We start from the raw sequence: 57,671 nt of genomic DNA on the forward strand, positions 1-57,671 counted from the left end.
GAACAGCCAGACGCCGGCAATGGAGCAGTATCCAGAATTTGAGCAGTGTACGCAGGGGTATTATTGCAGAGACGGATTTGCGACTATCACCATAGACCACAAGACTGTGATGTTGACGGCGGGACAGCAACTGATTATCAACAGTGAGAATGGTAAGATTCCGACGATATCGGTTATGGGCGAGGGACATCTGATCAGAGCGCAGATTTTCTTTAACTATCATCAGGAGGAGATGGGACCTACCATCATACCGCCTGAAAAGCCGACTTTTGATGACTTTAAGGCCTGTGTGTATTTGGCCAATATCCAGTTTCGGGGGGCGGGCTTCATTTTTAGGAAGTTAAAAACCCAGTGGTTTGACGAGGCGTTGACAGCGGCCATTCGAAAGATTGAACGCTTATACCTGACATTCTTCATCGCTACCATCGGTGCGGCTATCGTAGCTGCCGTTGGAATCAATCATCTTTCTACGGCAGGGTGCATCATCGCTATCGCAGTTTGGCTGCTGGCCGATATTTTCTTAATTTCGCCGCTGCTGTATTTTGCTGTGGTGCCTAAGCCTGTGAGAAAGCATATCAAAGACATTGACAGCCTGACGCCTTACGAGCAGAAAGTTCTGGAAAAACAGCGAGCCACTAATGAGCGCCTGGACAGACTACTTAAGAAATACAAGAATTCTGGACGATACCAGTATGATGAAGACGGCAACAGAGTGGATCTGCTTTAGAAAAATACTGAAAACCCCCGGCGTGTTGACACGATGTCTTGCCTCGGGGGTTTTAATGATTTGCCTTCTTTATTATTCCACGAATACTGCAGTGATATTTTTTGCGGGATCGCCTTTATGCTGGACAACCTGCAATCCCCAGCCTAAATTTTTTGCTGTGCTGTATACGTCTATGCCGAGGGCATATAGCGGGGGTCTGACTTTTTTGGGATTGATACAGGTTCCTTTTTCCGAGAAAGAACAGGCATCACAGTTTTCGCATTCTGTTGCACCGAAGGCAAAGTGGCAGCCTGATAGAAATGCGCGACTTTCTAATTCCAGGGTGATTTTTTGCCCTAGTTTTAAGTCCTCTGTGCACAGTATAATCCCCCAACTGTAATTTTTTATAATATCGGCGTATACCAAGGAATTGGCGACATCTTGTTTGGATGGGCAGTAGGGCATTCCACCGGGACATCCAAAGAGACATTTTAGAAAGGTTCTCTGGTCGAAGACAATTTGATCCAGGGTGAAAATTGCCGCTTGTTGGGCTCCCATCTCCATGGCTTTATTCATCAACTCTCGTTTTAGCAAGTCACTCAATACTTCCTCCTCCTTTTCAGTTTTGTATCTTTAGAAAAGGAACTCTGCCGCAGGCAGAGTCCCTAAAACTATAATGCTATTTAATCGTTACTTTTTTGCTGACCGTCTTGCCGTATACCTTTTCACCAGTTACATAGGTGTAAGGCCTTACGCTGACAGTATATTTTCCCTTGGCAAGTTTCTTGCTGGTAAAGGTTTTACCAGGTTTTGATAAGGAAGATACGATCTTGCCTTTAGAGTTTGTCACCTTATAGTAGAATCCATAAGCTTTGCTGTTGCCGCTGATCTTAGCGGTAATTTTCTTAGTCTTGGCGGAAGCTTTTGCAGAAGTGAGCTTCGTCGTGCGCGCGAGGGCAGCCTTGTATTCTTTGATAGGTGCTTTGTCTGCTGCAGTAAGCACTTTGATCCTGCCTTCGGTCTTCGCATATTGCTGACCGATGGTTCCGCCCAGCTTCTCGATGTATTTCTGAATGACCTCTGTGTCAACCAGCGACTCCTTAGTGACTTCCTTGCAGCCGTCGAACATGGTATAGCCGTCACCCTGCTGGGTCAGAATGTAAGTTGTCGATGCGACAGTATAAGTCTTTTTCGGATCGATTGGCACACCGTTTACCTTGACATTGACCACTCTTCTTGCACCGGCAACTTTGACGAACATTTTATTTTCATCAATTACAACGGTTGAAGGAACGGTGGTGTCAATTTCATAGGTGATACCGGATACCTGTAAGAATCCAGCGACTTCATCAGGTATATTTATGGCGCCAAGTTCTAAAGCGTCGAGAACCTGCTGTCCGGTCGCTTCGATGACGCCGTACATGTTGCCCCAAGGATGGAGGGCGATAATATCACCGTAGGTTACGTCGCCAGCCTTGATATCGGCACGGACACCGCCGCCCTGGACGATGCCGATATCTGCGCCTCCGATGATGCGGTAAGCGTCAGCGCAGAAATTACCCATATTGGTTTCCTGATTTCTGACAGCGCGTTTGCCTTCGGCATCCAGCGTGGTCAAGAGGACTTCAGAAGTACCCACTTTTTTGGAGGAGACTGCCTCGATTTTGTCTTTTACTTCTTTAATTAGAGCTGCGGTCTTTTCATCCTCTGTTGCATAGTCGGTGACTAGGCTGGTGGAAATCTTTCCATCCGCTGTAATGATTAATTCACCAATAGCGGCCAGCTTTGTTCCGGTCTGAGATAGAGTAACTTCTTTGCCTGCTTTGTCTTTTACTGATTCACTGGCTACTGTGCTGTGGGAGTGACCGTCGATAAAGGCGTTTAAGCCAGTGGTGTTGGCGATGACTTCTCTGGATGTCCATGGGCTGCTCTGCTCGTCGATTCCCATGTGTCCGAGAGCGATGATATAGTCAGCGCCTTCTGCCTTTGCAGCGTCGATGGCTTTCTGAACAGCTGCATAGAGTTTCTTGCCTGTCTTATCATTACAGAAGTCGTAGATATAGTTGCCTTTTTCGTCCTGGAAGAAAGCCGGCGTAGATTTGGTGATGGATTCCGGTGTGCTGATGCCGACGAATGCGACCTTTTTGCCGCCGATTTCTTTGATGACATACGGATCAAAGACGGTCTTATCTGCTTTGGTATCCATGAAGTTGGAACTGATATATTTAGCGTTGGATTTTTTTGTCAGCTCCAAAAATTGCTCCATGCCGAAGTCGAACTCATGATTTCCTGGCACTGCCACGTCGTAGCCGACCTGGTTCATGATGTCGACAATGTAGTCACCCTTGGAAAGAGCGCCTGCCAGGTCTCCCTGGATGGCATCGCCTGCGTCCACGAGGACGACATTCTTCGTTTCTTTCAGCTTGTCTGCTTTGTAGGCGGCAAGACCGGCATAACCGATACTGTCGTCGATTCCGCAGTGGACGTCGTTGGTATAGAGCACCACGATGTCGTCTGATTTTGCGTTTGCTGCAAAGACCATAGATGGCATCATCGCAACGACTAGGCAGACAGCCAGCAAAATCGTTAATAATCTCTTGTTCTTTCGCATAATTCGCCTCCTTAATGGTACTGGTCCCGATTTACGAAGTAAACCGCAGGACAGACCTTATGCTTTAGCGCCCCGCGAACAAAGAGAGCGGAATGGCGCTAGTCGTATAATGGTACTGGTCCCGATTTACGAAGAAAACCGCAGGACAGACCTTATGCAACCACCCTCCAAGAGAACGAGCCGATGGGCGAAGTTCGATTGGAAAAGGGCTGACTGCAAATGGTACTGGTCCCGATTTACGAAGAAAATCGCAGGACAGACCTTATTAAAGAAATAAGTGGTTTTATTTATGTAAAGCATCCAGGAATGCTTTCACATCGTCTTCCGTAGTTCCCCATGAAGTCACCAGTCTGATGGCAATCAGGCCGTCTTTTTCTGGAGCCCACTCATAGAAGAAAAAATTCTCTTCGAGTTCTTTGACCTTGGCAGCAGGCAGAAGCGGGAAAATCTGGTTGGTATGGGAGTTCCCCAGAAATCCGTAACCGGCCTTTTCGATACCCTCACGGAGCATTTTTGCCATTGCGTTGGAGTGTGCAGCCATCTGGAAATAGATGCTGTCTTCGCCGCCCTTGAGCAGGGCTTCAAACTGTACGCCGATGAGACGTCCTTTTGCCAGCATACCGCAGTGCTGTTTGATGACCCATCTGTAGTGATCGTTGATGGCGTCGTTGAAAATAATCATGGCTTCTCCTAGAAGCGCACCGTTCTTGGTTCCGCCAATGTAGAAGGCATCGACCAGCTGAGCGATGTCTTTGATGGTTAAGTCGCTGTCCTCGCACGTCAAAGCAGTTCCAAGGCGTGCACCGTCCATGTAGAGATACATGTCGTGTTCTTTGCAGCATTTGCTCAGCGCTTCTAACTCTGCTTTGGTATAAATCGTACCTAGTTCGGTAGTATGAGAGATGCATGCCATCTTTGGAATGACGGTATGGTCGTCTTCAAACTCGTCCCATGCTGCTTCAATGTGTTCTGGAGTCAGCTTGCCGTCTTCGGTATCGTAATACATGATTTTGTGTCCGGCGGCTTCTACACCGCCGCATTCGTGCGTGCAGATATGAGCTGACTTAGGGGCCACTGCTGCTTCGTAACAGCGCAGAGCAGCTGTGATGGTGATGATATTCGATGGCGTACCGCCGACCATCATATATACTTCGCAGTCCTGCCTGCCAATCAAGTCTTTGATCATCTGTGCTGCGTGTTCACTGTGTGGATCCAGGGCGTATCCGTCGGTGTGTTCCAAATTGGTATCAATCAATGCCTGCAGAACATCAGGATGTGCACCCTGGCTATAATCACTTCTAAAATAAATCATTGTTATCTTCCTCCTCTAATCTGTCAGATACCTCTATTATAGAATAGTTTTCAGAACAATTCATCTATTTTTGGAAGATATTTACGAAATTTTTACAATGTAAATAGCTGCAAGGATTATATATTGAAGTCACTCGATATTACTGAAAGAATTGGATGATTATTGACAAATGGTCATGCGCAAAAAACACTAGACAAGTCATGAAAAAGAGCGTATAATATTTCAGTAATATTATTTAAAAATGCGCAAAACATATAGAAATGAGGAAAAGATGGCGAGTTTCGGGGTCTTAGATATCCTACTCACTGAAAACGCCGCAGACCTTATTTCTTTTTGGTTTTTGCGCTTTTGTTTTTTTGTCAAGCGAGATAGAAGGGAGCAGGATTATGAAAAAATATATCTTTGTTACAGGCGGCGTGGTCTCAGGTCTCGGCAAGGGAATCACTGCGGCATCTTTGGGACGGCTGCTCAAAGCTAGAGGACTGAAAGTGGCCGCACAGAAGCTGGACCCGTATATTAACATCGACCCAGGCACCATGAGTCCTTATCAGCACGGAGAGGTTTTTGTCACCGAGGATGGGGCGGAGACAGATTTGGATTTGGGACATTACGAGAGATTTATCGACGAAAATCTGAACAAATTCAGTAACCTGACAACGGGGAAGGTCTATTGGAATGTTTTAAACAAGGAGCGAAATGGGGAATACCTTGGGAATACAGTACAAGTAATCCCGCACATCACCAATGAAATCAAATCTTTCATCTATAATGTGGGCGAGACATCTGACGCAGATGTTATCATTACGGAAATCGGCGGCACCGTGGGCGATATCGAAAGTCAGCCCTTCTTAGAAGCCATCAGGCAGGTATCCCTGGAAGTGGGGAAAGAAAACTGTATCTTCATCCACGTCTGCCTGGTGCCGTATCTGCAGAGTTCAGGCGAACATAAGTCCAAACCGGTACAGCATTCTGTAAAGGAGCTGCGTACTGTGGGCATTTCACCTGACATCATTGTCTTGCGCGTGGATCAACCGGTAGACCAGGAAATCATCGATAAGATTTCACTGTTCTGCAATGTCAAGAAGGACTGTGTTATTGAAAATATCACACTGCCTGTGCTTTATGAAGCGCCTATGATGCTGGAAAAGTCCAATCTGAGCTGGATTGTCTGCCGAGAACTCTCCCTCAACGCCGGACCTTGTGATATGGAAGAATGGACAGCCATGCTGGAACGGATCGCATGCCGTGAGAAAAAAGTGATGATCGGCCTGGTAGGGAAATATGTGAAGCTGCACGATGCCTACCTTTCTGTGGCTGAAGCCCTTCGCCACGGCGGTTATGAAAACGATGCCAAGGTGGATATCAAGTGGATTGAAGCAGAGGGTCTGACTGCGGATACTGCAGACAGCCTGCTGGGAGATGTAGATGGAATTCTGGTTCCCGGAGGCTTCGGCGACAGGGGCATCGAAGGAAAGATTTTGGCGGCTAAGTTTGCCAGGGAACAGGATATTCCATACCTGGGAATCTGCCTGGGCATGCAGACTGCTGTCATTGAATTTGCCAGAGACGTGGCAGGTCTTGAGGACGCGCATTCAGGAGAATTTGTACCAGAGAGCAAACATCGGGTCATCGATTTGATGGCTGACCAGCAAGGCAACCTGCCCAAAGGCGGAACCATGAGACTGGGAGCCTATCCGTGCAAAATCAAAGCAGGCACTATTTTGGCGCATGCATATGGAAAAGAAGAAATTCAGGAACGGCACAGACACCGTTACGAGTTCAACAATGATTATAGGGAGTCTATGGAAGCTGCGGGACTGGTGATTGCAGGGACCTCTCCTGACGGCAGACTGGTGGAAGCTGTTGAAATCCCCGGTAAGCGTTTTTTTGCAGCCGTGCAATATCATCCGGAGTTTAAATCAAGACCAAATCACGCCCACCCGCTGTTCCGTGAGTTTATCAAAGCCAGTTTAGAAAAGGAATAATCGCTGCAAATTAAAAGAGGCGGTTACGTCGACAATACTTGTCAGCGCAGCTACCTCTTTTTCTCTATTCGTCTTCTTTAATATGATTATATTTTTCTCTGGTCGCAAGACCACCGCGTATATGTCTCTCTGCTTTGTTGACATCAAGTACTGCCTTTACCTGTGCGGCAAGAGAAGGACTTATTTCCTGCAGTCTTTCTGTGACGTCTTTGTGCACCGTACTCTTGCTGACCTTGAATCTCTTTGCAGCGGCTCTGACAGTGGAATTAGTTGAAACTATGTATTCAGCCAGCGCAAGTACTCTCTCTTCTATGTAATCCTTCATATTAAACACCGCTCCTTAAACTCAAGTTAGAACCAATATATGCAGCGGTTTGACGGGATATGCAAAGGAATGATGATTTCACATAGAATTTCATTTGACACAAGCCAAGTTCTTTCGAACTTTATGACAATCGGCAGAGAAGACGGGTACCCTTTGACAAATCAGTGTCTTAAGACTATGGTTTTACACAGATTTAACATTAAAACTATAGAATTCATATCGCTAATATAGTAGACTGAATGTAGAAAAATGGAGGAACTCGCGATGATTTATTTTGTTGAAGACGACAACAGTATCAGGGAACTTGTTTTATATACACTTAACAATGCAGGTTATGAGGCCAGAGGGTTTGAAAGACCGTCGCTCTTTTGGGAGGCACTGAAACAAGAAGCGCCGCGGCTGATTTTGCTGGATATCATGCTGCCGGAAGAAGACGGACTGCAAATTTTGAAGAGGCTGAGGGCCTCCTCGACAACCAGCAAAATACCTATCATGATGCTGACTGCGAAGGGGACAGAATACGACAAAGTCATCGGATTGGACTACGGTGCGGATGACTATGTGCCTAAGCCTTTTGGCATGATGGAACTGATTGCCAGGGTGAAAGCACTGCTGCGCAGAGCAGAAGTCGTCGATACCGACAGGGATTATACTATCGGCAAACTCTTCGTTTCTCCTTCAAAACACGTAGTTCGCACCTGTGGCCAAGATGTAACTTTGACTCTGAAAGAATTTGAGATGTTAGTTCTGCTGGTAGAAAATCAGGGCATCGTATTTACGAGAGATCAGCTGCTCACCAAAATCTGGGGTTATGCCTTTGACGGCGAAAGCAGGACGGTTGACGTTCATATCAGATCTTTGAGACAGAAGCTGGGCGAATGTGGTGGACTGATTGAAACAGTTCGAGGTATCGGTTATAAAATTGGAGAAGATAAATATGAAAAGCCGAATATTTAAAGGAATCTTTCTAGTCGCTATTCTGGTATGGATTGCATGCATGATTCTTATTATGGGAGCACTTTACATGCAGTACAACGGAGAGTACGTGCGGGAACTGAAAAACGAAGCCTATCTGGTAGCCCATGCTGTTGAACAGAACGGCGGGGAATATTTTGCTGACTTGAAGCTGGCAGAAAATCATAGAATCACCTGGATTGGCCAGGATGGTACTGTAAAGTATGATTCTTCCGTCAATGCTGATAAACTGGAGAATCACGGCAGCAGGCCGGAAGTGCTGGAGGCCATGGAAACGGGATACGGCGAGGACACCCGTTATTCAAAGACGTTAGCAGAAAAAACCATATACAGCGCCGTCAAGCTGACAGACGGAACAGTGATGCGCGTTTCCCAAGTGCAGTTTTCGATTTTTACGCTGATTCTCAGTATGCTGCAGCCAATTTTGATCGTATTGATTCTTACGGTTCTCTTATCACTGCTGCTAGCAGCACAGATTGCTAAGAAAATCGTCAATCCGATCAATGAAATTGATTTGGAACATCCTGAAGCGGTGCAAATTTATGAAGAAGTAAAACCTCTGGTGGACAAGATTTCGGAGCAGAATAAGGCGCTGAACTATCAGATCAATCAACTGCAGGTAGACGTTGACGAGAAGACCAAGGAAGCAGACTTCAGAAAAGAGTTCACAGCTAACGTTTCTCACGAGTTGAAAACACCTTTGACCTCCATTTCCGGTTTTGCTGAGATCATCAAGAATGGTATCGTCAAAGAAGAAGATATACCGCGGTTTGCGGGAAGAATTTATGATGAAGCTCAAAGATTGATCACCCTGGTAGGAGACATCATCAAATTGTCGCAGCTGGACGAGAAGCAGATTGCGGCGAAAAAAGAACGGTTGGATCTCTATTTGATTTGCCAGGACGTCATCGACACCTTGGAACCGGCGGCCTTTGAGCGCCATGTGGAGGTTTCTCTTACGGGGCAGCACCTCTATGCGGAAGGCGTGGGACAGATTTTGGGCGAAATCATCTATAACTTGTGCGATAATGCGATAAAATATAACAAGGAGGGCGGCAGCGTTACCGTCAACGTCCACGAAGAGGAAGGAAAGCCGGCTGTGACAGTACGTGATACCGGCATCGGAATCCCGGAGGAGGATTTGGACCGAGTCTTTGAACGGTTCTTCCGGGTCAACAAGAGTCACTCCAAAGAAATAGGCGGTACCGGGCTGGGTCTGTCTATCGTAAAGCATGGAGCCGCTTATCACAATGCACAGATCAGAATCGACAGCAAGCTGAACTGCGGAACAAGTATTACAATTATTTTTTAATAAATTGACATTGATTAAAGAGAGGAAAACGTACATGGATATTTTTTCATTTATTACACTGTTTGGAGGCTTGGCGCTATTTCTTTATGGCATGAACTTGATGTCTCAAGGCCTTGAAAAACTGGCTGGAGGTAAATTGGAAGGGATTCTCAAGAAAATGACCTCAAATCCGGTGAAGAGTCTGTTTCTGGGAATCGGCATCACGGCGGTAATTCAAAGTTCATCGGCTGTCACGGTCATGCTGGTAGGTTTGGTTAACTCCGGAATCATGCAGCTTTCTGGCACGGTGGGCGTCATCATGGGTTCTAATATTGGAACGACAGTGACCGCCTGGATTCTCAGTTTAGTAGGCATCGAAAGTGATAACGTATGGGTAAAGCTTTTGAAACCAGAGTCCTTCTCGCCGATTCTGGCTTTGGTCGGCATTATTTTGATGATGTCATCCAAGACCAGTAAAAAGAAAGACATCGGCAGCATCATGATCGGCTTTGCCATCCTGATGTATGGCATGAATTTCATGAGTGATTCGGTGAGTCCGCTAGCGGATATGCCTGAATTCACCTCTATGCTGACTGCGTTTACCAATCCGCTGCTGGGTATTGTCACTGGCCTGGTACTGACGGCGGTAATTCAGAGTTCCTCTGCTTCAGTAGGAATTCTGCAGGCACTATCCCTGACTGGGGGAATCTCCTATGGAATGGCCATTCCGATCATCATGGGACAAAATATCGGAACTTGTGTCACAGCGCTGATTTCCAGTATTGGTGTAAATAAAAATGCCAAACGCGTTGCGGTGATTCATATCGCTTTCAATCTTCTGGGTACAGCAGTGTGCCTGCTGCTCTATTTCATATTGCATTTTGTCGTGGATTTGACCTTTATTGAAACGGCAATTAATCCTGTGGGAATCGCCATTGTGCACAGCATTTTCAACATTACGACGACGATCCTGCTGCTGCCGTTCTCAAAACAGCTGGTAAAACTGGCGGAAGGAACCATCAAGACAGAACCAGAGAAAGAAATCGCTTTCCTGGACGAAAGGCTGTTGAAGACGCCGTCCATCGCACTGCAGGAATGCAATCATATTACGACAGAGATGGCATATGTGTCAAAGCAGTCCATGATGGACGCTATGGATTTACTCTTTGCCTACAATGAGAAAAAAGCGACTGGTGTCAAAGCATTGGAGGGAGAGGTAGATACTTATGAAGACCGGCTCGGTTCTTATCTGGTAAAATTATCGGGTTACGATCTTTCAGATACCGACAGCAAACAAATATCAAAGCTGCTGCACACCATTGGAGACTTTGAACGTATCAGCGATCATGCTGTAAACGTCATGGAAGCAGCGCGGGAAATTGAGGAAAAGAGAGTTCCGCTGTCACCGGAAGGGGTAGAGGAAATAAAAGTAGCTACTGCAGCAATCAGGGAGATCATGGAAATCGCCATCAAGGCTTTTGACGAAAACGACTTGGAACTGGCTTATCGTGTAGAGCCGCTGGAACAGGTTGTAGACGGGATTATCGAAGGCATTAAGCTGAACCACATAAATAGACTGCAGGCGGGTAAATGCACCATTCAGCAGGGATTTGTACTCTCAGATATTTTAACCAACTACGAAAGAGTATCAGACCACTGTTCAAATATCGCTGTCGCTATGATTGAATTATCAAAATCAGCCTTTGACACCCACGAATATCTGGACAAGCTGAAAGCGATGGACGACCCTGAATTCAGAAAGATGTTTACAGAATACAAACAAAAATATGCCATATAAATCTATATTTTGAAAATATCAGCAATTTCGTTGAAAAAACATGAAAAATTGTATATAATAGTTCCGTAATCCTAAACGACGTTACCATGACGTGGGCATATAGTAGAAAGTGTTCATTGAATCATGACATTCGATTCTGAATTCAGAGGTAAGTCATGGTATAATGTATCAAAAAATGGCAATGCTATATATAATTGAGAATATATTATTTTTTAGAGAAAAGGAGTATGGAAATGGCAAGTGAAGTAGGAATTGACTTAGGGACAGCCAATGTCTTAGTATATATAAAAAACAAGGGCATAGTACTGAACGAGCCGTCAGTAGTGGCAATTAACAAAGACACGGATGATATTCTCGCTGTGGGTGAAGAAGCAAGACAGATGCTGGGAAGAACACCTGCTAATATCATCGCCGTGCGTCCACTTCGTGACGGTGTGATTTCAGATTATGATATTACTGAGAGGATGCTGAAGTATTTTATCAAAAAGACATGCGGAAGCGGCAGATTCTTTAAACCGAAAATCATGGTTTGTGTCCCGAGCGGAGTGACTGAGGTTGAGAAGAGAGCTGTTAGGGAAGCGGCAACACAAGCAGGAGGAAAAGACGTTTATCTGATGGAAGAACCAGTTGCAGCAGCGATCGGTGCTGGAATTGATATTGCCCAGCCAGATGGTGTCATGGTTATCGACATCGGAGGCGGAACCACAGATATCGCTGTCATTTCCCTTGGCGGTATTGTTGCAAGTACATCCGTAAAGATGGCCGGAGATAAATTCGATGATTCCATCATTAAATATATGAGAAAAGTACACAAGCTGTATATCGGTGAAAGAACTGGCGAAGAAATCAAGAAAACGATTGGTACTGCATATCCAAGAGAAGAAAACATGGTCATGGAATGCCGGGGCAGAGATTTGGTTACGGGGCTTCCAAAGACCGTGGAGGTCAGTTCCGAGGAAATCATGGAAGCGCTGGAAGAACCACTTCACACTATTTGTGAAGCAGCCCATAGCGTTCTTGAACAAACCCCGCCTGAACTGGCAGCGGATATCAGTAATTCTGGTATTGTCATCACCGGCGGAGGTGCATTGCTTTACGGCATCGATAGAAGGATTCAAGATAGGACAGGCATCCAGGTGAGAATCGCTGATGACCCGACGTCTTGTGTAGCAATCGGTACAGGAAAGGCGCTCAATGAGTTAGAGTCGCTGGAAAGCAATTCACTGAATAGAAGAGCACCTTATTTATAAAACAAATTATCCAAAGACGCATTGGCTATGCGGCAGACTCCGCAGCACTAGCCGATGCGTCTTTTTGGTTACATTAGCTTACAATATCACATCAAGATAACCGCCCATCCCATTAGAGGCTGAAAAGCCCTTGGGTGCTAAGGAGGGAAACTTTATCACGTTTTTCTAGTAAACATAAGTAAATCTTATTCTTAGATAAGTACAATTCGTTTTAATTATATTGAGTGGCGCTATAGAATAAAGACAAGAAAAGCGAATGTATGAGAAGGAGGTCAATATCATGAGAAATAACAGTAAAATTTGGACTTTGATCATGTTGATGAGTTTAGCGGTGGTGGTGCTGGTGACTTTTATAATCTGCCTAGCAGAAATTAACTGGGCAATGGAGAAAATTTTGATGACGGTTGATGTAGTTGCAGCGGTGGTGTTCACCACTTGCCCGGTGATGATTACAGGAACCACAGAAACCGTGCAATAAAACAGGTAGGGGCTGATGGCAGCCCCTATTTCTGTGTGGATTTTTGTATTAATGTAATTATGATGATATTATGCTGTTGCCGATATAGTCGATAAATTTTCGGGCAGCTAACGGCATTGTATCCCAGTTATGCCATGCCAAGGATAGTGTACGTTCAGGTCTTTCCCTGATTTCACGGATTTCTAAGTCTGGTTTGACTTTTGCGAGCAAAATATCATAAAAGGCTGATATGCCTAGACCTTGCTCTACCATAGAGATGATGGAGTAATCATCATAAACTTTATATTCTATATTAGGGGTCAACTGTTCCTGCTGAAAGGCGCGGAGAAGCAGATTGTATTCCCCTTCATCGGGAAGGATGATTGGTCCCTGTGCCAATTGTGCTAAAGTGACTTCTTTTTCATTTGCCAGCGGATGGTTTTTTGGCAGAACGGCCTGCAGCCGTTGGCGTACCAGCGGTCTTGTTTCTAATTTTGTGACCGCATCTGGATTGACAAAGCCAAAATCAATGTTGCCATCAAGGATCCCTCTTTCGATACTGTCGTAGCTGCCTTGCTGCAGTTCAAATTTAACTTCGGGATATTTTTTCTTGAACTCCATCATTGGTTCAGGCAGTAGAAACCGGCTGACTGTAATAAAAGTACCGATGCGAATCGTGCTGTTCTTTAGTCCCTGCATCTCTGAATGCTTGCGATTTAAATTTAGTTCGGCGCTGTAAATAGAATGCAGATAAGGAAAGTATTGCTCACCATCCCGAGTGAGTGTGATCCCATCTTTCCCACGATTGACCAGAGTAGTCGAGAGTTCCTGTTCTAAAGATTTGATGGTCTGGCTGACTGCACTTTGAGAGTAACCGATGATGTCAGCTGTCTTTGTAAAACTGCCTGTCTCTATGACTTTGCAGAAAATTCCATAACGAGAAATCATAGTGTTCACCTTCCTAGTTATAATGAAGTTAAAGTGGAGTCTGCCGCCTGGCGAGCGATACCCAACGTTTTGTATTAATCTATTATATCTATTGTAAGGATTTGCTCCGAGAATGTCAACGCTGATTGAACGGCTGAAGCCGATCGCGGGCTGTTAGAGGGGCAAAACGGGCCGTTGCAGTCCGCGGCCGAGCGCGCCAGAAAAAAAGTGCGAGACATTTTTTGAGAACGTAGTCGATTGCGGACTCTTAGAGGGGCAAAACAGGCCGTTGCAGTCCGCAGCCGAGCGCGCCAGAAAAAAAGTGTGGGACATTTCTTGAGAACGTAGTCGATTGCGGACTGTCAGAACTGCAAAACGGGCTGTTGCAGTCCGCAGCCGAGCGCGCCAGAAAAAAAGTGCGGGACATTTTTTGCGAACCCAGCCAATTGCGGACTGTTAGAGCCGCAAGACAGGCCGTTGCAGTCCGCAGCCGAGCGCGCCAGAAAAAAAGTGCGGGACATTTCTTGAGAACCCGGTCAATTGCGGACTGTTAGAGCCGCAAGACAGGCCGTTGCAGTCCGCAGCCGAGCGCGCCAGAAAAAAAGTCTGGAACATTTCTTGAGAACTTAGCCGATTGCGGACTGTCAGAGGGGCAAGACAGGCCGTTGCAGTCCGCAGCCGAGCGCGCCAGAAAAAAAGTCTGGGACATTTTTTGCGAACCCGGTCGATTGCGGACTGTCAGAGCCGCAAACCAGGCCGTTGCAGTCCGCAGCCGAGCGCGCCAGAAAAAAAGTGCGGGACATTTTTTGCGAACCCAGTCGATTGCGGACTGTCAGAGCCGCAAAACAGGCTGTTGCAGTCCGCAGCCGAGCGCGCCAGAAAAAAAGTGCGGGACATTTCTTGCGAACCCGGTCAATTGCGGACTGTCAGAACTGCAAAACAGGCTGTTGCAGTCCGCAGCCGAGCGCGCCAGAAAAAAAGTGCGGGACATTTTTTGCGAACCCAGTCGATTGCGGACTGTCAGAGCTGCAAACCAGGCCGTTGCAGTCCGCAGCCGAGCGTGCCAGAAAAAAAGTGCGGGACATTTCTTGAGAACGTAGTCGATTGCGGACTGTCAGAGCCGCGACTGCTGTGGATAGACTTGACGCTTAGAACCACGACTACCGTGGATGGATTAGCTAGTGAGAGTTTAAACTTTCCTTTACACTCTCGCAAAAAGCGGGTATCATAATAGTATTAGAAACTGAAGTAGATAAGAATAGGAGAACCTATGAAATTAGAGTTAATCGCAACTGCCACTTTTGGTTTGGAAGCAGTTGTCAAGAGAGAAATACAGAATCTGGGATACAAAGTGGTCAAATCGGAGGACGCCAAGATTACTTTTTTGGGAGATGAGCGGGCCATCGTCAGAAGTAACTTATGGCTTCGATCAGTAGACCGAGTGCTGCTGAAAATGGGAGAGTTTACTGCACTGACCTTTGAGGAGCTGTTTCAGCAGACGAAGGCGATTCCTTGGGAGGAACTGATTCCCATCGATGGAAAATTCACAGTGACGGGCACATCCGTAAAGTCGAAGCTGCACAGTGTGCCGTCCTGTCAGAGCATCGTTAAAAAAGCTGTTGTGGAGCGCCTCAGGGAATACTATTGTATCGATCGTTTTGAGGAAATAGGTGCAGACTATACTATTAAAACGACCATTTTGAAGGACAAAGTCACGCTGACGATCGATACCAGCGGCACAGGACTACACAAGAGAGGCTATAGGGTTCGCGATGTGGCGGCGCCAATCAAAGAAACTCTGGCGGCAGCTATGGTTCAGTTGTCTTTTTGGCGGGTGGGCAGACTGCTGATTGATCCTTGCTGTGGGTCTGGAACCATTCCAATTGAGGCAGCTATGATTGGCAGAAATATCGCTCCTGGACTCAACCGTAAATTTGCATCTGAAGAATGGGAGATGATACCAGAGGAGATGTGGAAAGAGGAGCGGCGCAGCGCTTTTGAAGCGGTGGATTATGACGCAGAACTGAAAATCTATGCTTTTGATATCGATGGCAAAGCCATTGAGGCCGCCAAAGAAAACGCCATTGAAGCTGGTGTGGATGACTGCATCATCTTCAAGACGATGGATATGGCAAAACTTTCCGCCAGGGAGAACAGCGGCATCATTATCACCAATCCGCCATATGGTGAACGTATCGGTGAAGAGAAGCAAATTGAAACGATATATAAGAAGTACAGAACATTCATGGCGGAAAATCCGACCTGGTCACTTTTCCTTATTACGACGGACAAGACTGTAGAAGGAAAAATCATGGGAAGGCCGGCAGACAGAAGACGGAAACTCTACAATGGAAGATTGGAAGTATGCTATTATCAGTTTCATGGAAAGAAGGAGTAAATTCTCGTGGACATTACCGTAGATAAAAGTATCAGAACTCCTCTATATTGGCAGATTGCAGATCAGATTAAGTCGATGATTATTGAAGGGCAGATGGCGGACGGATCGATTTTGCCGTCGGAACGATCATTGGCTCAAATGCTGGGCGTGCACAGGAACACCATTATCAAAGCCTATTCTCACCTCAAGGACCAGGAACTGATTGATTCGCTGCAGGGCATCGGCTATCGAGTGACCTACAAGAGCAAAAGTTTTTATGAGCCGGATGTGAGGAAAAAGGTCAATTGGAGTACGATTATAAAGGATGAATATCAGGACATGGAACGCACTTTTGATGATATTTTCCTTCGTTTCACGGAAGAAAACAATATTTCCTTTTCTACGGGCATGCCGCCTGCCATCTATAACGAAGAAGATCTTGCGGCTGATCTCGCCGCAATCCTCAGGGAAGAGGGGAGACGACCGTTTTATCTATCTCCTTATCAGGGGGATTTGACGTTACGTCACAAAATCATTGCCTATTTAAGAACAAAGGGCATCAAAGCGGGGCTGAACCAGGTACAAATTCTTTCCGAAACGAATCAAGCTCTCGACTTTATCGTCACGTCCCTTTTGAGGCCGGGAGACAGAGTGATTACTGAAGAGCCGGTTTCCCCTGATGTTTACCGCGTTATCGAGCTAGCTGGGGGCAAGCCCGTCACAGTACCGGTGGATGAGAATGGTATGATCTGTGACAATCTGGAAGCCCTCATAGAAACCCATCATCCCAAATTTATTTATGTCAATTCCAGCTATCACGACCCTACCGGCAATATCTTGTCAGTGGAACGCAGGCGAAAACTTCTTGAACTTTCCAACCGCTATCGACTGCCAATCATCGAGGAGGATGCGGCTTCAGAGTTATCCTTCGAGGAAAAATTTTTACCTACCATCAAATCCATGGATCGCAGCGAGAATGTCATTTATATCTATTCGTTTGCTTTGACTTTTATACCGGGCATGTCCATGGCATTTGTAGCCGCACCGGAAAAATTGATCAAAAGCCTCAGTTACCTGGTTTCCATTCGAATTATGACCCTGGATTGGATGACGCAGAAACTTTTGGCGAAATACATAACTGACGGCAAATACTACGAAAACGTCCAGAAAATCGCTGCTCTTAACAAGACAAAGAGGGATCTGATGTGTTCTTATCTAGATCGGATGTCTGATATCGGCGTCAGCTATCAGAAGCCTCGCGGCGGTGTCTATATCTGGTGTCAGCTGCCAAAGACAGTGGACAGCAAAGCGGTCGTATCCGAAAGCTTGAAGCGGGGTATTTCCATCATTCCTGGAGAAATTTTTTACCCCATGAGAAACGGCGGTCAAAATAATATCCGCCTGAATTATTCCTACGAGACGATTAGCAGAATCAAGCTGGGCATGGAAAATCTGATTGACATTATTAGGGAGTTGGTATAAGAGCAAAAATAGGACAAATTTGGTAAAGAAAGGATAAAACTGGTACACAAAAAAAGCAAAGCGCTGGTACTTTAATTTTTTGACAAATATAGTATGATTTTTTTATCGAGAGTTAAACTATCTTATGAACGAAATTTAAAATTATTCAAAGAGAAAAGGAGATTACACCAATGGCAGTAAATTTAAAGGGAAGAAGCTTTTTAACACTTATGGATTTCACACCGGAAGAAATCAGATATATGCTTGATCTGGCACACGATCTCAAAGCAAAAAAGAGAGCAGGAATCTGCAACCAGGTTCTGAAAGGAAAGAATATCGTTCTTCTGTTCGAGAAGACTTCAACTAGAACAAGATGTGCATTTGAAGTAGCAGCTATGGACGAAGGCGCTGGCGTTACATTCTTAGACTCCGGAAGCTCCCAGATGGGCAAGAAGGAAACTATGGAAGATACTGCTAAAGTATTGGGTAGATTCTACGATGGTATCGAATACAGAGGATTCGATCAGGAAGTCGTAGAGGGTCTGGCAAAATATGCTGGAGTACCAGTATGGAACGGTCTGACTGACGTTGACCATCCTACTCAGATCTTAGCTGACCTGCTGACAATCGAAGAACACGTTGCAAAACCACTGAACAAAGTAAAAGTTGTATTCAGCGGAGACATCAGAAACAACATGAGCTATGCTTGGATGTATGGATGCGCTAAGATGGGAATGCACTATGTTGCATATGGACCAGACGAAATGAAAGCTGAATTAAAGCAGGATGTTATCGCAAAGGTTCAGGAAGTTGCAAAAGAGACTGGCGCAACAATCGAAGTATCCTCAGATCCAGCTTGCCTGAAAGGTGCAGACGTTATCTATGCTGACGTTTGGGCTTCCATGGGTGAAGAAGCAGAAATTCCTGAAAGAGTTAGACTTCTGACTCCATTCAAAGTTACTGAAGAATTAATGGCAGCAACTGAAAACCCAGATTGCATCTTCATGCACTGCCTGCCTTCCTTCCATGACTTTGAAACAAAGATGGCTAAAACACAGAAGGAAGAAGGTTATGACATCCGCGAAGTTACTGACGAAGTATTCAGAAGCAAGAACTCCGTTGTATTTGACGAAGCTGAGAACAGAATGCACACTATCAAGGCTGTTATCGTAGCAACAATCGGCTAGCCTTTTCGCCCCAAGCTTGCTTGGATAGGCGAAACGGACAGCGAAGTGAAATCAGCCGGTTGTAGGCTGATGAACGGAGGAGTTCAGCTTGCTGAACGTTATGCTTGTTATTTTCACCCACAGCGTTGTCAACTGCCTTCGTTTCGTGCTCACGTACCTCATGTACGTTCCGCGCGAGCACTCAGTTGTTTCCTAGCTGTGCACGAAAATTCCTGCGCATTTAGACTTGAACTATATAAACCTAATAAACCCAAGGGCTGCCGCGCAGGCGGCGGTCCTTTTTAAGATTTCTAAGTAAAAAATAACGCGGACCTGGTCCGCAAAAGAAGTGCTTGGCGTGAAGCCTCGCACGAAAGATGAAAAGGAGATAAATTATGCATCCTGGAATTCATAATTATTCTGAAATTGGTAAATTAAATAAAGTGCTTCTTCACAGAATCGGTGAAGAAGTAGAAGGTCTGGTTCCAGACAACTTTGAAAGACTGTTGTTCGACGACATCCCTTTCCTGAAAGTTGCCCAGCAGGAACACGATAGATTTGCTGAAGTACTGAGAGAAAACGGCGTCGAAGTCGTTTACTACGTAGACGAAACTGCAAAGGCTTTAGCTGATCCGACTATAAAAAAAGAGTTTTTAAACAAGATGTTAGACGAAAGCCATCTCAATTCAGAAGGCATCAGAGAAGCGATCTTTGACTATCTGATCAAACTGCCTGAGAAGCAGATGGTAGAGAAAATCATCGCAGGAGTAAAGAGAGAGGAAATTCAGGGCGTTGAAAGTAAATCCTTAGCAGATTTTATTTCATCATCCTATCCGTTCTATATGGATCCAATGCCGAACCTTTACTTCACAAGAGACCCTGGTGCATGCGTAGGGAATGGTATCAACATTCACCATATGAGCACAGCGACAAGAAGAAGAGAAGCATTGCTTCTGAAGTATATGTTCCTTCACAACAGAGATTTTGCACCAGAAGGTTCACAGATCTGGTATGACTATGACCATGAATATTCAATCGAAGGCGGAGACGTTTTAGTTCTCAACGCTGAGACTGTTGCAATCGGACTGAGCCAGAGAACGACAGCCGCTGCCATCGAAAGATTTGCAGAAAACATGTTGAACAAGTCCACATTCAAGAGGGTATTGGTATTCGACATCCCTAAGACTCGTGCATTCATGCATCTGGATACCGTATTCACAATGGTTGACTTTGACAAGTTCACAATCCATCCAGAAATTGAAGGACCTCTGCAGCTGTTCGAAATCACTCTTGAAAAAGATGGAAAAGCGCATTTCGAATCAGTGACAGATTCCTTACCAAATATCCTGAAGAAAGTTCTCAATTTACCAGCAGTTGAGTTAATCCGCTGCGGAGGAACTGACTTGATGGCTGCACAGAGAGAACAGTGGAACGATGGTTCCAACACTCTTTGTATCGCTCCGGGAACTGTAGTTACCTATGAGAGAAACTACGTGACCAACGACCTGCTAGACAAGAAGGGCGTAAAAGTGCTGACCATTCCAAGTGCTGAGCTTTCAAGAGGAAGAGGGGGCCCAAGATGTATGTCTTGCCCTGTTAATAGAGACGACCTATAAAAAATGCTTGTTATTTCACTCACAGCATTGTAAACAACTTTCGCTGCGTGCCTCGTGTGCCTTGTGTACACAGGGCGCCTGGCGTGCAGTTGTATTTCAGCTGAAGTGTTGCGCATTTATTTAGGTTCGCTTACTAAATTTGTTTGTAAAATAGGAGAGAAAAAACATGGCAGAAAAAATTGTTATCGCCTTAGGCGGAAACGCTCTTCAGTCAGGTAAGAGCGAAGCTACTGCAGAAGCGCAGTTAGAAGTAGTTAAAAAGACATGTGAATATATCGCAGACATCAGCTGCAAAGGATACGAAATCGGACTAGTTCACGGAAATGGACCACAGGTAGGCAGAATTCTTCTTGCATCTGAAACTGCAAAAGATGTTACACCTTCCATGCCGTTTGACGTATGCGGCGCGATGTCACAGGGATATATCGGATATCACCTGCAGCAGGCTTTGAAATATGCGCTGAACAAGAGAGATAAGAACATTCCGGTTCTGACTGTTGCAACGCAGATGATCGTTGAGAAGAAGGACCCTGCGTTCCAGAACCCGACAAAACCGATCGGACCTTTCTATTCAGAAGAAGAAGCAAAAGCTTTAGAAACTGAAAAGGGATACACTATGAAAGAGGACGCTGGCAGAGGATGGAGAAGAGTCGTAGCTTCCCCGCTGCCGAGAAAGATCGTAGAAATCGGCGCAGTGAAGAAACTGTGGGATTCTTCCATCGTCATCTCCTGCGGAGGCGGCGGAATTCCAGTCGTTGAAAACATGGACGGTACTATGGAAGGCGTTGCTGCTGTTATCGACAAAGACTTTGCTGCAGAACTGCTTGCAGAGCAGGTAGGCGCAGACGTGTTGATGATTCTGACAGAGGTTGAAAAGGTTGCAGTAAACTTCAATAAGCCAGATCAGAAAGACTTAGACAAGCTGAACCTGGAAGATGCAGTAAAATACATCGACGAAGGACAGTTTGCTCCAGGCAGCATGCTTCCAAAGGTAGAAGCTGCCATGAAGTTCGTAAGAGCAAATCCAAACAAGAAGGCGATCATCACTTCCCTGGACAAAGCCATCGACGCTTTGGAAGGAAAGACTGGTACTGTCATCACTTTTGCTTAAAATATAATAACGTCAGTAGAAGAGCTGCTTTGTGGGGATATCCCTCGCGGGCAGCTTTTCTGTTGGCGCCGAATAGGCTTGATAAAACTACAGTTCAACTGGTGACTTTGATTTGATGTATGCTGCGCGCCATTCAAAGCGCTTCGATTTCTTCTTTGCTCAGATCGGTGATTCTGGAAATCAGATCAGTGTTGAAATCTTTGTCTTTCATTTTCTTAGTGTTTTTTAAATTCTTCTTTGCTTCGCCCTCAGCAAAAAGGATGTTCATTTTCTCACCAACGATTTTTACAATCATAATTTTGGAAGAAATGCACAGTCTGATTTAACATATAGTGGTCAAAGGTACAGATGAAGATGATGTAGCTGTGTTTCAGCTGTCTGTATTGATGCCTTGCTTGATCTAGTCGATATCGAACCAGGTGCTGTCGTCTTCGAAAAGAACATCGAGACGGACGTTTATGGTGATGATTGTCTTTTGAAGCTCCGTATTGGAACCGTCGCAGAGCCGCAGTTCCCGAATTTTTCTGCCCGGCATAATTCGCTCGAGCAGTTCTTTGCAAAGTGTAGCGTACTACATAACTAACCCAAAGATCAGACCATTTTTCAGAGGAAACTGAATGCTGTTATTTTCCATATCAAGGATTATCCTTTCTTAATAAAATATAAATAATTTCATATCGAATGGCTATGGGGAGGTGCATTTCGGTAAAATGCCAGGAGACGATGAAATCGTTAGAATAATCGGAAAACACGTAGTCTTTACCAGAAAATCCAAAGTAAATAATAAACACCCTCTTATAGTTTATATTACAATAACTATAAGTTGTAATATAAACAATAGAGAGGAGAAGAAAATGGAAAAGAAAAAAAGAAAGTTTCAAGTACCACATGTCTATGCGCTGCTGGTAGGATTGATCATCCTTTGCGCTATTTTAACCTATATTATCCCGGCAGGCGCCTATGATATGATGACCCTGGAGGATGGCCGTGAGGTCGTGGATCCCGATACCTTCCACTATATCGAGCAGACGCCGGTAGGCCTTATGGGAACCATGTCCGCTGTATTCCGCGGCATGCTGGAAGCGGCGGAAATCGTATTTCTGATTTTTATCTTTGGCGCTTGTTTTGGCGTTATCGGAGAAACCGGAGCGATTGAAGCGGGTCTGGTCAAGGCATCAAAGGCTCTTTCTGGCAAAGAAGTAGTAATTATTCCAGTATTAATGGTCATTTTTTCAGTAATGGGTGCCATCATCGGTTCGGCGGAGGACTTGCTCCCCTACATTCCGATCTGCGTGAGCCTGTGTCTGGCACTTGGCTTTGACTCTATTACGGGAACTGCCATCGTATTGTGTGGAGGAGCCGCAGGCTTTGCTGGCGCGTTTCTGAACCCTTATACTGAAGGGGTGGCACAGAGTATTGCAGGACTGCCGATGTTTTCGGGGCTGGGATACAGATTGGTGGTTTACGGATGCCTGGTACTTCTGACCATCACCTTTGTATTTATCTATGCCAGAAGAGTCAAAAAAAACCCACAGCTTTCACCGATGTACCAGATTGACCAGGCAAGAGAGGATAAACTGGAACTGGACGAGAAGACGCATCCTTTCGGTATCAGAGAGAAACTGATTTTGATCGCTCTGGCAATCACTGTCGGCCTCTTGGCCTATGGAACCATTCAATGGGGATGGTATTTTGAGCAGATTGCAGGTCTGTTCTTCGGACTGGGCATCGTGTCAGCCATTTTGGGCGGATTGTCCGTGAACCAGTTTGCCAATGCGATGGGAAAAGGAATGGCCGATATCGCAACAGGTGCGCTGGTCTGCGGTTTTGCGAGAGGCATTATGGTAGTGCTGACTGACGGCAACATCATTCATACCATTCTCCATGCGACGGCAAATGTGCTCATGAAACTCCCATCCGTCATATCCGCTGTCGGTATGTATATTTTCCAGTGTCTGCTCAACTTTGTCGTTCCGTCAGGAAGCGGACAAGCGGCAGTATCTATGCCAATCATGGCGCCGCTGTCAGACCTGGTTGGTGTCACAAGGCAGACCGCTACGTTGGCATTCCAATTGGGCGACGGCATTTCCAACATCTTTACGCCGACGTCGGGATACTTTATGGCGGCACTTGCGCTGGCAAAGATTCCATGGGAAAAATGGGCAAAATGGATTCTGCCTTTGATCGGTCTGCAATACCTGTTGGGCGCGGTTCTGATTGTTATTGCACATCTGATGAATTGGGGACCATTTTAAGTTAAGAGGTTATGATGAATAATTATGAGAAGATAGTAGATGCGGCGGAGGAAACAATCCGCCGCTACCACAAAAACCTTGCAGAACTCAACGATGACATTGCTGATCATCCCGAGGTTTCGACCAAGGAATATGAAACCTCGAGGAAAATGACAGCGCTGCTGGCCCAAGAGGGGTTTCAGATCATTTATCCCTTCGCCGGCCTTGAAACCGCATTCAAAGCCCATATGGGCGGCGGACATAGATATAAAGTGGCGATTCTGGCAGAATACGACGCACTGCCCGAATTAGGCCACGCCTGCGGGCATTGTCTGAGCGGCAGCATCAGCTTACTTGCGGGGCTTGCGCTGAAAGACCTGCAGGATCAGTTGGATGCAGATATCGATATTATAGGAACGCCAGACGAGGAGTACGATGGAGGCAAGGTAAAAATGCTCAGAGCAGGTGCTTTTGACGGATATGACATGGCAATGATGGTACACCTGTATGACTCTAATTTGGTTTATACCAAACTGCAGGCCATGGATACCTATACTTATTATTTTCATGGACAGGCGGCACATGCATCAGCCTGCCCGTGGGAAGGGCGCAACGCCTTCAACGCCAGCCAGCTGATGTTCCATGCGGTGGATATGCTGCGGCAGCATGTGACCCCTGACGTGAGAATTCACGGAATTATCAGGTATGCGGGAGAGGCACCGAACATCGTGCCAGAGGAGAACGCATTGGAGATGTATATTCGCGCACTGGAGCGGGAAAATCTCAATGAGGTGGTTCGGAAAATTGACGACTGTGCCAGAGGCGCAGCCATTGCAACCCAGACCACATGGGAAAAGAAGGCAACGGCAGAGGTCTACGACAATATGAAGCAGAACGCCTTTGGCATTGAAAATCTAAGGCAGGTTTATGAGGAACTCAATCTGCCCTTAAATGGCGATGCGGAAGAAATCTTCGGTTCATCGGATACAGGCAATGTGAGTATGATCTGCCCGGTATTTCATCCGACCCTGCAGGTAGTGGATCGGGGCGTAGCAGTTCACACGCGGGAGTTTGCCGAGGCAATGAAGTCAGAGCGGGCGCATCAGGCGCTGCAGACAGGGGCGCGAATTATCTGCAGACAAGTTGCAAAACTGCTCAGTGAACCAGAAAATATGGAGAAACTGAAAGAGGATTTTGAGAGGTAAAGATCATGGTATATGTATGGATGTTCCTTCCTGCCATCTGCTCAGCAGTGGCACTGGCCGTTTCTCTCGCCTATGGACGGGAAAAAAGCGCCTTGGTGATTGCAGTGGTAGCGGCCATGTCTGTGTTTCTTCTGGTCAAAGACATGCTGCCGCTGCCCGCCTGTGTCAACGGGGTAGCGGTGGCCTTTGCCCTGACGTACCTGGCAATCTCAATCTATCTCGCTGTGAAAAGAAGAAAAGAGCGTGATGCAGAATGCTAGATACGTTGATTATAAACGGCTGCTATCCTGATTTTGAAAGAGATAGAATGATAGAAGCGAATATCGGGATTAAAAATGGAAAGATCAGTTATATCGGTGACCAAAGGCCGTCTGCACGAAGGCATATCGATGCGGCGGAGCGAGTCGTGTCCCCCGGTTTCATAGATATCCACATGCACGAAGAAAACTTTCAAGAGGATGGGCCAGGCTATATCATCGGAGAACTGATGCTGAAAATGGGCGTCACCACTGTCTGCGGCGGCAATTGCGGTATGCAGAATCAAAGGCTGTCACAATTTAAAAGGATGATAGAGCACCTGGGCGGCGCTCCTGTTAATTATGTCATGCTGGCAGGGTACAACCAGATGCGCTATCTTCTGGGAATCGGACATAGTGAGCGCATCTCACCAAGGCAGCAACAGCAGGTGCTGCGTTTGCTGTGTGAAGAACTGGCGGAAGGTGCCAGGGGCATTTCTTTTGGCATAGAATACGACCCCGCTATCACTTTTGAGGAGATGGCAGAGGCTCTGACGCTGCTTCATGGCAATCAAAGGTATCTGGCGGCGGCACACTTTCGCCAGTCGGCGGACGGAGCACTTGATTCAATCAAAGAGATGATTGCACTGTCTGAAGTTTCGGCGACAAAATTTCAGATTTCTCACCTGGGCAGCTGCGCGGCTACGGGACAGATGGCGGAGTCTTTGGAACTCATTGACGAGGCAAGAAGGAAGCATGCCTGGATCGATTATGATATTTATCCTTATAACGCCTTTTCTACATTGATCGGCAGCGAGGTGTTCGAGAAGGAGAGCCTGGAACAGTGGTGTAAAGACATCGGAACCATCATGTTGACCCAGGAACCATATAAAAATGCTTATTGTACAGAGGACTTGCTCCAGAAGGCCAGATCAGAGTATCCCGATATGCTGGCAGTGGGCTTTATCATGGATGAAGAAGAAATCACACAGGCTGTGAGCAGAAAAGGTGGTATGATTGCCAGCGATGGCATTTTGAACAGGGGAAAGGGACATCCGAGAGCGGCGGGAACTTTTCCGCGAGTTTTGGGAAGATATGTAAGGGAAGAAAAGTGTCTGTCCCTGCTGGACGCATTGAGAAAGATGACGCTGTATCCGGCAGAAAGGTTGTCTTTGACCTCGAAGGGACGTATTGCCATTGGCGCTGACGCGGATTTGACCGTCTTTGACCCGCAGACGATTTTGGATTGTGCGTCATACGATGACTTATATCAGCAGCCGGAGGGGATTGATCTTGTGCTCATTGGCGGATGCGTGGCCTTGGATCATAAACAGGTCATACACGACAGGCTGGGAAGTTTCATCCCGTTCCCTTAGACAAGGCCGGCGAGCGTGGCGCTGGAAGAATCTTTTAATTCTTAAAAATTCTTAAAATAGTATACTTTCTACCGGAAAATGTGTTACTATGGTTTGTAGAGATTAATATTTTCAGCAATAGCAGCATCATTACAGAAGGGAAGAAGGTTATGAAGAGTATAAAAAGACTCATCTGCATTTTGTTGTCGGCCAGTATGATTGTTTCAGCGACGGCTATCTGTGCATTTGGGCAGACAATAGACGCAGTACATCAGGGGAATGTAGGAGATAGTTCTTCTAAAGAGCTGAAAATGCAAGGGATGGATACGGGAAATCGCTTTCCGGGCGTGGAGAATGCCTCGTCATTTCCCAAGCTTAAAATCAACAGAAAAGGTGCAAAAATCGGCAAAGGGGAAAAGCTGAGACTTAAGGCCTTTTACTATCCGCCAACCCAGAAGGGAAAGAACTTTCGCTGGGTATCGACCAATCGAAAGGTGGCCAAGGTAACATCTGATGGTATTGTGAAAGGCATCAGTCCAGGCAGGACTAATATCATCGTATCTCAGCGCTCAAATCCCAGTGTCAGGGCTATTTGCAAGGTTACAGTGGGTTATACGATCAAATACCACACGAAGGGCGGCAGACTTGCCAGAAGAAGCCCGCGTGTCTATTATAACGAAAGAGTCACTCTCAAGGACCCGGTAAAAAAGGGCTATGCGTTCAAGGGCTGGTACACGGACCGAAGCCGTACAAGAAAAATTACCTACATTGACAAGGGCGCAGATCGAGATTATACGCTTTATGCAAAATGGGAGAAAGAATAGAACAAAAAGATTTGTTACAGGTTTAAGAAACGAGTATTATAGAGAAGGGGGCTGTCATTTTTGGCAGTCCCCTTTGTAATCTATTCATGAGCGAATCCACCGTCGTGGGTTTCTTTTGCTCGGTATAGTGCAACATCGGCAGCTTTTGATAAAGCCACATAGGTATCGCCCTGTTTTGCCAATACTGCCCCGGCAGATAAGGTGATGGCGGGCATCTTTCGCTTCGCGGCTTCTTTTGCCAGGGTTTGATTGATATCTTCCATGATTCTCTGTGCAACAGAGTAATCTTCGGTATCGGCGACAAAAATAGCAAATTCATCGCCGTGGAGACGGGAAGCGATATCGATGGTTCGGATACGGCCGACAATCATCTGAGCCGTCAATTTGATGACTTCATCACCGATATTGTGCCCGTAGTTGTCATTGACTTGTTTAAAATGGTCTCCGTCAATCATGATGAAGATTCCGCCGTCTTCAGGCTCCATTTCGGTTAGAATCTTAGTCATGTTTTTCCTAAATGAACTGAAATTCATCATGCCAGTCAGTTCATCAATAGCTGCTTCTTTTTGTGCCACCTGCAATGCCATTTCGAGACGTCTCTGCGTCTGCCCCAGTTCCACATAAGCCTCTTTCAGCTCGCGATTCTTGAGCCCTCTGTTCACCTGGCTGAGAACGTAAATTAGAAGCAGTTCAACTAGAAGCAGCGGTACCAGCCAACTGCTCAGAGTTGCTTTTAGGACGGAAAAGAAAGGAATAAGCACTAGAAAACTATATTCTTCCTCTTGCAGCAGATACCCGTAATAGCGGCTTCCTCCGATGGAAATAGAGCGCGCTTCTTTTTCATTCTTTGAGAGCAGAGTCAGATTATCTTGAAATGACTCTCGGAATTTATAAAAAGAAGTAGCCGAAGCAATTTTTTCTTTCGCCTTTGCTATCTCGTCGGCATCCTCCTGGTCGATAGCTGACAGCTCTTCTTTTGCTTCCTCAATTCTTTGCTTTGCCTCAGGAATAGAGTCGTGAAAACTGCTGCCCAGATAGTCGTCATCGGTACTGCCGATAATCGTGCCGTTTTGATTGTAAAGAATGACCTGCTCACCCTCGAAATGGTTCATGGAATTGATCAGAGCCTGGATATTGCCCATCTTGATATCATAGGCAAAGACCGTCTCTTTATCGGGCTGAAGCTGTGAAATCGTCGATAGGATATAATGATTGGCATAACTCATATAGGGCGGTGTAAAGACGATTTCGCCATCGCCAGCGGCCGCGTCTTTATACCAGGGCCGTTCTGTCGCCACATAGCCGGTTTTCTCATATTCAGAATAAGGCGTGTCCCAACTATATAGATAACGGCCTTTATAATACATATACAGACCGTCGAAGGTATCGCCTTCGATGTCCAACATGGTAGCGTCTATGGTTTTCAGGTAGTCCCAGATCTGGTTGGGATCAGGGTTATTTTCAATTTCTCGTGAGAGCATCTCCGAGAAAATTTGAAATGAATGTTTGTAGTCCTTTAATACGTCATTGAAGTCGTGACGCGTATCACTGGCCTCTTCTATCAGGTATTTGTCAATCATCTTAGACTCATGTATGCTGATAAAAAAAATTCCTACGACATTAACAATTAAAAATACGGCGGCAAAGACTAATGCTTTTTTCCGCTCCGCCAGCTTCTGCATCTGCATTTTTTTCTATCTCCCTAATTAAATACTGTACCTTTATCATATCATATTTGTTGTTGGTTATGAAGTCGTAATTTTGGAAATTTTGATATAATAATCAGTAATTTATATTCTTTTTGCACAAAAAAAGGGAATCGTGGTATAATGAACGCATCGATTTTGCGGCGTTGCCTTTTTGCCCCCCGCAAGCGTAGCGAGCGGCTAGGCAAAACGGACAGCGCAGCGAACAACGTGAGCGGAGGAGTATGCGAAGCATACGTTGCCGTAAGGAAGCGTTCATTGAATCATGACACTCGATTCTATATTCAAAGGTATCGTCATGGTATAATAAACGCAGACGATCTTGCGGCGTTGCCGTAAGGAAGCGTTCATTGAATCATGACGCTCGATTCTATATACAAAGGTATCGTCATGGTATAATGAACGCGTTGATCGAGACAGAGGTGTAAAAAATGAAGGAAGAACAAAAAACAACGATGATAGCGGTGGCGGGAAAAGGGGGAGTCGGCAAGACTTCCATCGCAGCTGCTATGGTAAAGATATTGACAAAGCAGTTTCCCGGCAAGAAGATTCTCGCCATTGACGCCGATCCGGCTGTAGGGCTTGCTACTGCTCTGGGAATTGAAGAGGGAAAGACCATCGATGATATCCGCATGGAAGTCGTGGAGACAGTGGAGGATGGACAGACGAAGGCCGCAATCGAGCTTCTGGGCGAAGCGAAATATCAGATCTATGAGGCTATGACAGAACAGGACGGTTTTGCATTTATCGCCATCGGCAGACCGGAATCGGCAGGCTGCTATTGTAAAATCAATTCCTACTTAAAAGACGTGATTCAAATGCTGTCGCAGAATTTTGACTATGTGGTCATCGACGGAGAAGCCGGCATCGAACAGATCAACCGCAGGGTGATGGAAAAGGTCACTCATTTGGTTTTGGTGACAGATACCAGCCGCAAAGGCATACAGGTGATTCAAACCATTAAAGGTGTGGCAGACCGCCTGGTCATGTACGACAAGATGGGTGTTATCGTCAACCGCATTCCTGGACCAGAAGCCAAACAACTGGTCGATACAGGAGCAATGCCTGTCTTATCCCATATTATGAGTGATGATCAGCTGGCGAAGTTTGATCTATTAGGCGAAAATGTCTTTTTCCTGCCCGATGAGGCGGAAATTGTCCGGGGTGCGGCGGAGGCTTTGGATGCTTTGGGAATTACGGAAACAGGAGAGAAACAGTGAAAGATTTAAAGCATTTGTATTACTTCGAAAGTTTATTAGAAGAGGTCAACAACGATTTGGTCAGGGAGGGGACGCAGCGGGGCGATATCGCCATCGGCAGCGTCTGTTCTTTGATTCCAGAGGTACTGCTCAACCTGCCAGGGACCTTTGCTGTGCGTCTGCGGGCACCGCGGACCGGTTCTATCGAAATGGGAACTTATTATATGACCAGCCTTCTTTGCGAAGGCTGCCGCGCCTATCTGGAGCGAGCCCTAGAGGGAGGATATGAATTTTTGGACTGTATCCTGGCACCGGACGCCTGTGCTCAGATGAATCGCTGCGTAGAGAATATCGAGAAGCTGCAATTATGCAATAAGGAGAAATTTTTCGTATCTTATGCCGACGCGCCTATGAAGGCCGACGAGACGGCTCTAGCCCACTATGTCAGACAGATGCGCCTGCGGGTGCTCTCCCCTTTGGCAGAAGTGTACGGTATCGATGTGTCTGATGAGGCTTTGCGGCAGGCGGTGAAGAACCTCAATGAGGTCAACCGTCTGATGATGGAAATCGGAGCATTCCGCAAGGAAGAAAATCCGCCGATTACGGGATATGAATTTGCAGTTTTATGTCTGGCAACCTACAGCTGTCCCCACGATCTTCTGATAGAGAAGCTGGAAGAGACTTTGGCGGAAGTGCAGGAACGAAAACCCGATGAGAAAAAATCTTTTCGTGCCCGTGTTCTGCTGGCAGGCTCGGAGCTGGACAGCCCGGAACTGGTCAAGCTGGCTGAGGATGCAGGCGCGTTTGTGGCGGCAGACCGCTATTGCTTTGGTGCGTTTCCTGACCGTCAGCCTTTGCTCCTGACGGAGGATGAAGATGTCCTGACGCAGATCTGCAGGCAGTATATGATGCGTGGCCAGTGCCCACGCTATATGAATACGAAAAAAATTGAGGAGCGAAAGGCTTACATAGACAGCCTGGCCAGGGAGTACAAGGTCGACGGCATCATTTATCAATATCTGAAGTTCTGTGATTACTGGGGCTATGAGCAGGCCGCCTCTACCCACATCATGCGGCAGGAGTACGATTATCCAGTCCTTTCCATCGACCACCCTTATTCGGTAGGGAGCTCGGGCCAGATTCGCACCAGAATCCAGGCCTTTGTGGAAAGCATCGAAATCAAGAAATTGCAGAAGGGGGCGAAGTAATGGGAAAAGAACTAGGAAGCGGCCGCCTGGGCCGGCTGTATAACGGGAAGAAAGCAAGGAAACGCCGGGAGTGGCGTGGCGTCAGGGATACCTGGTATGCTTACACCCAGTGGCTGAAGATCTGGAAGGTCTTGATTAAATTCATGGCAAAACCGAGGAACATCAAAGGCTTTTTCCGCTATCGATGGATGCTCAACTACCTGGCGGTACCGGACTTTTTTGATCGCCATACGGAAGGAATGCGGGGAGAGCAGCTGCGCATGGCGCATACAGGTCTGGGGCTTATCGTAGCCGACATGTGCGAGATGGTCAACACGGTATTCAAGGCAGACCCCCGCATCGGCAACGACAAGGAACTCAACGACCGAATCGTGCTCTTTGATGAAAATATGATGAGTGAGATCATGAATGGATTCCCCAACCTGCAGTGGGTATCGGTAGAGGTGCCTGCCATCTATACCAGTGCCATGATGAATCAGACCGGTGTATCTCATTATATCGACGTGACCAGTGAATACGGCGTGCCGGGCGATGTGTGCCCGATGCCGGCGGCGGAACTGGGGCTGGCCATTGACGACGATTTCCCTTTGATTGGAAAATGTGCGGTGCAGTGCAACACTACCTGCGACGGCAGTGCCATGGGAAACGGCATCGAAGCCAGGCGTTTCAAGATTCCCACCTTTCAGCTGGCGGTGCCGATTCGTCATACGCAGGAAAGCGTGCAGGAATATGCCGCTGACGAGATCAAGAATGCGATCCACTTTATTGAAGAACAGACTGGAGAGACTTTTGACTGGGATGCCTTTTTTACTTCTATGAAGCGGTTTAATGTGGAGTCTCAGCATGCAAAGGAATGGCTGGAGATTTCCCGTACCCCTTATCCCCAAGTCATCGGCGATAATCTGGCCCTGTATCGTTACGGTGTTTATCAGGCGGCAGGCGGCAGGAATGACGATTTCCTAAAGGTGGACGAAAAATTGACGGCTCTGGCTATGCAGGCCTTTGAGCGCAAAGCGCCGGTGGTGAAAGAAGCCCGCCATCGGGCCATCACCTGGGGTGTGCAGGCTGCCTACTATACGGCCTTCCCAATCTGGATGCAGAACTGCTGGGGCATCGTGCCCATTGCCGATATGCTGAGTCTGGTTTCCATGGAGGAAATCAACACGGAGGACAAAGAGCAGGCTATTTACGATCTGGCACACCTCTACGAGAATATGATTATGAGAAACCGCTCCAACGGCGGATACGAAGTGGGTGTGGAAGCCCTTTGGCGCTACTGCGAATACTTCAACGTGGATATGGTGGTCATGTACACCCATATGGGATGCAAGGCCATGAGCGGCTATCACGGTATCTTTGAAGAGGAAGCAAGGAAACACGGCATTCACCTGATCTGGGTGACGCACAATCTGATGAAGCCGGAAGACGCGTCAAGAAGGGATATGCGTATGGAAGTCAATCGTTACATGCGCACCGTGCTCAGAGAAGAGCCGCTGGATCCGTCACTGGAGGACTTCGACGACGCCAAGTGCTGGTAATGGACTGGTCCCAATTTGCGCAGCAAATTGCTGGACAGTCCTTATGACATTCTGCCCAAAGAGCCATAGGCGATTTGTCTGGCAGAATTTATGCTGAAACTCCCCAGCCTTTGGCTGGCTTGGAGTTTGTCGTATGCTTTAAATCCCCAAGAAAACGAACCGAAGGTGAAGTTTGATTGGAGGGATTTAGTCGTATAATGGAGTCCTAACCCAATTTGTAGAACAAATTGTAGGGTAGGACCCCGGTCAGGAGTGCAGCGCTTTAGCGCTGCTTCCAGAATTGCGTAACTGGGCTAGCCATATCCCCTGTCAGTTAGGCAGGAGGAGATGAACGGCGGTAATTTGCGTAAGGTATTGGAAAAAAATCAGCCCAACTGCGTAACCGGGCTAGCCATATCCCCTGTCAGTTAAGCAGGAGGAGATGAACAGCGGTAATTTGCGTAAGGAATTGGAAAAAAATCAGCCCAATTGCGTAACCGGGTCAGCTATATCCCCTGTCAGTTACGCAGGAGAGGATGAACGGCGGTAATTTGTGTAAGGAATTGGAAGAAATCGACGAAATAGCGTAACCAGATGTTTGATCAATTTGATTATCTGACCAGCGCTTAGCCGCTGACTACATTTTGGGGCGTTAAATCATAAGATCTCCCCAGAAAAAACTATTTGCATTACAAATTAAAGTGAGGACCATTAAGGAGAATGAGAATGAACTATTTTGGCGGTTGTGACGCCGGAAGTACCTATACAAAGAGTGTGATTATAGATGAAACCGGAGCGATCAAAGCCTCGGTAATCAACAAGAGCCGGATCAATCCGGTGCTCAGCGCCCGTGAGGCTTTGGACACTGCGATTTCTCAGGTAGATGACCTAAAGAGTGCGGAGGATTTGACGTACCTTGTGGGAACGGGCTATGGGCGCAACAAAGTGCCTTTTGCAGATGAAAACATTTCGGAAATCAGCTGTCATGCCATGGGCGTACACGTGGTCAACCCGGAGGTTAAATCCATCATCGACATCGGCGGCCAGGATGTCAAAGGGATTGCCATCGACACGGACGGAACAGTGTTGAACTTTGCCATGAACGACAAATGCGCCGCAGGAACCGGACGCTTTTTTGAAACCATGGCTAGAGCCTTTGAAATGTCTCTGGACGAGTTTTCGGCGCTGTCTCTGCAGGCGAAAAACGTGATTCCCATCACTGCCCAGTGTGCGGTCTTTGCCGAAAGTGAAGTCATCTCCCTGGCCGGGGAAGGCAAACCCATGGAGGAAATCGCCGCAGGCATTCAGGTATCTGTTGCAAAGCGCTGTTTTGTCATGGCGAAGAAAGCAGGAGTCACGGATAGCGTGACTTTGACGGGAGGCTGTGCCAAAAACGGCGGTTTGAAGCAGGCAATTGAAAAAGTTCTCAAGGTCAGAGTAGTGGATTTGTCTGTGGATCCGCAGCTGATGGGAGCGCTAGGAGCCGCTGAGTTTGCGCGGCAGAAAGGAATGGCGTTATGATATTAAAGGTAGTATTGATTATCGTCTGCGTGGTTGTTGCATTGTTTCTGCTCAGCGTGCTGGCATTTTTTTTCAATCTGGACATGAAGATGGCGGCAAAGCTGGGAGACCTGCTGGCGCCCCATTATGATAAGGTTAAACGAGACAGGATGGTCTGATTGCGATGCGGTTATATGACAAATTGATTGCACAGGCGTTGCAGCTGATCGCCTCCAGTGGCGGGGACCAGCTAATGCGCGGCCAGTGCCGGGGGGAGGCCCGCCGCGACAGCGGAGAATTCGATCTGATTTTGAAATCTGATATGGCCTATGAGCTGGGCGGAGGGAGCCTTCCGGCAGTCAGCGGTCTCTTCTTCACCTCGGATCAAAGCTTTGTACCGGAGGATGAAATCTGGCGTTTGGGACCGGATCTCTCTGAAATCAGGGAAAATGTGCCCTATGCCAGGCTGACGCTGATCCGTGTGGCAGAGGGTTGTTTTTCTGGCGAGGCGGAAGCCTATTCTGACCTGCGAAAAATGGAGTACACGCGATACCATGTCAACCCGGAGGGCTACATGATGCGGATTTCTACGGCAAGTGAGCGGGAGCCGGTGCGCATCAGCCGCAAGGCGCTGAATCAGGGACTTTCCTTTGAAAAAGCGGGGCGGTCTTTCATCAAAGGCTATCGCAGTCATCTAAAGGTAGAGGCGGTGAAGTTGATTTTTGTGACGGCGGCGGATTTCCCCTATGAGCAGCTTGCGAAGCTGGCACACCAGGGAGAGCAAATTACCAAGTCGATGAACCACATTTTTAATAACCTGGTCATGGATTGTTCTGCCTGCAACTTGAAGCCAGTCTGCGACGAGGTGGAAGGGCTGCGGGAACTGCACCAGGCAGCATTGACGAAATAAAAAACGTGGAGCGGAGGGAAATTGATCTTATTCAATTTTCACTCCGTTTTTTTATAGGTGGAATTGCGGCCGGAGACGTACAAGTAATTCTTAAGAATTCTTAAATATGTTGCCTATATATTGACTGAATGAAATTATAAGATAAAATGTAGACAGAAGGAGTTAGAGGGGAGGAGAAAACATGATGATAAAGAAGGTTTTTGCTGTTCTAACTTTTGCTACGTTAATTATTAACGTCTTGGCAATAGGTTATTTGTATTTGTTTAGCAATTATATAGCAGATGAGTTGCTCGCAAGACTTCTGCCGCTGTCAATACTTAGCAGTGGATGCTTTATTGCCATCTCGCGCCTATTTAAGGACTGAAAGGAAAAGATAACATTATGACTATTTTACCAGCTTTATTGATGATAATTTCGTATTTGATTAAGGCAGCAATTGGGTTTGCTATTATCGCAACACCGATTTTGCTGTACAAGATTTATCAGTTACTTCGGGGAAGAGTGTAGAAGATACGGAGGAGAGCGTATGGTAGTGAATCTTGGCATTGACAAAGAAAAAGTGATTGCGCGTACTTTCAAAATCGTATTTATTTTGATGCTTTGTTCCAGCCTTCTGCCGTGGTTCGACCGAGGGGCGAATGCGCCTCTTTTCTGGGGATTTGAGGTTGTGATGGAGCATTACTTGTGGATACCCTTTGTTGTCCTAATCCTGTTCATTTGGGCGTGGGGTGACAAGCCGAAGCGGTGGTATGCTATCTTGGGAGAAGCCGCCTTTGCAGGAGCCCTAGGGATATACGTTTATTCCATCCTCTATTTCAAAAGGTACTTATGGACCATCTATGAACCTGATACCGCCATGGATTTACATTTCGGCTTATCCAGTGCAATGATAACATTTTGGCTGTCGGCATTCCTGACAGTGGCAGCGTTTGTGCTTTTTCAGTTCTATCTTTACAGCAAAATGAAATCGGAGAAATAGTATGAAAAGAATTTTGAAAAACCCTCTTTTGCCTCTATTACTGGCTGTATGCATATGTGTAATCTTTGGGGTGTTTCTGTCTGGCGATCCTTTCCCGGCAAAGGAAATATACGGATATAAACCGCTGGTCTATATCAATGATCGAGTTTATGGCGAGATTGGTGTTGTTACAAAATCTCCGCCTGAAGGGTTCAAACTGGCAGGGACAGTAAAAGAGAAGGTGTCGAGTTTGGAACCCATGGTGGAGAGAAATTTCGCAGCCAATATGCTAGATGCAGGCACAGAGATTTTTACCAGCGAAGAGAATCCAAACGAAATTTATATAAAACTGGAAAAGTCAAAGTACAGCAAATATATACATCATGCTGAAGAGGAATCTGATTAAGAGTTGTGAGCAAATTTTCAAATATGAACTTCCGACATTTTTGTAAATGCTTTAGGTCAACAAAATGTTTTTTGAAAAAACATTATAAATTTTGTTCAATTTCGGCGCTAAAATTTGTTTAGTATATAAAGAACGTAATTGGAAAGGATGCGTGCTTTTAAAAATAATTGAAATAAACATAGTACAAAAGGAGATAATAGAGGTAAAGCGTATGAAAAAAATAATATGTACGGTATGCATGGCTGCTGTAATATGTTTCTGTTTCGTGGCTTGTTCTTCAGAGCCAGGTGATAATAAGAGTGAAGCAGTATTGAATTCAGTTACGGATAAGATTATTCTATCTTTTACCGGCGTTGAAGATGATTCTTCAGGAATAAAAAAAGTATCTTACAAAGCAAAAAATGTGTCAGATGATCCATTTACACTAGAAGGAATATTAGTTTATGCGTGCGACAAAAATTTGAGTTACATTGAAGCAACTGCTAAAAACAAGCCAGAAAAACTCACTCCTGGAAAAGAAAGCCATAAATTCGAATATGCCTATGATGAAAAAGTGGAATTTGTAAAAGTTGTAGGCTACAAGTATACCCAAAATGGGAGAACCTTCATAGATACTTTTGACAATGTGATGGTAGTTCATGAAGATGGATCCACTTATCTGGGAAATATCAATTACACAGATCAGCAGATATTAGACAGAGCTGATGTGAAAAACAACCAGCCGACTGCATATATATCGGATGATGAAGTCAGAGGGGTCCTGATGTCTGTTGCAAATATTGCCAAGGATAAGGATACGACTATAGAGAAAGCATGCGAAGCAATCGGGATGTCTTATGATGATTATAAAGGATTGCTTTTGCGAGAGTCTAACTCCAAGGTTCCGTTAGAGGAAATCAGAGGCACTCTTGTAGCTGTAGAGAGACTGATGACATATGATGGTTTAACACTATCTGAAGCCTGTAAGGCTGCTGGGATCGACTTTGAAGAATATGAAAAAATAGTAAAGAAATTATAAGTGATGCCCATTACGAGAGAGGAACCATACAAACAAAACCCCTAGAACGAAATGTTCTAGGGGTTTCTAAGTTATATCTCCTATTCCACAAACTCTCCGCCTTTGAATACTTTCTTCGGCAGGGCTTTCTGTGCTTCTGGGATGCCTTCCAGGTTCTGCTTCTGGATAGCTCTGATTTTTAATGGCAATGAGAACAGGTTGATGAATCCTTCTGCGTCGCTCTGGTCGTAGACTTCGTCCTCGCTGAAGGTAGCGAACTCTTCATTATATAAGGAGTAAGGGGACTGGCTTGCCACTGGCCATGCGGTGCCTTTGTACAGCTTCATCTTCACTTTGCCCGTAACCTGCTTCTGGGTTTCGTCCACGAAAGCAGAGATGGCTTCCCGCAGCGGTGTGAACCAGAGGCCGTCGTAGACCAGCTGCGCGAACTTCTGGGAGACGATGTTCCGGTACTGGAGGGTGTCTCTGTCCAGAATCAGCTTTTCCAGATCCTTGTGTGCCGCGAACAAAATAGTGCCGCCCGGCGTCTCGTATACGCCTCTGGACTTCATGCCCACCAAACGGTTTTCGATGATGTCGATGGTGCCGATGCCGTTTTCGCTGCCCAGCTTGTTGAGGGCGGTCAAAAGTTCCACGGGTCCCATCTCTTCGTCATTGATGGCCACAGGAACGCCCTGCTCAAAAGAGATTTCCACATATGTAGGCTGATCTGGCGCATCTTCGGGTGTTTTGGAGAGGACGTGGATGTCAGGCTTGTGTTCGTTCCAAGGATTCTCCAGGTTGCCGCCTTCGTGGCTGATGTGCCAGATGTTCTCGTCTCTGGAGTAAATCTTCTCGACGGTCTGGGCGATTGGAATGTTGTGCGCCTTTGCATAGTCGATACATTCCTCACGGGATTTCAGATCCCAGATTCTCCAAGGGGCGATGATTTTGATGGCCGGGTTCAGTGCGTGAATAGTGGATTCAAAACGCACCTGATCGTTTCCTTTGCCGGTGCAGCCATGACAGATGATAAAGGCGCCTTCCTGCTCGGCGATTTCTACAATCTTCTTGGCCTGCAGCGGTCTTGCCATGGAAGTGCCCAGCAGATAGTCGTTTTCATAGATTGCGTCCGCCTTGAGGGTCGGATAGACGAAGTCGGTGATGAATTCTTCCTGGATATTCAGGATGTATGCTTTATCTGCGCCAGTCGCATAAGCTTTCTTTTCTATCGCCTCAAAGTCTTCCTTCTGACCGGTATCGCAGCACACTGCGATGACTTCACAATCGTAATTTTCCTTTAACCAAGCGATAATAATCGATGTGTCCAGGCCGCCTGAGTAGGCCAGGACGATTTTCTCTTTTGCCATTTTTCTTTCCTCCAAAATTATATAAATATTTAAATATCTGAATAAAAATTAATTAATGTATGTAATATACCACAAATAAACGGTGGAATCAAGAGTAAATTTTAATAAAAATAATAAAATATGCAAAAATATAAATTTATACTTGCATATTTATAATTCCTATAGTATACTCTCTCCTTAGAAATATTGATTGGAGGCTTCTTGATGAAAGGAACGATTTACTTGGAAGACGGGAGTATATATAAAGGAAAGGGATTTGGCTTTGAGGGAACCAGAATTGGCGAACTGGTTTTCAACACGGCAATGACTGGCTATCAGAAAACCCTGACCGACCCGTCCTATAAAGAACAGATTATCACTATGACTTATCCCCTGCTGGGCAACTATGGAATCAACGAGACGGATTACGAGTCGGAGCAGATTCACGCTTTCGGCGTGGTGGCGGCTGACGTATGTTTTAAACCGTCCAACTGGAAGTCCGTCATGAATATCGACCAGTGGCTGGCAGAACAAAAGGTCCCCGGCGTCTACGATGTGGACACGAGAGAAATTACCAGGAAGCTTCGAAATACAGGAAATCAGAAATGCGTCATCACTACAGAAGATTTCTCTATAGAGACCATTGAGAAGATCTGCCAGGATGCTTTTTTGCGAGGCGACCAGATGAAAGATGCCGGCGTCACTGCAGTGGAGAAATGGGAGGACCCCGATAACAAATATCATGTAGCTGTCTTGGACTTCGGCGTCAAAAAAAGCATCCTAAATGAATTATACAAAAGAGGATGTAATCTGACCATTTACCCTTACGGCACCAAAGCGAAGACCATTTTGGCATCAAAGCCCGACGGCGTGTTTCTGACCAACGGGCCGGGAGACCCGGAAAGCGCCAAAGAAGCGATTACCGTCATAGAAAAGCTGATCACCAACAGCAGCTACGGACCGGATCAGATGCCCATCTTTGGCATCTGCATGGGACACCAGCTCATCGCCCTTGCCCAGGGAGGACATACATACAAGCTGAAATACGGCCATCGTGGCTGCAACCACGGCGTCTTTGATAAGAACAGCGGCAGAAGTTATATCACAAGTCAGAACCACGGCTATGCGGTCAAAGCTGAGAGCATCGTGCTCAAAGGGCTGGAAGTGACCCACCTCAACCTCAACGATGGAACCGTAGAGGGGATGCAGCACCTGACAAAACCGGTCTTTTCCGTCCAGTTTCACCCAGAGTCCAGTCCCGGACCCAATGATACGGGATACCTGTTCGACAAATTTATCAACCTGATGGAAGGAGGAAGACTGTAATGCCTAGAGATTTTACCCTAAATAAAGTTTTGATCATCGGTTCCGGTCCCATTGTCATCGGACAGGCCGCAGAGTTCGACTATGCCGGTACTCAGGCCTGCAAGGCTATTTCCGAGGAAGGCATTGAGACGATTTTGATCAACAGCAACCCTGCCACCATCATGACAGACAACGGCATCGCCGACAAAGTTTATCTGGAGCCAATCACAGAGGATGCAGTGGAGCAGATTTTGGCGAAAGAACGTCCGGAAGGCGTCCTGGCAGGGTTTGGCGGACAGACCGGCCTGAACCTGGCTATGGCCTTAGACGAAAAGGGCATATTCGAGAAATATGGCGCCAAGCTACTGGGTGTGAACAAAGAGAGCATCCACAAAGCCGAAGACAGGGAGGCTTTCAAGGATTTGATGCTAAAAATCGGCGAGCCGATTCCGCCTAGCACCATTGCAACGACCATGGAAGAGTGCCAGGCCTTTGTCGAGAAAATCGGCTATCCTGTCATCATTAGACCGGCTTACACCCTTGGCGGCACGGGAGGCGGCATCGCCCATAATCAGGAAGAACTGGAGCATTTCTGCAAGATGGGCATGGAGAAAAGCGCCATCGGGCAGATTTTGCTGGAAAAGTCGGTAGCCGGCTGGAAGGAAGTGGAGTATGAGGTCATCCGCGATGGCAAGGACAACTGTATCATCATCTGCAGCATGGAGAACCTGGACCCAGTGGGCGTCCATACAGGAGACAGCATCGTCGTAGCGCCGACCCAGACGCTGAACGACAGCCAGTACCAGATGCTGCGCGATTCTTCCCTGAAGATTATCAGAAGCCTGGAGATCGAAGGTGGCTGCAACGTGCAGTTTGCCCTCAATCCGGACAAAGACGAATATATCGTCATCGAGGTCAACCCGCGTGTAAGCCGTTCTTCCGCTCTGGCATCCAAAGCGGCAGGTTACCCCATCGCCAAGATTGCGGCAAAAATCTCAATCGGATACAGCCTGGACGAATTGAAGAACTACGTGACAGAAGGCTCCAGCGCCTGCTTTGAACCGGCACTGGACTACTGCGTGGTCAAATTCCCCAAATGGCCTTTTGACAAGTTCCGCACGGCATCCAGGAAACTGGGCACCCAGATGAAAGCCACCGGCGAGATTATGGCTATCGACAGAACTTTTGAAAGTGCTTTGCTGAAAGCTATCGCCTCCTTAGAAGTAGAGGGTACGGGACTGAGAGTCCCTTACGTCACGGGTCTTGACAATGAGAAGCTGATGAACAAGCTGATGGCCCAGGACGACGAGCGCATCTTCTGCATTGCAGAGGCTTTCCGCCGCGGACTTGCAGACGTAGAGGAAATATTCGAGCGGACAAAGATCGACCGCTGGTTCCTCCATAAAATCTATGGAATCATCGAAATGGAAAAAATTCTACAGACCAGCGAGGTCACGGCGGAATTGATTCGCGAGGCGGAATATCGCGGTTTTACCGACGACGAAATCCTGGATCTGACGGGCATGGCGAGAGATGTGCTGCAGGATATCAGGCTCTATCACGATATCTATCCAGTATATAAAGTCGTAGACACCTGTGCCGGAGAATTCGAGGCGCTGACGCCATATTACTATTCCAGCTACGGCGGTGAAAATGAAAGTGTCAAAACACCGCACGACAAAATTCTCGTCGTCGGTTCGGGACCGATTCGAATCGGCCAGGGCATCGAGTTTGACTACTGCTGTGTCCAAGGGGTGTGGGCCTTGAAAGACCTCGGCTATGAGTCCATCATCATCAACAACAATCCAGAGACGGTCAGCACTGACTTTGATACTTCCGACAAGCTTTACTTTGAGCCACTGCATACCGATGATGTGATGAACGTCATCAAACAGGAACGTCCGGAAGGTGTCATTCTGCAGTTTGGCGGTCAGACGTCTCTCAATCTGGCATCAAAGCTGGCAGCCAGAAGCATCAAAATTCTTGGCACCCAGAACAAGTATATTGACCTGGCAGAAGATAGAGAGAAGTTCTCTGATCTGTTGGATATTCTGGACATCGCCACACCAAAGGGCTGCGCGGTCAGAACCAGAGAGGAAGCCTTTGAAGCCGTGGAGCGTCTGGGATATCCTCTGGTCGTGCGCCCGTCATTCGTCATCGGCGGCAGGGCGATGCAGGTGGTTTACTCCGACGATGAACTGTTGAAATACCTAAAGGAAGCCGTAAAACTTTCTCACGAGCACCCTGTTTTGATTGATAAATACGTAGAAGGCAAAGAGATAGAAGTTGACGCTATTGCCGATGGAGACGACGTGTTGATTCCAGGTATCATGGAGCACATTGAGAGAACCGGTGTCCATTCCGGCGACAGCTGCACCGTCTATCCGACTTACAGCCTTCCCCAGGAGGTGATCGACAAGCTGATCGAGAATACCAAGAAAATCGTCAAAGCGCTGCATATCGTGGGCCTTGTAAATATCCAGTATGCCTGGGACGGAGACACTATCTACGTCATCGAGGTCAATCCGAGAGCGTCCCGGACAGTGCCGATTCTCAGCAAAGTGACGAAAGTACCGATGGTGAAAATTGCCGTGGCGGCGATGACTGGTAAAAAATTGGCTGACATGGAATGGGGCACAGGCTTATATAAGAAGCAGGATTACTATGCGGTGAAAATTCCGGTTTTCTCTGATGCCAAGCTGACGGATGTAGATGTGGCTGTGGGACCGGAGATGAAGTCTACTGGCGAAGTCCTGGGCATCGACAAAGACTTTGACAAGGCGATTTATAAGGGATTCCTCGGCGCAGGAACGAAGATCCCCACAGAAGGAGGCCTCTTTGTCTCGCTGAAAGATCACGATAAGACAAAGGAGAGCGCCGAGATTCTGGAAAACTACGCGGAACTGGGTTTCAAGCTGTACGCCTCAGAAGGGACGGGAACCTTCCTCAAAGCGCATGGTGTAGCGACAGAAATCATCGACTATGCTGACGTAAAACCTTTGATCGGCGAGGAAATTCAGATTGTCATCAACACGCCAAAGACCATCAACAAAGTGGGCGCGGATACCTTCCCCATCAGAAGGGCTGCTATCGAGCGTGGTCTGCCGGTACATACCTGTATGGATACGGCAAGAATCTTTGCCATCGCAATTGGATTGAAGCAGAAAGACACCGAGCTGGAATACAATGTGCTGTAAAACTAGACGCGATTTCACAGACCTGCCGGTATATAGGGGAGAGGAGTATATTCAGAACGTTTTTTACGATGCGGTTAGGTTTTTTGATGCCGTTCCGTAAGTTTTGCGTAACTCGAAAGCAGGATTCAAGGTTATTTTGTTTGAAAACGGTCTTGCTGCTTGCGAAATGTATAAAAGTGTTGTGGGAGGTTACTTTTCATAGTTTAAATCTCTGCTTTTAGCCTTGAGATTCCAGTGAAAAGTAACCGAAATCGTAGATACCCCCTGGCAACTTGCATTAGATGAGTATTCAGTTACGCGAGCATGGCTGGAAACGCTCAAAAAGCATAACGTTATTGTAATGGTGCGGTAGCGTTTAATAAATATATTTTTAGTAATTGACTTCCCCATAGAATGTGGGTAGAATGTAAGTCAGAGATAACCAAGATATTTTGCACAAAATTTGTGCCACAGAAAAACCAGGTCGGTGGAGTCGACCTGGTTTTTCTTTTGGCTGACTGCTGGCTATTTATCTATGTTCAGTCATTGAAATATGTAACTGGCTGTTACACTTCCTGCAACAGAGACGGCGAGTGCCACCAAGATATCTTGCATTTATACCATCTCCTTCCCGCAAGGATCCTTTAACCTTGTCCCTCTTTTTTTCCTGTGCTATACTGAAACTGCCAGAAATAAAAGAGGAGGCATCATATGAACAGTGATATCAATTTTGAGAGCGGTCCGATTGTAATCATGGAGAGCTGCAATTCGCAGCCCTACCACATGCATAAAAATGCGCAGGAACTGATCTGGCTTCTGGAGGGAGAAGCAGGGATTACATTTAACAACAAAGAGTATTTTCTCAGTGCGGAGGACGACCTGATGCTGATCGTCGATGCCGATTTTCACAAGGTGCGTAAGATCAGCGAGCAGCTGCGTTATCTGTCCTTTTATATCGACCTGCCTTACTTTCAGAGATACATCAAAGATATTCTCAACGTGGGACTTTATGTGAATCCGGGGTACAGGACGCAGGAACAGATCCCCCACTTGAAAAAAATGCGGGTGCTCCTGGCGCAGATGGTGAGGGAGTATCAGGGCGATGCGGGGTCGCAGCAGGTCATCGAGATTGCTACCCAGCTGCTCCTCTTGATTCGAAACCACTTTAACTTTCTCGGTACGACTTATATCGATTATAAAGATCAGCATACTTTCGACCGGCTTTTTGGCGTCTACGATTTTGTGTATCAACATTATGCAGAGCGGGTGACTTTGGCTGACCTTGCAGATCATATCCATGTCAGCCAGACCTACCTTTCACGCAGTATCAAACAGCTGACTGGCATGAGCTTTACGGAAATTTTGAATTACGTCCGCTGTGAAGAGGCTCTCCGTCTTTTGCTGGAAACAGATAAGAGCATTACGACCATCGCTTATGACAGTGGATTCTCTGACCCAAAATACTTTCACAAGTATTTTGAGAAGTTCTTTTACGCCAATCCAGCGGAATTTCGCAGAAACCACAAGAATCAGAAGGAGATTGACGCTTTGGCAGACAGTCGTCAAAGAGAAATCACCTATGATGATGCCCTGAGAGAACGGTTAGGACAATACTGGAAAGACGATGGCCTCTATAAGAGCAAAGCGACGCATCTTTCATTTGCAGCAGAAGAGAGCAGTCGGTCAGGCATTAACCCGCCGGACAGTCTCACTGTCCTGGTGACAAAGGAAGAACTGCATCAACTGGCGAATCCTGGGCAGCTGATGCAGGCGCTGGAGCGGGACTTTGCAGATATCAGAATTGAAATTGCGGATTCTGATTCACGAAAGCTTTCCTTTGGAGATGCAAAGATGTGGCCGGTAGAACTGATGCAGGCATTGAAGGACAGGTCTGTCGCACTTCAGTCTTCTCCAGGCGGATGGAACGGGCTTTATGCCATGGGCGGCATCCAAACGCCGCTCTATTACATGCTTCAGGCTGCAGACTACGCAGATGGATGCTGGGAATACGGCAACAATTGGGCAGCCTGCCGGAACCGCGAAGGGGACGGCGCGATGCTTCTGCTGACTTGGAACGGTTCTTTGGAACAGAGTATTGAATTTCAAATCGACTTCGGCAAAACAGAGCAGGAATACCTTGTCTTGGAATATGAGTTTTCTAATTCCGTTCTGGGAGTTCTTTCTCAGGTTCCGGCGAAGTCCATGAAAGCGATGACGCACATTTTGCGCCCGGCTCTAAGCGCTGCGATGCTGAGGCGGGGTGAAGAAGGACATCCGTTCAAAATTGGACCGGGAAAAGCAGGAATCTTATCCATCACGAAAAAATGACAGGGAAGGCTGAACAGCCTTCTTTTTGTGTGCAGATGAAACAGCCTCTTGGACTTTTTTGCCCTTTTGTTGCGATTTTTTTGCTCTTTTCTGTTCTGGAATCTCACAGAATCTTTAGATAACGTAATTTTGTCCGAAAAGATACGAAAAATAAGCACAGAAAAAAGGGGAAAAAGTCAATAAAATATAGTTATGTACATGAAGAAGAAAGACGGCAGCTGCGAATATAAAAGATCATGGAGGCGACAAATGACAGAAAAATGTTTTACCAGAATGGGACAGATCGGAATTGCGGTTAGGGATATTGACCGGGCAGGGACGGTATGTAAAAAATACGGTATGGGTCCCATGCGGTCCTTCATTTCCACCGAGAAGTCTGTGCAGAACGGCGAACTCTACGGGAAAAAAGTGGACAGCATTCGATTTGGCACTTTGATGTACGAGATAGACGGCGTGACCTTTGAACTTCTGCAGCCCCTTGAAAACACCGTTTGGAGCGAATTCATCAAGAATCAGGGTGAAGGGGTCTGTGACATCATGTTTACCCCGACAGAAAGATATTATGAAGTTCTTAAAGAACGGGGCATAGAGGAAATCATGAAGTTCACTTTATATAACCACAAGTTCTCTGAGGACGATATTTTTACACAGGTGATGCGAATGCACGATACCAGAAAAGATTTAGGCTTCAATATCTTTACCTGGGATCAGACAGAAGAAGCGAAGAAGCGCGTCTATCCGAGAGACCACATGGCTACAGGCGCTTACGTGCAGTTAGAGGACGGGACAGAACCCCATCTGCAAAAGCCGATGTATCTGCGTCTGGAAAAGATTCTCATCGTAGTGGAGAATTTGACAGAAACGATGGCGGCTTACGAGGCTTATGGGTTCGGACCATTTACAGAAATAGAAGAGAAGGAAGGGCAGTATCGAAAAGCCTGCTTTACGCAGAACAGCGACGGCAGCGACGTGGTCTTCGAAATCATCCAGCCGCTGGATGATGAAAGCGGTTATGCCAAGTACCTTGCAAAATACGGCCGTGGCGTCTACAATATTCTTTTCGAACAAAACCCTGAATACAACAACGTGATTCAGACGATGACACAGGAGGTGTAATATGAATACTATGACAAAGATTGGCGATGCCATTGTCGCCATGTCCAATTGGCTTTGGGGACCGCCCCTATTGATTCTTTTGGGATGTGGAGGATTGTTTCTCACCGTACGTTTCGGATTCCTGCAATTTCGCCATATCGGATATATTTTTTCACAGACCTTTGGCAAGATGTTCAAGAAAACAGAAGATGGCATCTCGCCGTTCCAAGCCTGTACTGCTTCTTTAGCCGCCTGTGTGGGCGCTTCGAATATCGCTGGCGTACCTGTCGCTATCGCCTTTGGCGGTCCCGGCGCTTTGGTCTGGATGTGGATTCTTGCCTTTATGGGCTGTGCCACCAAATTCTGTGAAATCGCTCTGGGTATCAAATACAGGGAGAAGAACGAGGTCGGTGAATGGGTCGGCGGACCGATGTATTATATGAAGAAAGGTATCAAAAACAAGAAGCTGGGTGCAGCGCTGGCATTCATCTTTGCTCTGGTCATGATGTTTGAAAATGTTCCTTCCGCAGCAGCGCAGATGGTTTCCGCCATTCAGAATGCGACCTCGATCGGTCTTCCGGCCATGGGTACCGGTATCGCCATTATCGTCGTTGTTGCCATGGTCGCTCTGGGCGGAATCAAAAGAATCACGGCGGTTACGGACAAGATGGTTCCAATCATGGTCATCGCCTACGTAATCGGTGGCGTGATTGTTCTGGGCGCTAATGTTACAGCACTGCCAGAAGCTTTGGGCGTCATCGTCAAGAGTGCCTTTACACCGATGGCACCTGTGGGCGGATTTGCTGGTTCTTCCATCGCCGCCGCGATTCAGTGGGGTGCAGCCCGCGGAGCATATTCTAACGAAGCTGGTGACGGTGCAGCGCCTTTTATCCACTCGGCTGCCACTGTCGATCATCCTGTCAGACAGGGATTCTTCGGCGTCTTTGAAGTATTCGTAGATACTATGATCGTCTGCACCTTTACCGGTCTGATCTGTGTTGTCAGCGGCGCATGGATGAAAATTGACGGAAGCAATGCGGCTACCATGCCGGGCATTGCCTTCTCTTCCGTATTTGGTTCTGCCGGACCGATTTTTCTGACCGTGCTGATTTTGATCTTCGTCGTATCTACTCTGATCGTTTTGGTGCAGGTGGGTACGAAATCTGCAGAGTATTGCTTTGGTTATAGATTTGGGCAGATTTTCCGATATGTTTATTTTATCGGCATGTTCCTCGGTATTATCGGAGGATTGGAATTCGTCTACCGTTTCCTGGACTTCTTCTTTGCCCTTTTGATTATCAGCAATATGATCGGTGTTTTCCTGCTTCACGGCGATGTCGTACAATTGATCAAAGAGTTTTTTAACACGCCGGGGAAATATTATCTGAAGGATATCGCTGAGAAAAAAGGAGGAAAATAATATGAAACAATCGTTTGAAAGAGTAGGCGGATTTGTCATTTTGACGCCTGATATAGAAGAATCACTTGAGACATTTAAGGCCTACGGCATCGTCGGTCCTTGGAGAGAGTTCTACACTGACTCTGAAAACGTACAGCAGGTGGTGAAAAACGGTCAGCCGGCAGAGGGAATCGATGCCCGCATCTGCATGTGCGATTATGGGGAAATCACCATCGAACTCTTTGAACCGAGAGACCCTGAATCAGCGTTTTATCAGGACTTACAGGCAATCGGCAGGCCCTTTATCCACCACGTGATCATGCGCACGAAACCGCACTTCTATGACGTGGCGAGGGAACAGAAAGTAGAAGAGCACATGTCCGCTTATTTTCCACGTATTGATGAAAGAGGACGCTGGTTTGCCACCAGCCAGGACTTGGGTTTTGATATCTACGCCTGGGATCCTCACGCAGATGGTGCGAGAAAAAAATATCCCGACGACTACATCGTCACAGGTGCGTATGACACCGATAAATAGAGAGGGCGGGGCAAAAATGTCGAGGACAGTATTGTACAATGGAAAAGTATATGTGGAGAGAGGCTGTTATGCCCAGGCGATTCTCCAAGAGGATGGCATCATCCTGCAAGTGGGTAGTAATAAAGAAGTCCTTGCAGCCGCAGGAGACGCAGAGAGAATCGACTGTCAGGGAAAAACAGTCATTCCCGGCTTCAACGACAGTCACCAGCACCTGTTTTACATGGGCAGAGCCATGTTCTTTCCTGATCTGACAAAGGCGCAGTGCGCCGAGGATCTGACGAGGCTTTGCCAGGAATATCTGCAGAAGAATCCTGAAAGCAAAGGCTTTTCTGCCGCGGGTTGGAATGAGGAGACTTGGGCTCCGGAGTACAGGCGAAAACCGGACAAAAGGGATCTGGACAAGGTCTCCGAGGAGGTTCCCATCGTTCTCACGCGGATTTGCGCTCACGCCTGCTGTGTAAACAGCTATGTCTTGCAAAGGCTGGGAATTGACCGTGAACATGCCGTCTTTGATGGTGCGGGGATCGAAGTGGATGAAGGAGGCGAGCCGACTGGCATTTTGACGGAAAAGGCTTTTCATGCGGCGCTGGACCTGGTGCCGAACCTGACCAGAGAAGAACTGAAACTGGCTCTGACAGGTGCTATGAAATATGCTGTCTCCAGAGGACTCACCACGGTGCAGTCCAACGATATCGGTTACGTGATCAAAGACCAGGAAGCCTGCTGCTCCCTCATGAAAGAAGTCTACGACGAGGGAAAGGGACTGCTGCGCTATACGGGGCAGATGTTTTATGATGATGTAGAGAGCCTTAAAGGGTATTGTGAAAGCCCGCAATTTGGCGAAAGCTATGCAGACGACTGGTTTCGGAGAGGTCCGCTCAAGCTGTTGAAAGACGGTTCCCTGGGCGCCAGAACTGCGATGCTGGGGTTTGACTATCTTGACGATCCGGGCAACCGCGGAGTGGAGGTCAATTCTGATGCATATATGCAGAAAATGATAGACTGCGCCCATGACCATGGGATGCAAGTGGTGGTTCACGCCATCGGCGACGAGGCAATCAGACGGGTCATCCGCATGTATGACGAGGCAAACGGCGGCAGCAATGGGGAAAACCCTCTGCGTCACAGTCTGATTCACTGCCAGATTACCGACGACACTTTGCTGGCGCACATCAAAGCTTCCGGCTTACTTGTCGCCTATCAGCCCATTTTCCTGCAGAGCGACATGTATATTGTGCCCAGCCGCTGCGGCGATGAAATGATGAAAACTTCTTACGCCTTTCGAACAGCGGCGGAGCTGGGAATCCACGCCTCTTATGGGACAGACTGTCCTGTGGAAGATTTGGATCCGCTGGCCTGCATTTACTGCGCTGTCACTCGCAAGGACTTGAAGGGACAGCCGGAAGACGGCTTTTACGCCGAAGAATGCGTAGATGTAGAAACTGCGGTTGACGCCTATACCTTGGAAAGCGCATATCACGAATTCCGGGAAGACGTCAAAGGCAGACTCAAAACAGGATATTATGCTGACCTGGTCGTGCTGGACAGGGATATCTTCACATGCAAGTCCGAAGAGATTTTGGGGGCAAACCCTGTGCTGACCATGGTTGGCGGAAAAATCGTGTACCGAGCAGAGTGACTGTCAAAATACATGACTCGTGTTTAATAAATTAATTTTAGTAATTGACTTCCCCATAGAAGTGAGATAATATATAGACATAGCTAATAAAAATCTAGCAAACAATTAGCATCACCAAAAAACCAGGTCGCTGTGGACGACCTGGTTTTTCTTTTGGCTGACTGCTGGCTATTTTTCTCTGTCCAGCCACCGGACTATGTAACTGGCTGCTACACCGCCTATGACAGAGACTACTAGCGTCAAAATAAAATCTAGCAATTAGCACCACCTCCTTCCCGCAAACTAGCTGAAGGTTCAGCAGTAATTACATAATATCATACATTTTATTACATTTAAAGGATTTATTAACATTACGCCGCCGTGGAATTCTTTTCCTACTTGTGGTATCATCATAGTAAGAAGGAGAGTTACGCATGGTAAAAATCAAGAAAACGATATACATCGCCATTTTCGTATCTTTGGCGTCACAGATCAGATTCAATTTCATCACCGATGGATTTATCATCGCCATGTCTGTCGCAGTGATGGCTATTTTCATCTACTGCTATGAAGATCTGTCACCTAGATATGTGGCATTCTGCTCGGGCATTTTTTCCCCGCTGATCAGGCTGCTCTTCATGGTGCTGGAAGGCGGACAACCTGGTCTGACAGCTATATTGGTCATTCCGGATATGGCATTTTTTTTCACCTACGGGATTTTCTATACCTTGGTTTACAAATACATCATCAGGGCGCCGAAGGACATCCGAAATTTTCCCTATGTCATATTTCTCTGTGATTTCTTGTCTAACATAGCGGAACTTTTTACCAGGAGCCTGATTCAGGGCTATTTGGTCATCGCAGCCCACACAGTGATTTCCCTCGTCATCGTCGCTTTCTGCAGAACTGTGCTGATTCAGGTGATCTTGCTGGCGCTGGAGACCTATTCTAACCTGCTGATTAAAGAGGAACACGACAAGGAATACAGGAAGTTGATCGTGCAGGCCTCTATCTTTGAAAGTGAATTACATGTGATGGAGAAGAACGCGGCCGAAATTGAAGACATCATGAGGCAGGCCTTTGCTCTTTACAAATCCATGGAAGGCATCAACGCACCGAAAGAACTGAAAGACTGCTCTCTGGACATCTCAAAAAACGCCCACGAGATTAAAGGTGATTATTTGAATATCATCAATGTGCTCAAGGATACCTTCCTCGACGATATCGACGAAGGCCGTTTGGCCATGAAAGACATCATCTCCATAGAGAAAGCCAACCTGCAGAGCACCATCAAAAATCGAGGCTATCATGTGGAACTGATTACCAGAGTAAAGGCTAATTTTTATGTGCGTCAGTATTTCAAAATGATGTCTATTATCCGCAATCTGACCCTCAATTCGGCAGAGGCCATTGGACAGACAGGCGGTAAAATCGCTTTATCTCTGCGGGAGGATGGAGAAAATTATGTTTTGGAAGTCAAAGATAACGGCCCGGGCATTGATCGGGATGACCTGGAAACTGTTTTCTTTGACGGCTATTCCACGAAGTTCAACCTGGAGACTGGCAACGTGCAGAGAGGTCTCGGTTTGACTTTGGTCAAAGATTATGTGGAAAATATCTTTCATGGAACGATTGAAGTGCACAGTGAAAAGGGCAGACGAACCGAGTTTGTGATAACCATCCCGAAGACGAGTTTTGAGGAGGAGACAGATGAAGTATTACATCATTGATGATGAAATCGGTACGGTAAAGACTTTGGAGAATATCGTAGAAATCCGCGGGCTGGGTGACGTCATCGGCTATGCCACAGATCCCGAAAAGGCGGTGGGTGAGATACTGGCGCTGAACCCGGAGATCGTTTTAGTGGATCTCTTGATGAGCAAAATGGATGGCATCGCCTTAGTGGATCAGATTAAAGGCGTCCGCCCGCAGATCAGCTTTGTGATGATCTCACAGGTTGCGGATAAAGGCATGATTGAGCAGGCCTACAATGCCGGAGTGGAGTTTTTCATCAACAAGCCAATCAACATTATCGAAGTGGAGAAAGTGCTTAACCACGTATCTGACAAGATCAAAATGAACAGCCTTGTGGCGGGCATCAAGGGAATGTTTGCAGAAACAGAAGAGCAGAGTGCACCGTTGGAACGAAAGGACGACGTTCTTCGGGAAATCAACGTCTTTCTGGGACTTTTGGGCATGCTGGGCGAGAAGGGAACTTCAGATATTCTCAGCGTCTGCCAATATCTGATTGGACACAACGAGGAGTACAGCAAAAACGTATTGACTCACATTGCAGCAGAGAAATTGGAAACTTCTAAGAATTTGGAGCAGAGAATGCGCCGCGCCATCAAAAAAGGCCTCACGAATGTAGCTAATCTGGGAATCGACGATTACAGTAACGAAGTGTTTCAAGTCTATGCCAACTATGTCTTTGACTTTAAGAACATCAAAGACGAGATGGATTTTATCAAAGGCAGCAGCAGCGGAGGCGGCAGGGTGAATATCTCAAAGTTCATCGAGGGGCTTCTGCTCTATCGAAAGTCGCTGTTATAACAGAATAGTAACCGAAAAGTAACTACGGAGGAATATTCAGAATATTTCTCCGTTTCTTTTTGAGTATTTTTGAGTTTTTTTGAAAAGGTTTGTTAATCTTATATCAAGATAGTTTTACTCGATATGTTATTATTTTAGGATTTTAGTTATGAAAGGAGAGCAACATGACGTTTTTAGACAATCTTACGGCTGATATTTACAACGTGATCTGGGCGCTGCCACTGACCATCCTTGCGCTGGGAACCGGACTTTATTTTTCACTTCGTATGAAATTTCCTCAGGTCAGGCTTTTTAAAGACATGGTACATTATCTGCTGGGAAGAGATAGGAAGAGAGAGGACAGGACCAGTAAAGAGGGAATGTCTTCCTTCCAGGCATTCGCCCTTGCGCTGGGCGGCCGTGTCGGCGTCGGTAATATTGCCGGCGTAGCAACAGCCATCTGCTTTGGCGGACCGGGAGCGGTATTTTGGATGTGGGTTATCGCCTTCATCGGTGCAGGAACTGCATTTTCTGAGTCCGCTCTGGCGCAGGTTTACAAGACCAGAATTGACGGCGAATATAAGGGCGGCCCTGCCTACTACATAGAAAGAGGAATGGGCGGAAACAAAGTTGCAAAGATCTTCGCCATTGTCTTTGCACTGGCGGCAATTTTGGCCAACGGTATTACAGGACCGACCATCCAGGCCTTCAATTTTGCTGACGCGGCGCACAATGCGTTCAACCTGAACCCATGGATCGGCGGCGCTGTGATGGCAGTCTGCGTTGCATTTGTCGCCTTCGGCGGCGCAAAGAGACTGGGCAGAGTGTCAGAACTGATCGTGCCTGTCATGGCGATCATCTATATCTTATTAGCACTGGTTATCCTGGGAATCAACTTCAAACAGATTCCGGAGATGTTCGGACTGATCTTTGGCTGTGCATTTAAGATGAACGCTCTTTATGGAGCCATCTGGGGCAGCACTGTCATGTGGGGCGTCAAGAGAGGTATCTATTCCAACGAGGCCGGCTACGGCTCAGGCGCTCACGCTGCAGCATCTGCGGAAGTTTCCCACCCTGCAAAACAGGGATTGGCACAGTCTTTCTCTGTATATGTAGACACCCTGTTCGTCTGCACAGCTACAGCGATCATGATTCTGTCCACCGGAATGTTCAACGTAAGCAACGAGGAAACTGGTGCAATGATTACAGAAGGACTTCCGGGGGTAAAGGCAGGTGTGGGCTATACGCAAGCGGCTATCGATTCTGTCTTCCCAGGCGTAGGCTCTGTATTCATCGCCATAGCGGTATTCTTCTTCGCATTCACTACGCTCTTATCCTTCGTGCTCTACACGGATGTGAACATCTCTTATGTGATGAAAAACAAGAGCGAAGGTGCAAGAAAAATCATGACCAACGTATTCAGGGCGATCATCGTCGTCATCGTTCTAATCGGAGCCACCAGATCTTCAGATGCTGCCTGGAACACGGCAGACATCGGAATCGGCATCATGTGCTGGATCAATTTCATCGCACTGTTGATTCTCTCTACAAAGGCAGTGAAGCTGCTCAAAGACTACGAGAGACAAAAACACTTAGGTCTGGATCCAGTATTTGAGCCGTCAGACTGCGGCATCAGAAATGCAGATCTCTGGACTGATATTGTAAAAGAAAAATACGCTGATCTGCTTGCCAAGAAACATCAGGTCGAAGGCAAAGCAAAGAAAAATGCTTAGAAATCTTAATTATATAGTATAGTGACAAAAAGCGGGCGCAATTCCAGGAAGCGCCCGCTTTTGCCTTTGCTTAGGGCAGCAGCAGCAGTTTTTCGTAAAATTCCAGCCCCGACAGCAGAACCGCCTCGCCAAAATCGAAGTTGTCGGTGTGGAGCGCCGTATCCACGCCCAGGCCAAGGAAAAAGAAGAATACGGGGCAGTGGCGGGCATAATAGGAAAAATCTTCACTGGTCATGGAGGGCTCTGCCAGAAGCTGCACTTCTTCCGCACAGTGGTTCATGACTAATTCAAAAAGGCTGGGTGTATTTAAGAGAGGGGGGTGCCCTTTTGAAAGACCAATCTCAAAGGTACAGCCCGTTGTTTTTTCAATATGTCCGGCGATTTCCTCCATGCGCTTTTTCATACGATCAAAGGTTTCCTCATCGAAGACGCGCAGGCTGCCTTTGAGGTAGGCAGAGGCGCTGATGGCGTTACAGACCGTACCGCTCTGCAAAATGCCGAATTTCAGCAGTCTGTAAACCCCTGCGGGAATTTCCTCTCGCTCCATTTTATAGGATGCCGTCAGGAATGCAGCTGCGGCATAGAGCGCGTCCTGCCCTTGACGGGCTTTGGCAATATGGGCGGAGCGGCCTTGAATTTTGACCTCGACTTCGCTGCTCCTTGCCATCATTGCCCCTGAACGAGCGCCAATGATTCCCGCTGGCAGGTCTGGCCACAGATGGCAGCCGAAGATGCGGACGACGTGATAGGCAGTGAGGATCTCACTTTTTAATATGGACTCTGCACCGCCTTCTGTCTCCTCAGCAGGCTGGAAAATCAGCATCACATTATAAGGCAGTGTCTCACCATTTTTCATGCGATTTTCCACGACTTCTGCCAATGTCAAAACCATGGCCATGTGGCCATCGTGGCCGCAGGCGTGCATCTTTCCCGGATGGCGCGAGGCGTAAGTCTTTGATGAACACTCTGAAATCGGCAGAGCGTCCATGTCTGCACGGAAGGCGACGGTTTCCATCCTTCCCAGGTCAAACCAGGCACAGACGGCGGAAGGAGATGGCTGTAAGAGGCGGCAGCTGTATTTTGCAAGCACCCCTTTGATGTAGTGGGTGGTTTCAGGCAAATCGAAGTCCAGCTCGGGAATTCTGTGAAGATCGCGCCTGTATTGTCTCAGTAGATCGAGCATAACGGTGCTCCTTTCGAATATTTGTTAAAAATTATAAACTAACACAAACGAAAAAGCAAATAATTGTTTTGTAACAACAAAAAAATCTTGACAGGGAAGAAATCTCGTGTTAATCTAGTTTTCAAGATAGAGGTCGCGGGAACGATGCCTCTGTGGGAGCCGACGGGCAACGATCACAGAGCGCAGCAATCTCGCCGAACTCTGCAGACAGGTATGCCTGCAGGGTGGGGTTATGGAGAATATCCATAACACTGTCTGCGAACTGCTTTTCAGAAATGAGTTGTTCGCAGGAGTGCTGTCGGAAAATTTGATTTGCTGCATTCTGTTTTAAGCGCTTTTGAAGAATGCATTGATATCGAGTTATCCATAGCAGGCCTTCGGGTCTGCTTTTTCTTTTGCTGGCAGAATCTTGCACTCCCTATCTAATCAGAGAAAAGGTAGGAAAGAAAGATGAATTTAAGTAATTTAAGAGGGTCCCTTGTCGCTCTCGTCACACCCTTTGATCAGGAGGGGAACCCGGACTTTCACTGTCTGGGCCAGCTGATCGACTGGCACCTTACAGCTGGAACAGATGGTATCGTCATCCTTGGTACCACGGGAGAGAGTTCCACCATGACACAGGAAGAGGATGATGCAGTCTGCAAGTTTACCGTAGAGCGGGTTTCGGGGAGGATTCCGGTTATCGCGGGCAGCGGTTCCAACTGTACCCAGTCTATGTTGGAACGAAGCCTGAAATTTCAGGAACTGGGTGCTGATGGTCTGCTCCTCATAGCGCCTTATTACAACAAAACCAATGAAGAGGGCATGGCGCGCCATTTTCTGACCATTGCTGATCAGGTGGAAATTCCCTGTATTTTATACAACGTACCAGGCAGAACGGGCTGCAGTATCCCCGTCGAAGTCGTCGAACGGCTTGCCAGACATCCGCGCATCTGCGGTATCAAAGAGGCTTCAGGAAATTTGGGTTATGCTATGGAAGTCGCCAGGCTTTTATCTGACGACTTTGTCATGTACAGTGGCAATGACGATATGACGGTGCCGTTGCTTTCTATCGGCGCTTCAGGGGTTATCTCTGTGCTGGCCAATATTCTGCCGACAGAAACCCATCGTATGGTCATGAGGTATTTAGAAGGGAATCCTGCCGGTGCAGCATCGATACAGCTTGGATATTTAGAATTGATTCACAATCTGTTTTCTGAGGTCAACCCGATTCCTGTGAAAACAGCCCTCTCCCTGATGGGAAAATGTGAATCTCATATGCGGCTGCCTCTATATGATATGAGTGAATCTGCCAGAAAAACACTGGCGGTTTCAATGAGAAAGGCGCAGCTGTTATGAAAATTCTCTTAATTGGAAATGGACAGATGGGAACCCTGATACGAAAGCTTGCGTTAGATCGGGGGATGGTGGTTGCGGACAGTTTCCACACAGAAACGATAGACCGACTAAAAGACTTTGATCAACCGGCAGACGTTTTGATTGACTTTTCTTCGCCACAGGCACTGCCTGCCATCGCAGATTACATACAGAGGACCAAAACACCTCTGGTCTGCGGCACCACAGGATATGATGAGGACGCAAGACAGCAGCTTGCTTTTCTGGCAACCTGTGCGCCGGTACTCTACAGTACCAATTTTTCTGCCGGAATCATCATAATAAGAAGGATTTTAAGGGAGTTTTCTGCATATCTATTAGATAATGGCTTTGAAGCGGAACTGATTGAGGCACACCACAGTCAGAAACAAGACGTCCCTAGCGGCACTGCAAAGACGCTGCTTTCGGAAATTGACCC

The 57,671-nt window shown here is 46.9% G+C and carries 48 protein-coding genes (2 of these 48 only partly in view); 38 read left to right on the forward strand and 10 right to left on the reverse strand.

All coding sequences use genetic code 11. From position 1 onward, the window contains the following. Positions 1-727: the 3' portion of a HutD family protein gene (locus ACMQ5W_RS00315; RefSeq protein WP_419022416.1), read on the forward strand. 374 nt of this gene lie to the left of the window's left edge; only the last 727 of its 1,101 coding nucleotides appear in the window; its start codon lies off the left edge, out of view; it ends in the stop codon at positions 725-727. 72 nt (positions 728-799) lie between these two features. Here ACMQ5W_RS00315 and ACMQ5W_RS00320 read toward each other — a convergent pair whose 3' ends face one another. From ACMQ5W_RS00320 to ACMQ5W_RS00330, 3 genes are all read right to left on the reverse strand, one after another. Beyond that, positions 800-1,309, reverse strand: coding sequence for a DUF2284 domain-containing protein (locus ACMQ5W_RS00320; protein WP_419022418.1), 510 nt, complete (start codon positions 1,307-1,309; stop codon positions 800-802). A gap of 76 nt (positions 1,310-1,385) precedes the next feature. Next, the gene (locus ACMQ5W_RS00325) at positions 1,386-3,317 is read right to left on the reverse strand and encodes a bifunctional metallophosphatase/5'-nucleotidase (RefSeq protein WP_419022420.1); all 1,932 of its coding nucleotides are present in this window, start codon (positions 3,315-3,317) and stop codon (positions 1,386-1,388) included. Positions 3,318-3,600: 283 nt separating this feature from the next. Then, positions 3,601-4,629, reverse strand: coding sequence for a threonine aldolase family protein (locus tag ACMQ5W_RS00330; protein ID WP_148493639.1), 1,029 nt, complete (start codon positions 4,627-4,629; stop codon positions 3,601-3,603). A gap of 386 nt (positions 4,630-5,015) precedes the next feature. On the opposite strand from ACMQ5W_RS00330, the gene ACMQ5W_RS00335 reads away from it, so the two are divergent. After that, positions 5,016-6,614: a CTP synthase gene (locus tag ACMQ5W_RS00335; RefSeq protein WP_419022421.1), complete on the forward strand. Its 1,599-nt coding sequence runs from the start codon at positions 5,016-5,018 to the stop codon at positions 6,612-6,614. A gap of 64 nt (positions 6,615-6,678) precedes the next feature. Here ACMQ5W_RS00335 and spoIIID read toward each other — a convergent pair whose 3' ends face one another. Beyond that, a complete protein-coding gene (spoIIID, locus tag ACMQ5W_RS00340) occupies positions 6,679-6,939 on the reverse strand; it encodes a sporulation transcriptional regulator SpoIIID (protein WP_148493641.1) in 261 nt (86 codons plus the stop codon). Positions 6,940-7,203: 264 nt separating this feature from the next. Here spoIIID and ACMQ5W_RS00345 point away from each other — a divergent pair, with 264 nt between their 5' ends. The 5 genes from ACMQ5W_RS00345 to ACMQ5W_RS00365 all read left to right on the forward strand — a co-directional run bounded on the left by ACMQ5W_RS00345 (position 7,204) and on the right by ACMQ5W_RS00365 (position 12,731). Continuing rightward, positions 7,204-7,896 carry a response regulator transcription factor gene (locus ACMQ5W_RS00345; protein WP_148493642.1) on the forward strand — a complete coding sequence of 231 codons (693 nt, stop codon included), beginning with the start codon at positions 7,204-7,206 and terminating at the stop codon, positions 7,894-7,896. Further along, positions 7,877-9,226 carry a sensor histidine kinase gene (locus ACMQ5W_RS00350; protein ID WP_419022423.1) on the forward strand — a complete coding sequence of 450 codons (1,350 nt, stop codon included), beginning with the start codon at positions 7,877-7,879 and terminating at the stop codon, positions 9,224-9,226. Before ACMQ5W_RS00345 ends, ACMQ5W_RS00350 begins: the two co-directional genes overlap by 20 nt. A 34-nt stretch (positions 9,227-9,260) precedes the next feature. Beyond that, positions 9,261-11,003, forward strand: a complete 1,743-nt coding sequence (locus tag ACMQ5W_RS00355) for a Na/Pi cotransporter family protein (RefSeq protein WP_419022425.1) — start codon at positions 9,261-9,263, stop codon at positions 11,001-11,003. 227 nt (positions 11,004-11,230) lie between these two features. Next, positions 11,231-12,253, forward strand: a complete 1,023-nt coding sequence (locus ACMQ5W_RS00360; RefSeq protein ID WP_067532423.1) for a rod shape-determining protein — start codon at positions 11,231-11,233, stop codon at positions 12,251-12,253. Between the two features lie 280 nt (positions 12,254-12,533). Next, complete coding sequence (locus ACMQ5W_RS00365) at positions 12,534-12,731, forward strand: hypothetical protein (protein WP_419022427.1); 198 nt, start codon at positions 12,534-12,536, stop codon at positions 12,729-12,731. Between the two features lie 57 nt (positions 12,732-12,788). On the opposite strand, the gene ACMQ5W_RS00370 is transcribed toward ACMQ5W_RS00365, so the two are convergent. Further along, positions 12,789-13,658, reverse strand: coding sequence for a LysR family transcriptional regulator (locus ACMQ5W_RS00370; RefSeq protein WP_419022429.1), 870 nt, complete (start codon positions 13,656-13,658; stop codon positions 12,789-12,791). Positions 13,659-14,907: 1,249 nt separating this feature from the next. On the opposite strand from ACMQ5W_RS00370, the gene ACMQ5W_RS00375 reads away from it, so the two are divergent. From ACMQ5W_RS00375 to arcC, 5 genes are all read left to right on the forward strand, one after another. Then, entirely contained in the window at positions 14,908-16,035 is a 1,128-nt protein-coding gene (locus ACMQ5W_RS00375) for a THUMP domain-containing class I SAM-dependent RNA methyltransferase (protein WP_419022431.1), read from the forward strand. A 6-nt stretch (positions 16,036-16,041) separates the two neighbouring features. Further along, positions 16,042-17,496 carry a PLP-dependent aminotransferase family protein gene (locus ACMQ5W_RS00380; protein WP_148493648.1) on the forward strand — a complete coding sequence of 485 codons (1,455 nt, stop codon included), beginning with the start codon at positions 16,042-16,044 and terminating at the stop codon, positions 17,494-17,496. Between the two features lie 170 nt (positions 17,497-17,666). After that, a complete protein-coding gene (gene argF, locus ACMQ5W_RS00385) occupies positions 17,667-18,662 on the forward strand; it encodes an ornithine carbamoyltransferase (RefSeq protein ID WP_067532415.1) in 996 nt (331 codons plus the stop codon). Positions 18,663-19,036: 374 nt separating this feature from the next. Beyond that, the gene (gene arcA / locus ACMQ5W_RS00390; protein ID WP_148493649.1) at positions 19,037-20,257 is read left to right on the forward strand and encodes an arginine deiminase; all 1,221 of its coding nucleotides are present in this window, start codon (positions 19,037-19,039) and stop codon (positions 20,255-20,257) included. 166 nt (positions 20,258-20,423) lie between these two features. Then, positions 20,424-21,368: a carbamate kinase gene (gene arcC / locus ACMQ5W_RS00395; RefSeq protein WP_419022433.1), complete on the forward strand. Its 945-nt coding sequence runs from the start codon at positions 20,424-20,426 to the stop codon at positions 21,366-21,368. A gap of 133 nt (positions 21,369-21,501) precedes the next feature. On the opposite strand, the gene ACMQ5W_RS00400 is transcribed toward arcC, so the two are convergent. Then, positions 21,502-21,636: a hypothetical protein gene (locus tag ACMQ5W_RS00400; protein WP_419022435.1), complete on the reverse strand. Its 135-nt coding sequence runs from the start codon at positions 21,634-21,636 to the stop codon at positions 21,502-21,504. A gap of 132 nt (positions 21,637-21,768) precedes the next feature. Next, on the reverse strand, positions 21,769-21,903 hold the full coding sequence (locus tag ACMQ5W_RS00405; protein WP_419022437.1) for a hypothetical protein: 135 nt from the start codon (positions 21,901-21,903) through the stop codon (positions 21,769-21,771). A gap of 319 nt (positions 21,904-22,222) precedes the next feature. On the opposite strand from ACMQ5W_RS00405, the gene ACMQ5W_RS00410 reads away from it, so the two are divergent. The 5 genes from ACMQ5W_RS00410 to ACMQ5W_RS00430 all read left to right on the forward strand — a co-directional run bounded on the left by ACMQ5W_RS00410 (position 22,223) and on the right by ACMQ5W_RS00430 (position 27,222). Continuing rightward, positions 22,223-23,623, forward strand: coding sequence for a YfcC family protein (locus ACMQ5W_RS00410; protein ID WP_419022439.1), 1,401 nt, complete (start codon positions 22,223-22,225; stop codon positions 23,621-23,623). Between the two features lie 11 nt (positions 23,624-23,634). Further along, entirely contained in the window at positions 23,635-24,807 is a 1,173-nt protein-coding gene (locus ACMQ5W_RS00415; protein ID WP_419022441.1) for a M20 family metallopeptidase, read from the forward strand. Between the two features lie 5 nt (positions 24,808-24,812). Continuing rightward, entirely contained in the window at positions 24,813-25,067 is a 255-nt protein-coding gene (locus ACMQ5W_RS00420) for a hypothetical protein (protein ID WP_419022443.1), read from the forward strand. Beyond that, the gene (locus tag ACMQ5W_RS00425; RefSeq protein ID WP_419022445.1) at positions 25,061-26,419 is read left to right on the forward strand and encodes an amidohydrolase family protein; all 1,359 of its coding nucleotides are present in this window, start codon (positions 25,061-25,063) and stop codon (positions 26,417-26,419) included. Before ACMQ5W_RS00420 ends, ACMQ5W_RS00425 begins: the two co-directional genes overlap by 7 nt. 149 nt (positions 26,420-26,568) lie before the next feature. Next, positions 26,569-27,222 (forward strand): InlB B-repeat-containing protein, encoded by a 654-nt coding sequence (locus tag ACMQ5W_RS00430; RefSeq protein ID WP_148493660.1) that lies wholly within the window; start codon positions 26,569-26,571, stop codon positions 27,220-27,222. A gap of 80 nt (positions 27,223-27,302) precedes the next feature. Here ACMQ5W_RS00430 and ACMQ5W_RS00435 read toward each other — a convergent pair whose 3' ends face one another. Next, the gene (locus ACMQ5W_RS00435) at positions 27,303-28,910 is read right to left on the reverse strand and encodes a sensor domain-containing diguanylate cyclase (protein WP_419022447.1); all 1,608 of its coding nucleotides are present in this window, start codon (positions 28,908-28,910) and stop codon (positions 27,303-27,305) included. A 449-nt stretch (positions 28,911-29,359) separates the two neighbouring features. Between ACMQ5W_RS00435 and ACMQ5W_RS00440 the strand changes: the two genes are divergently transcribed. The 9 genes from ACMQ5W_RS00440 to ACMQ5W_RS00480 all read left to right on the forward strand — a co-directional run bounded on the left by ACMQ5W_RS00440 (position 29,360) and on the right by ACMQ5W_RS00480 (position 37,644). Further along, positions 29,360-30,148, forward strand: a complete 789-nt coding sequence (locus ACMQ5W_RS00440) for an AAA family ATPase (protein WP_419022449.1) — start codon at positions 29,360-29,362, stop codon at positions 30,146-30,148. Next, positions 30,145-31,335: a 2-hydroxyacyl-CoA dehydratase family protein gene (locus ACMQ5W_RS00445; RefSeq protein WP_419022451.1), complete on the forward strand. Its 1,191-nt coding sequence runs from the start codon at positions 30,145-30,147 to the stop codon at positions 31,333-31,335. The genes ACMQ5W_RS00440 and ACMQ5W_RS00445 overlap by 4 nt, the downstream gene beginning before the upstream one ends. Then, positions 31,335-32,873: a 2-hydroxyacyl-CoA dehydratase family protein gene (locus tag ACMQ5W_RS00450; RefSeq protein ID WP_419022452.1), complete on the forward strand. Its 1,539-nt coding sequence runs from the start codon at positions 31,335-31,337 to the stop codon at positions 32,871-32,873. The genes ACMQ5W_RS00445 and ACMQ5W_RS00450 overlap by 1 nt, the downstream gene beginning before the upstream one ends. 705 nt (positions 32,874-33,578) lie before the next feature. After that, a complete protein-coding gene (locus ACMQ5W_RS00455) occupies positions 33,579-34,373 on the forward strand; it encodes an acyl-CoA dehydratase activase (RefSeq protein WP_419022454.1) in 795 nt (264 codons plus the stop codon). Further along, positions 34,370-34,531: a hypothetical protein gene (locus ACMQ5W_RS00460; protein ID WP_419022456.1), complete on the forward strand. Its 162-nt coding sequence runs from the start codon at positions 34,370-34,372 to the stop codon at positions 34,529-34,531. Before ACMQ5W_RS00455 ends, ACMQ5W_RS00460 begins: the two co-directional genes overlap by 4 nt. A gap of 5 nt (positions 34,532-34,536) precedes the next feature. Beyond that, entirely contained in the window at positions 34,537-35,262 is a 726-nt protein-coding gene (locus ACMQ5W_RS00465; RefSeq protein ID WP_419022458.1) for a hypothetical protein, read from the forward strand. A 526-nt stretch (positions 35,263-35,788) separates the two neighbouring features. Beyond that, on the forward strand, positions 35,789-36,241 hold the full coding sequence (locus ACMQ5W_RS00470) for a hypothetical protein (RefSeq protein ID WP_419022460.1): 453 nt from the start codon (positions 35,789-35,791) through the stop codon (positions 36,239-36,241). Between the two features lies 1 nt (position 36,242). Continuing rightward, positions 36,243-36,626: a hypothetical protein gene (locus tag ACMQ5W_RS00475; RefSeq protein ID WP_419022462.1), complete on the forward strand. Its 384-nt coding sequence runs from the start codon at positions 36,243-36,245 to the stop codon at positions 36,624-36,626. Between the two features lie 211 nt (positions 36,627-36,837). Next, positions 36,838-37,644 (forward strand): hypothetical protein, encoded by an 807-nt coding sequence (locus ACMQ5W_RS00480; RefSeq protein ID WP_419022464.1) that lies wholly within the window; start codon positions 36,838-36,840, stop codon positions 37,642-37,644. A gap of 80 nt (positions 37,645-37,724) precedes the next feature. Here the strand turns inward: ACMQ5W_RS00480 and ACMQ5W_RS00485 are convergent, their stop codons facing one another. Then, on the reverse strand, positions 37,725-38,993 hold the full coding sequence (locus ACMQ5W_RS00485) for an argininosuccinate synthase (RefSeq protein WP_419022465.1): 1,269 nt from the start codon (positions 38,991-38,993) through the stop codon (positions 37,725-37,727). 204 nt (positions 38,994-39,197) lie between these two features. Here ACMQ5W_RS00485 and carA point away from each other — a divergent pair, with 204 nt between their 5' ends. The 10 genes from carA to ACMQ5W_RS00535 all read left to right on the forward strand — a co-directional run bounded on the left by carA (position 39,198) and on the right by ACMQ5W_RS00535 (position 54,696). After that, on the forward strand, positions 39,198-40,298 hold the full coding sequence (gene carA, locus ACMQ5W_RS00490; RefSeq protein WP_419022467.1) for a glutamine-hydrolyzing carbamoyl-phosphate synthase small subunit: 1,101 nt from the start codon (positions 39,198-39,200) through the stop codon (positions 40,296-40,298). Next, entirely contained in the window at positions 40,298-43,474 is a 3,177-nt protein-coding gene (gene carB / locus ACMQ5W_RS00495) for a carbamoyl-phosphate synthase (glutamine-hydrolyzing) large subunit (RefSeq protein ID WP_419022468.1), read from the forward strand. The genes carA and carB overlap by 1 nt, the downstream gene beginning before the upstream one ends. A gap of 690 nt (positions 43,475-44,164) precedes the next feature. Then, a complete protein-coding gene (locus tag ACMQ5W_RS00500) occupies positions 44,165-45,781 on the forward strand; it encodes a helix-turn-helix domain-containing protein (RefSeq protein WP_419022470.1) in 1,617 nt (538 codons plus the stop codon). A 249-nt stretch (positions 45,782-46,030) separates the two neighbouring features. Continuing rightward, a complete protein-coding gene (locus tag ACMQ5W_RS00505; protein ID WP_419022472.1) occupies positions 46,031-46,897 on the forward strand; it encodes a VOC family protein in 867 nt (288 codons plus the stop codon). 1 nt (position 46,898) lies between these two features. Beyond that, positions 46,899-48,296, forward strand: coding sequence for an alanine/glycine:cation symporter family protein (locus ACMQ5W_RS00510; RefSeq protein WP_419022474.1), 1,398 nt, complete (start codon positions 46,899-46,901; stop codon positions 48,294-48,296). A gap of 1 nt (position 48,297) precedes the next feature. Then, a complete protein-coding gene (locus tag ACMQ5W_RS00515; RefSeq protein ID WP_419022476.1) occupies positions 48,298-48,813 on the forward strand; it encodes a hypothetical protein in 516 nt (171 codons plus the stop codon). A 16-nt stretch (positions 48,814-48,829) separates the two neighbouring features. Next, entirely contained in the window at positions 48,830-50,452 is a 1,623-nt protein-coding gene (locus ACMQ5W_RS00520; protein WP_419022478.1) for an amidohydrolase, read from the forward strand. Between the two features lie 413 nt (positions 50,453-50,865). Further along, positions 50,866-52,161, forward strand: coding sequence for an ATP-binding protein (locus ACMQ5W_RS00525; protein ID WP_419022480.1), 1,296 nt, complete (start codon positions 50,866-50,868; stop codon positions 52,159-52,161). Continuing rightward, complete coding sequence (locus tag ACMQ5W_RS00530; protein ID WP_419022482.1) at positions 52,142-52,984, forward strand: DNA-binding domain-containing protein; 843 nt, start codon at positions 52,142-52,144, stop codon at positions 52,982-52,984. The genes ACMQ5W_RS00525 and ACMQ5W_RS00530 overlap by 20 nt, the downstream gene beginning before the upstream one ends. A gap of 164 nt (positions 52,985-53,148) precedes the next feature. Continuing rightward, positions 53,149-54,696 (forward strand): alanine/glycine:cation symporter family protein, encoded by a 1,548-nt coding sequence (locus ACMQ5W_RS00535; RefSeq protein WP_419022484.1) that lies wholly within the window; start codon positions 53,149-53,151, stop codon positions 54,694-54,696. Between the two features lie 70 nt (positions 54,697-54,766). Here ACMQ5W_RS00535 and ACMQ5W_RS00540 read toward each other — a convergent pair whose 3' ends face one another. Then, on the reverse strand, positions 54,767-55,879 hold the full coding sequence (locus ACMQ5W_RS00540; protein WP_419022486.1) for an amidohydrolase: 1,113 nt from the start codon (positions 55,877-55,879) through the stop codon (positions 54,767-54,769). 450 nt (positions 55,880-56,329) lie between these two features. Between ACMQ5W_RS00540 and dapA the strand changes: the two genes are divergently transcribed. After that, positions 56,330-57,217 (forward strand): 4-hydroxy-tetrahydrodipicolinate synthase, encoded by an 888-nt coding sequence (gene dapA / locus ACMQ5W_RS00545; RefSeq protein WP_419022488.1) that lies wholly within the window; start codon positions 56,330-56,332, stop codon positions 57,215-57,217. After that, a protein-coding gene (gene dapB / locus ACMQ5W_RS00550) for a 4-hydroxy-tetrahydrodipicolinate reductase (protein WP_419022490.1) crosses the window boundary here: on the forward strand, positions 57,214-57,671 show its 5' portion. 253 nt of this gene lie beyond the right edge of the window; 458 of the gene's 711 nt are visible here — the first part of the coding sequence; the start codon lies at positions 57,214-57,216; its stop codon lies off the right edge, out of view. Before dapA ends, dapB begins: the two co-directional genes overlap by 4 nt.

This window comes from Emergencia sp. (assembly GCF_048465375.1).
In the GTDB taxonomy this organism is placed as follows: Bacteria; Bacillota; Clostridia; order Peptostreptococcales; family Anaerovoracaceae; genus Senimuribacter.

What these genes read in the sequence shown, in the direction of transcription:
- ACMQ5W_RS00325 (WP_419022420.1), bottom strand. Translation starts at nt 3,317, where the DNA reads ATGCGAAAGAACAAGAGATTATTAACGATTTTGCTGGCTGTCTGCCTA.
- ACMQ5W_RS00330 (WP_148493639.1), bottom strand. Translation starts at nt 4,629, where the DNA reads ATGATTTATTTTAGAAGTGATTATAGCCAGGGTGCACATCCTGATGTT.
- ACMQ5W_RS00335 (WP_419022421.1), top strand. Translation starts at nt 5,016, where the DNA reads ATGAAAAAATATATCTTTGTTACAGGCGGCGTGGTCTCAGGTCTCGGC.
- spoIIID (WP_148493641.1), bottom strand. Translation starts at nt 6,939, where the DNA reads ATGAAGGATTACATAGAAGAGAGAGTACTTGCGCTGGCTGAATACATA.
- ACMQ5W_RS00345 (WP_148493642.1), top strand. Translation starts at nt 7,204, where the DNA reads ATGATTTATTTTGTTGAAGACGACAACAGTATCAGGGAACTTGTTTTA.
- ACMQ5W_RS00350 (WP_419022423.1), top strand. Translation starts at nt 7,877, where the DNA reads ATGAAAAGCCGAATATTTAAAGGAATCTTTCTAGTCGCTATTCTGGTA.
- ACMQ5W_RS00355 (WP_419022425.1), top strand. Translation starts at nt 9,261, where the DNA reads ATGGATATTTTTTCATTTATTACACTGTTTGGAGGCTTGGCGCTATTT.
- ACMQ5W_RS00360 (WP_067532423.1), top strand. Translation starts at nt 11,231, where the DNA reads ATGGAAATGGCAAGTGAAGTAGGAATTGACTTAGGGACAGCCAATGTC.
- ACMQ5W_RS00365 (WP_419022427.1), top strand. Translation starts at nt 12,534, where the DNA reads ATGAGAAATAACAGTAAAATTTGGACTTTGATCATGTTGATGAGTTTA.
- ACMQ5W_RS00370 (WP_419022429.1), bottom strand. Translation starts at nt 13,658, where the DNA reads ATGATTTCTCGTTATGGAATTTTCTGCAAAGTCATAGAGACAGGCAGT.
- ACMQ5W_RS00375 (WP_419022431.1), top strand. Translation starts at nt 14,908, where the DNA reads ATGAAATTAGAGTTAATCGCAACTGCCACTTTTGGTTTGGAAGCAGTT.
- argF (WP_067532415.1), top strand. Translation starts at nt 17,667, where the DNA reads ATGGCAGTAAATTTAAAGGGAAGAAGCTTTTTAACACTTATGGATTTC.
- arcA (WP_148493649.1), top strand. Translation starts at nt 19,037, where the DNA reads ATGCATCCTGGAATTCATAATTATTCTGAAATTGGTAAATTAAATAAA.
- arcC (WP_419022433.1), top strand. Translation starts at nt 20,424, where the DNA reads ATGGCAGAAAAAATTGTTATCGCCTTAGGCGGAAACGCTCTTCAGTCA.
- ACMQ5W_RS00400 (WP_419022435.1), bottom strand. Translation starts at nt 21,636, where the DNA reads ATGAACATCCTTTTTGCTGAGGGCGAAGCAAAGAAGAATTTAAAAAAC.
- ACMQ5W_RS00405 (WP_419022437.1), bottom strand. Translation starts at nt 21,903, where the DNA reads ATGCCGGGCAGAAAAATTCGGGAACTGCGGCTCTGCGACGGTTCCAAT.
- ACMQ5W_RS00410 (WP_419022439.1), top strand. Translation starts at nt 22,223, where the DNA reads ATGGAAAAGAAAAAAAGAAAGTTTCAAGTACCACATGTCTATGCGCTG.
- ACMQ5W_RS00415 (WP_419022441.1), top strand. Translation starts at nt 23,635, where the DNA reads ATGATGAATAATTATGAGAAGATAGTAGATGCGGCGGAGGAAACAATC.
- ACMQ5W_RS00420 (WP_419022443.1), top strand. Translation starts at nt 24,813, where the DNA reads ATGGTATATGTATGGATGTTCCTTCCTGCCATCTGCTCAGCAGTGGCA.
- ACMQ5W_RS00425 (WP_419022445.1), top strand. Translation starts at nt 25,061, where the DNA reads ATGCTAGATACGTTGATTATAAACGGCTGCTATCCTGATTTTGAAAGA.
- ACMQ5W_RS00430 (WP_148493660.1), top strand. Translation starts at nt 26,569, where the DNA reads ATGAAGAGTATAAAAAGACTCATCTGCATTTTGTTGTCGGCCAGTATG.
- ACMQ5W_RS00435 (WP_419022447.1), bottom strand. Translation starts at nt 28,910, where the DNA reads ATGCAGATGCAGAAGCTGGCGGAGCGGAAAAAAGCATTAGTCTTTGCC.
- ACMQ5W_RS00440 (WP_419022449.1), top strand. Translation starts at nt 29,360, where the DNA reads ATGAAGGAAGAACAAAAAACAACGATGATAGCGGTGGCGGGAAAAGGG.
- ACMQ5W_RS00450 (WP_419022452.1), top strand. Translation starts at nt 31,335, where the DNA reads ATGGGAAAAGAACTAGGAAGCGGCCGCCTGGGCCGGCTGTATAACGGG.
- ACMQ5W_RS00455 (WP_419022454.1), top strand. Translation starts at nt 33,579, where the DNA reads ATGAACTATTTTGGCGGTTGTGACGCCGGAAGTACCTATACAAAGAGT.
- ACMQ5W_RS00460 (WP_419022456.1), top strand. Translation starts at nt 34,370, where the DNA reads ATGATATTAAAGGTAGTATTGATTATCGTCTGCGTGGTTGTTGCATTG.
- ACMQ5W_RS00465 (WP_419022458.1), top strand. Translation starts at nt 34,537, where the DNA reads ATGCGGTTATATGACAAATTGATTGCACAGGCGTTGCAGCTGATCGCC.
- ACMQ5W_RS00470 (WP_419022460.1), top strand. Translation starts at nt 35,789, where the DNA reads ATGGTAGTGAATCTTGGCATTGACAAAGAAAAAGTGATTGCGCGTACT.
- ACMQ5W_RS00475 (WP_419022462.1), top strand. Translation starts at nt 36,243, where the DNA reads ATGAAAAGAATTTTGAAAAACCCTCTTTTGCCTCTATTACTGGCTGTA.
- ACMQ5W_RS00480 (WP_419022464.1), top strand. Translation starts at nt 36,838, where the DNA reads ATGAAAAAAATAATATGTACGGTATGCATGGCTGCTGTAATATGTTTC.
- ACMQ5W_RS00485 (WP_419022465.1), bottom strand. Translation starts at nt 38,993, where the DNA reads ATGGCAAAAGAGAAAATCGTCCTGGCCTACTCAGGCGGCCTGGACACA.
- carA (WP_419022467.1), top strand. Translation starts at nt 39,198, where the DNA reads ATGAAAGGAACGATTTACTTGGAAGACGGGAGTATATATAAAGGAAAG.
- carB (WP_419022468.1), top strand. Translation starts at nt 40,298, where the DNA reads ATGCCTAGAGATTTTACCCTAAATAAAGTTTTGATCATCGGTTCCGGT.
- ACMQ5W_RS00500 (WP_419022470.1), top strand. Translation starts at nt 44,165, where the DNA reads ATGAACAGTGATATCAATTTTGAGAGCGGTCCGATTGTAATCATGGAG.
- ACMQ5W_RS00505 (WP_419022472.1), top strand. Translation starts at nt 46,031, where the DNA reads ATGACAGAAAAATGTTTTACCAGAATGGGACAGATCGGAATTGCGGTT.
- ACMQ5W_RS00510 (WP_419022474.1), top strand. Translation starts at nt 46,899, where the DNA reads ATGAATACTATGACAAAGATTGGCGATGCCATTGTCGCCATGTCCAAT.
- ACMQ5W_RS00515 (WP_419022476.1), top strand. Translation starts at nt 48,298, where the DNA reads ATGAAACAATCGTTTGAAAGAGTAGGCGGATTTGTCATTTTGACGCCT.
- ACMQ5W_RS00520 (WP_419022478.1), top strand. Translation starts at nt 48,830, where the DNA reads ATGTCGAGGACAGTATTGTACAATGGAAAAGTATATGTGGAGAGAGGC.
- ACMQ5W_RS00525 (WP_419022480.1), top strand. Translation starts at nt 50,866, where the DNA reads ATGGTAAAAATCAAGAAAACGATATACATCGCCATTTTCGTATCTTTG.
- ACMQ5W_RS00530 (WP_419022482.1), top strand. Translation starts at nt 52,142, where the DNA reads ATGAAGTATTACATCATTGATGATGAAATCGGTACGGTAAAGACTTTG.
- ACMQ5W_RS00535 (WP_419022484.1), top strand. Translation starts at nt 53,149, where the DNA reads ATGACGTTTTTAGACAATCTTACGGCTGATATTTACAACGTGATCTGG.
- ACMQ5W_RS00540 (WP_419022486.1), bottom strand. Translation starts at nt 55,879, where the DNA reads ATGCTCGATCTACTGAGACAATACAGGCGCGATCTTCACAGAATTCCC.
- dapA (WP_419022488.1), top strand. Translation starts at nt 56,330, where the DNA reads ATGAATTTAAGTAATTTAAGAGGGTCCCTTGTCGCTCTCGTCACACCC.